Raw genomic sequence first — 55,591 nt, 5'->3', positions numbered from 1 at the left:
TAAGTATTTAATCTACAGCAAAATTAAACAACAGCCTTATAATGCTAATGATAAGATTATTAATTACATGTGTGTTGAATTAATGTCATTAAATACATACGATGGTAGTCGTCATTTAGTAGCCGAAGAAGTGCACGATTATTTAACAAACAACCACCATAAAAAGATAAATAGGAAAGATGTCATTAATCAAGTTAGTATCACAAACAAAGCTTTAAGTGACATGTTTAAAGCGACACCTTATAGTAATTTTATTCAATATTTAAATCATATTAGACTGGAGCATTGCTTAATTGATATTTTAACTTCTAAGAAGCCCATTGAAGAAATCGCAAGTAGTCATGGTTTTAATCATTATTCTCGTTTTATACACCTCTTTAAAGAAACGTATGGTGACACTCCTAAATTAATTAGAAAAAGATATAGTCCAACATCTCATTCAATTAACCATTCCCAATTAGTTGAAATTGATAAAAATATACTTGAATTATTTGATGATACTAATCAAAGTTCTTCAAGTATGCGCGAGATTGATATACCTTTTGAGCCTACAAAAAGGAGTCAAATGTATCAACCTAAAAACATCTATATTAAAGGAAGTAATTTTTATTGGATGGATTACTATACTATTAAACAAATCATTCAAAGATTAGGTGTTAATCCTGAAAACTTGCATATAATTGTTACAATCGACACAAGCAATGAGCTATCGATTGAACAAATCACTTTATTACTTCAAAAGATAGTGAATTACAATGTAAATGTAGTATTTCGTATTAAACATGAATATAAGGAATTGTTAACGAGTACTGAAAGAGGCAAGATAGAAAAGCTAGTAGCTACAATTTTTAATATGACTTTTGAGAGTAATAGATGTAAGATTGCATTTTTAATTAACGACTTAAATACTACTGCAATTCAAAAACTGAAACGTTTAATAGATAATTATATAGGAGTATTTGAATTAATATATCATCTGGAACCAAATGAGTTGAATACGCGCTATGATAAAGAAATTGATCATCTAATAGACTATTTTATCTTACCGCTAAGACAAATAGAACAGGTATCTATTGCACGTTCTAAAATTATATGTGATGTAGATTTGATTAATGAGAATAATGACTTAAAAGAAAAAATCACAATTTCTGATATTAATAAGGTTACTGAACTTTTGACAAATTATACAAAATTTCAAGGACTTATTATGCACATGTCAATTATAAATGAAGCGAGCAAAGAAATAAATTCGACTAGATTATCAATATTCATTTTTATCATAAATATACTTAATCAATTACGAGGGAGTGTTATTTATCAAAATGACACGATGATTGTAACGAAGTTCAAACATGAAGTACAATGTGTCATTTGTTTGCCAGCCGCATTGTTAAATGAGAATTCAGACGCTATACGTTTATCGTGTAAGGGTCTTCAACAATTTAGCCATGCTAAAACTAAACAAATTGTTTTAAGTATAGATAAAGATAATCATACTTCCGAAAATGGTGTACTTGTGAATGATATTATGCAACAACACAGTTATTGGAAAGCTAATTTTATAGAAAGAAATATTTATGATCATTCATTAATGGTCTCAAGCAATAGTATTGTTCATTTGAAATATCATCTTGAGATATAGGCATGGTTTAAGAGAGGTTTTAAAGATGTCTAAATTTAAAGTTAAGCGTTTAACTGCACACATACTAATGTTGAAAGTCATTAATGATATGTTGAAATATTCATTTCATCTCACTTTGACTCAAGTGAAACTATTAAATCTATTAGTTAAATATGATAATTCTGATTCCAATAGCGCTTCAATAGATAGGTTATTAAAAATGAAAGAAATCCAATCTAAGATGGCACTTCTTCAAATGTTAAGTTATTTAAACAATCATCAATGGCTATTGAAAGGAAGAGATCAAAGGGATCAACGTAAATTGACTATTTCGATTAAAAAAATGCATATAGATAAAATAGAATATATGAATAATGAGCTTAGTGACTATATTGAACGTTATTTTGGTCAATATACATTTGATTTTAGTTGTGACTATGTATCGTATTTATTGTCGTCACAAGAATTGTTGCGAAATCTAAAGCGTTATTTAAATATGTGTCAATTATTATTAGAAGAGTTATACGTTTTAGGAATATTAAATCTGCATAAAGGTCAATTGACGGTTAAAGAATTACAGGGTGAATTCCATCACCCGATATTTGCGGTTAGTCCGATTTTAAAGTGTTTAATTTCGAAAGGATTAGTAAAAAAAGAGAGATGTGAATTAGATGAAAGGCGTGTTATTGTAACAATCAAGCGAGAAAAGTTTTCTAAAGTCACTATGCTTATTCAAGCATGTTATAATTATCTTGAAAAGGGAATACAAGTTAAGCTTAATAATAAATAGTTAATCACTTGTATTTCATATACCTATGAAGAATAGTTTATAGTTTTAAGTGGGAGGGATATTATGATTTTAGATAATGTGAATCCAAATGATTTATTTCCAACTGAAAAAAAGGGTCCGTCAGTGTTAGGAATAATTGAGTATCAAGTTCAAGGTGAGAATGAATTTGAAGGGGCATTTATAGCAACAAATGAAAGATTAATTATGAATGTAGATATGAATGGCCAATTTTATTATAGAAGTATTAGTTATAATGAAATAGAGAAGATAGATTATGATGGTCAAACTATAATGTTCAAATTTAATATTGGTAATGTCCCAATGCATGATATTAAAAGTGATAACGTTGAAATGTTTGTTGAATATGTAAAACAACATATGATAGTATAATGTCAATGTATGTAGGTTGATAAGAAGAGTTTGAATGATAACTCATTGCATTTAAAGATAAATGGCATGCGTTATGATTTAAAGCTCTTCTTTTTTTATATTTTATAAATTTTGTGAGCAAGCCATCAAATTAATATAAAAAATATCAAATCAAACACGTTGATATAGATTAAAATTTTAAAAGTTTACATATCAGTTAAGATACAAAATATTCAGACTAATAATTTTCAATTTGGCAAAATATCTTAAACATCAAATTATTATAAGAAATAAATGTATTTAACCATATTCTAGTAATAAAAATATTGAATTTTTATACTTATTTGTTTAGAATGAACTTTATAACATAGTTGGATAGAGTTTCGATTTAATAAATTACATGTGAACCTTGCTACAACAAGATGTGCATCAGAGGAGTGGTTTAATAATGAGTAAAATTAATGACATTAATGATTTAGTCAACGCAACATTTCAAGTTAAGAAGTTTTTCAGAGATACAAAAAAGAAGTTCAATTTGAACTATGAAGAAATTTATATTTTAAATCATATTTTAAGAAGTGAGTCTAACGAAATCTCATCTAAAGAGATTGCTAAGTGCTCAGAGTTCAAACCTTACTATTTAACTAAAGCTTTACAAAAGCTAAAAGATTTAAAATTGTTATCAAAGAAAAGAAGTTTACAAGACGAAAGAACAGTTATTGTTTATGTTACAGATACACAAAAAGCAAATATTCAAAAACTGATTTCAGAATTAGAAGAATACATTAAAAATTAAATCAAGGTTAATTGCGTTTAATAACATTGAACGATAACAATTTATTAAAACGAAGTTATTTATTCAGCATTGGGACATAAAATTAACTTAAAATTTAAATATTGAAGATGCTTTAATTAAAGTTAAAGACTAGCCATACCTTATTTCAGCTTTTTAAGCTTGAAACAAGGTACACTAGTCTTTTTATTTTAATATTTTCTTAGAAAATCAAGTTTACGATCATAAATATTTTCTGCGATATAGCTTTGGATGGTTTCAAGTATTTTCTCTATAATTTGTGTGCGATAAGCAAAAATTCTAACTGCAAAACCATGTGTAGGCAATTGAGAAATAGCAACACGACAATCGAATGTATTGCTATAAGAACTAATGGTTTCATAAACTGAATCGATTAGTTTTTGGTTAACATCTTCGTGTATGAAATAAGCAGAGCCATAATGAGAGTAATGTTCCATATAACCTATTTCATTGATCGATTGTTTATTAGGATTCAATAATAAATTATCATATGTGACTAACTCATCTTCAATATAAATTTCATTTATTAAATGCATATATTGATACTTGAAGGCTTCGCCAGTTTTTGAATAACCAGGAGTTAAAATATCAGTATAAAATAATGAACTAGAATTATTGAGATTGAACGTATTGTGTTGATAAAATTTAGCATTTTCATATGCGATGATTGGATCAGCGACATATTCTAAATATGCGTTATCTTTCAAATTAAAAGTTTGATACTGCTCAACATGATTGGAAGGTGTCTTGTATATTTTTGTTGCACCTTGAGATGTCAATGTCACTTTAGCGTTATCTTCGACATTCACATTCATACGGTAACGATCTCCATCTAAATAACCACCACCTACATTCACTATATAAAATGTAGGAATGGTAGATTGATTTAGATAAACTGGACGTATCACTTTAAGTGCTTTTTCAAAGAAAATATCTCTTGATACTGATCGGTTGCCATCAAAAAACACTGTTAAATCAAGTTGCCCAGTCCATTGTTGTTCATCCATTATGATAATCCTTTGAGTAAAGTGTCGCGTTCAATCCAATCGATAACTTCATCCAAACCTTCGTCGGTTTTTAAGTTAGTAAAAGTAAATGGACGTTTACCACGAAATACTTTAGTATCTTCAGCCATTTGTTCTAATGATGCACCAACATAGGGAGCTAAATCAGTTTTGTTAATTACAAAGAAATCTGACTTAATCATACCTTGGCCACCTTTACGTGGAATCTTTTCACCTTGAGCAACATCGATAATATAAATTGAAAAGTCAACAAGTTCTGGACTAAATGTTGCTGCTAAGTTATCGCCACCAGATTCTATGAAAATTAGTTCTATATCGTCATGACGTTCTAATAATTCGTCTATTGCTGCAAAGTTCATAGATGCATCTTCACGAATCGCAGTATGAGGACATCCACCAGTTTCAACACCAATGATACGACTTTCAGGTAGAACTCCTGAATTTACTAATATCTTTTCGTCTTCTTTTGTATATATATCATTTGTAATAACGCCGATACTCATTTCTTTTGAAAGACGTTTTACAACTTTTTCAATTAATTGTGTTTTACCTGCACCTACAGGACCACCAATACCAATTTTAATCGGATTTGCCACAATTATAACCTCCTATGATATGAAAATTCTAACATTGACGTTCTCATGCGCCATTTGATTTAGTTCTAAACCAGGCGCTGTCATGCCAAAATCTGCTTCTTTTAATTCGAAAATCTGCTTTCTTGTTTCTTCTATATAAGGAATCATGTGAGTAACTATCTTTTGACCAGCAGTTTGTCCAAGTGGAATAGCACGAACAGCATTTTGAGTTAAACTTGAAACATTTTGATATAAATAGTAATCAATAATCGTTTCAATATCTACACCTAAATAATGGCCTAGCATAGTAAAACAAATAGCTGGATTTAACTTTGCTTTCTTATCTTGCATTTGTTGATGATACCAAGCAATCCATGGACTATTATAAAGTTCTAAAGCCAATTTAACCATTCGAGTCCCCATTTGTTTTGCACCAACACGTGTTTCTTTAGGTAAGTTTTGAACAAACATCAGCTTATCTATGTGTAATACTTTTTGTGTATCATCATTTTCCAATGCATCATAAACTAAACGCATGGCTAAACCATCAGAATAGGTAAGTTGCTCTTGTAAAAACATTTTCAACCAAGCAATAAAAGTATGATCATCATGAATTATATTTCGTTGAATATATGTTTCAAGACCAAATGAATGACTGAAAGCACCTGTTGGAAACTGTGAATCACAGAACTGAAATAATCTTAAGTGTGTATGATCAATCATGAGAATGTCCTATATGTCTGAAAGCCTTATTAACTTTACGGTCTTCTCGAACATATGGGATGCCTAAACTTTTTAATAAATCTTCAACTAAATAATCATATTGTACTAGCATTTCAGTCTCTGTAAATTGTGCTGGCAAATGACGATTTCCTAATTGATGGGCTATATCTCCCATTTCTTGCAATGTTCTTGGTTGAATCACTAAAAGATCTTCTGAATTAACATCCACAATAATCATATTATGGTCATCTGCGTATAAAATATCTCCATATTGTAAGTCAATAGGTTGTTTTAAACGAATGCCTATTTCAGTGCCATGGTCTGTAACGACTCTTTGAATACGTTTAACGAGATCTGAATTTTCAAGGTATACTTTTTCGACGTGCTTTTGTTTTTCTGAATTTGACAAATTGGCAATATTGCCTTGGATTTCTTCAACAATCATTCTATGTTCCTCCTAGAATAAGAAGTATCTTTGAGTTAATGGTAACTCAGTTGCTGCATTACTTGTAATTTTTTCTCCATCTACATATACTTCATATGTTTGTGGATCAACGTCTAATTTAGGTGTTGCGCTGTTATTTTTCATATCTGCTTTAGATAATTGTCTAATATTTTTAACTGGACGCACCATGCGTTTTAAATTTAATGCACGATTGATACCATTTTCATAAGCAGTTTTAGACACGAATGTCATTGACGTACTTGTAAGGTTTCCGCCGTATTGACCATACATTTTACGGTACTTCATCGGTTCAGATGTAGGTATAGAACCATTTGCATCGCCATTTACGGCAGAGTTAATTAATCCACCTTTTACAACTAATTCAGGTTTAACACCAAAGAAAATTGGGTCCCATAAGACAATGTCAGCTAGTTTGCCCGGCTCGATAGATCCTACATATTCAGAAATACCATGTGTAATTGCTGGGTTAATTGTATATTTAGCGATATAACGTTTGATGCGATTATTATCATTATGTTCAAAATCACCATCTAAAGGACCACGTTGTTCTTTCATGCGATGTGCTACTTGCCATGTTCGTGTAATTACTTCACCTACACGGCCCATTGCCTGTGAATCGGAACTAATCATACTGAATACACCCATATCTTGCAGAACATCTTCTGCTGCAATCGTTTCTTTACGAATACGTGAATCTGCGAATGCGATATCTTCAGGAATAGCCGCATTTAAATGGTGAGTAATCATTACCATATCTAAATGTTCATCTACAGTATTATGTGTATAAGGCAAAGTTGGATTTGTAGATGAAGGTAAAATATTTGAAAATGCAGCGGATTTAATTAAATCAGGCGCATGACCGCCACCAGCACCTTCAGTATGGTACATATGAAGTACACGGTCTTTAACAGCAGCCATTGTGTCTTCCATAAATCCTGCTTCATTTAAAGTATCTGCATGTAATGCAATTTGAACATCAAATTCATCAGCAACATCTAATGCATGACTCAAAGCAGATGGTGTTGCACCCCAGTCTTCATGTACTTTTAATCCAATTGCTCCGGCATTGATTTGTTCAATGAGTGCAGTTGGATTTGTTGCTTGTCCTTTACCTGTAAAACCGACATTAATCGGTAAACCTTCGGCAGCTTCTAACATTCTATGAATATGCCATGGACCTGGAGTTACAGTTGTTGCTTTAGAACCTTCTGAAGCACCAGTACCACCACCAATATGAGTCGTAATACCACTTTCTAATGCGACCTCTGCTTGTTCGGGATTAATAAAATGAACATGAGTATCAATACCACCAGCAGTGACGATTTTACCTTCAGCGGCAATGATATCTGTTGTTGAACCTATAATAATGTCGACATTATCCATTATATCTGGGTTGCCGGCATTACCTATGGCGAAAATATAACCATTTTTAATGCCTATATCAGCTTTAACAACTTTATCGTAATCGATAATAACGGCATTAGAAATAACAAGGTCTGCAACGTTCACGTCATCACGTGTTACACGAGGATTTTGCGCCATACCGTCTCTAATAGATTTACCACCACCAAAGGTAGCTTCTTCACCATAAACTGCATAGTCTTTTTCTATTTGAGCAAATAGATTCGTATCACCTAAACGAATAGAATCTCCAACAGTAGGACCGTATAAGCTCGTATATTGATTTTGCGTCATTTTAAAGCTCATGATCTTTTTCCTCCTTTTTTATTCACGTTTTCATCACCGTTATCTCCGAATACACCTGCATATTCATCATTTTCATCAGTTGGGCGATAGACACGTGACTCATCGATAGGACCATTGACCATACCACGAAAACCAAAAATTTTACGTTTGCCAGCATATTCAACTAATTGAACTTCTTTTTTATCCCCAGGTTCAAATCGAACAGCTGCTCCAGCTGGAATATCTAAATGTTTTCCATATGCCATTTCACGTTCGAAATCTAATGCTGCATTTGCTTCATAAAAATGAAAATGTGAGCCCACTTGAATTGGTCGATCTCCTGTATTTTCAACTTCGATAACTGTTTCAGGATGATGGTTATTAATTTCAACCTCTGTACTTTTTGTAATAATTTCTCCTGGTATCATTTGACTGCCTCCTTTAAACAATAGGGTGATGTACTGTGATTAACTTAGTACCATCGGGGAACGTAGCCTCGATTTCGATATCTGTAATCATGTGTTCGACACCATCCATGACATCTTCTTTGTTTAGAATTTGTCTACCATAACTCATTAACTCTGCAACGGTCTTACCATCGCGTGCACCTTCTAATAATTCATCGCTGATTAAAGCTAATGCCTCAGGATGATTTAGTTTCAAACCACGTGCTTTACGACGACGTGCAACTTCCGCCGCCACTACAATCATTAATTTGTCTTGCTCTCGTTGTGTAAAATGCAAATTAAAACCCCCAATTTCATATTAGATACAATTTACAAAATTTATATTAATCCTAATTGTTGTGATAAACAAGTAATATACAAAGTTTAATACGGAGTAGTAAAAAATAAATTTACTATTTCGTATTTAAAAATATATGATTATGATTAAAACAAATAGCAAAAGATATTTATGGTTTGGAAAATAGAGTTTTTAATATAACTTTTTGTAAAATGGTAGTATATTAATGAGTAAACATTCAAGAAAAAGGGTGGGCATTTTGAAAATGATAGATGTGCTTTTGAAAAATATATCTCAAGTAGTGTTAATTAGTAATAAGTGGACTGGTTTGTTTATCTTGATTGGATTATTCGTGGCCAACTGGACAGTTGGATTAGCAGCTATGCTAGGTAGTATCATAGCTTATGCATTTGCACGTTACATTAATTATAGTGAAGCAGAGATTAATGATGGGTTAGCCGGATTTAATCCAGTGTTAACTGCCATTGCGTTAACAATATTTTTAGATAAGTCAGGATTAGATATTGTTATAACAATGATAGCAACTTTATTAACGTTACCAGTTGCTGCTGCAGTGAGAGAAGTTTTAAGACCATATAAAGTTCCGATGCTGACGATGCCTTTTGTCATTGTGACTTGGTTTACAATTTTACTTTCAGGACAGGTTAAATTTGTAGATACATCGTTAAAGTTAATGCCTCAAAACATTGAAACGGTTAATTTTAGCAACAATGATCGAATACATTTCATTCAGTCATTATTTGAGGGATTCAGTCAAGTATTTATCGAAGCGAGTGTAATTGGTGGCGTATGTATTTTAATCGGCATATTGATAGCATCAAGAAAAGCAGCACTCTTAGCTGTTATAGCTAGTTTGTTAAGCTTTATCATTGTAGCTCTATTAGGTGGTAATTATGATGATATTAATCAGGGATTATTCGGATATAACTTTGTATTAATGGCAATCGCACTAGGATATACATTTAAAACAGCGATTAACCCTTATATTTCGACTTTTTTAGGTGTGTTATTAACAGTAGTGGTGCAACTTGGTACAACAACATTGCTTGAACCGTTTGGCTTACCTGCATTAACATTGCCATTTATTATTGTGACATGGATTTTATTATTTGCTGGTATTAAACATGACAAAGTAGATGCTTGATAGTTAAATCAAACCTAGTATTGTTTGAATATCACCTTAAACCATACAGCGCATTGTATAGTTTAAGATGTGTTTTTATGGAGAAAATTAAGTGTATACTTAATCGAATTATCAGCTTTCTTTTAATTGTTCACAGCACGTTCCTTTTTATTTTTAAAGTCGAGTGTTAAACTAGGAATAAATAATTTATATTGTGTGTTGTGTGGGGTGACTAATATGAATGATATGGATAATTCCTTTTTAATAACAACGGAAATTCAAAGAAAATGGATTGAAAAATTCAAAGCAATTGGAGATACATTTAAGGCTAAGTCTGAATATAATGATCAACATAGCCAATTTCCATATAAAAATATTGAATGGTTAATTAAAGAAGGTTATGGAAAATTAACGTTACCAAAAGCATATGGTGGTGAAGGTGCGACCATAGAAGACATGGTTATTTTGCAATCATTTTTAGGCGAACTTGATGGTGCCACAGCTTTATCTATTGGTTGGCATGTGAGTGTCGTAGGACAAATTTATGAACAGAAATTATGGTCTCAAGATATGTTGGAGCAATTTGCTGTTGAAATTAATAATGGTGCATTAGTTAATAGAGCAGTTAGTGAAGCTGAAATGGGTAGTCCAACAAGAGGGGGAAGACCAAGTACACATGCTGTTAAAGCTGATGATGGGTATATTTTAAATGGTGTGAAGACATATACTTCAATGAGTAAAGCACTAACACATATTATTGTTGCTGCTTATATAGAAGAATTAGAAAGTGTTGGTTTTTTCTTAGTGGACAGGAATTTGCCTGGTGTTGAAATTGCCGATAATTGGGACGTATTAGGTATGCGAGCGACAGAAAGTCATGATTTAATATTAAATGATGTAAAAGTACCATTAAAACATTTAGTGGAAACAGAGAAAAGTAAAGCGCCAAATGGTTGGATATTGCATATACCAAGCTGTTATTTAGGTATAGCACAAGCTGCTAGAAATTATGCTGTAGACTTTGCAATCCAACATAGCCCTAATAGTATTGAAGGAACGATTGCAACATTGCCAACTGTGCAACAAAATTTAGGGAAAATGGAAACGCTATTGTTATGTGCGAGACAATTTTTATGGAGTACAGCAATAGGCTATCAACAATATAAAGATGACAGTCAGATAAGAAATTCAACAAGTGCGAGTAAAGTGATGGTAATGAATCAAGGGCTTGAAGTGATTGATTTAGCGATGAGAATAGTTGGTGCTAAAAGCTTAGAAATGAATCGACCATTACAACGTTATTATCGTGACATGCGTGCAGGATTACACAATCCACCTATGGAAGATGCAGCATATACAAATATTGCTAAGAGTATTACAAATACATTTTAAATTTAAAAAGGTAAATCGATCGTTGATTGGCATAAAGAGATGACATTTGACGTTCGGATTTACCCTTTTTTTGTGGGGATTTATAGGGATGTTAAGATATTTTGCTAAATTTTTTGCGAAAATAAAAAAATAAATAACACTAGCTATTGTAAATGTATATGCAATCTTGTATAATTTTGGAATAATTGATAATCATTTTCAATAGGAGGAAATTATGAAAAAACTATTATTACCATTAATAATTATGTTATTAGTGTTAGCTGCGTGTGGGAACCAAGGTGAAAAAAATAACAAAGCTGAAACTAAATCTTATAAAATGGACGATGGCAAAACGGTAGATATTCCGAAAGACCCTAAACGCATTGCAGTAGTTGCGCCAACATATGCTGGTGGACTTAAAAAATTAGGTGCAAACATTGTAGCTGTAAATCAACAAGTCGATCAAAGCAAAGTATTAAAAGATAAATTTAAAGGTGTTACAAAAATTGGTGATGGCGATGTAGAAAAAGTTGCTAAAGAAAAGCCAGATTTAATTATTGTATACTCTACTGACAAAGACATTAAAAAATATCAAAAAGTAGCGCCAACAGTAGTTGTTGACTATAATAAGCATAAATATTTAGAACAACAAGAAATGTTAGGGAAAATTGTTGGTAAAGAAGATAAAGTAAAAGCTTGGAAGAAAGATTGGGAAGAAACAACTGCTAAAGACGGTAAAGAAATTAAAAAAGCAATTGGACAAGATGCAACAGTGTCATTGTTTGATGAATTTGATAAAAAATTATACACTTACGGCGATAACTGGGGTCGTGGTGGAGAAGTATTATATCAAGCATTTGGTTTAAAAATGCAACCAGAACAACAAAAGTTAACTGCAAAAGCAGGTTGGGCTGAAGTGAAACAAGAAGAAATTGAAAAATATGCTGGTGATTACATTGTGAGTACAAGTGAAGGTAAACCTACACCAGGATATGAATCAACAAACATGTGGAAGAATTTGAAAGCTACTAAAGAAGGACATATTGTTAAAGTTGATGCTGGTACATACTGGTACAACGATCCTTATACATTAGATTTCATGCGTAAAGATTTAAAAGAAAAATTAATTAAAGCTGCAAAATAATTCAGCTATATAAGTTAGTGAAATGAGAGTCTGAAACATATCAATTTTTTGATATTGTATTAGGCTCTCATTTTTATAGCAAGAAAGTTAGAGTTTTGTATTTTTTTAAAAATAATAAGTGCCGTTGTTATCATTCAATTTAATTAATGATAGATTAGTATTATTACAGCTAAAGTAGTATACCTGAGAAAATAGCTCAATGTATCTCTTCATTAATAAGTTATATCATAATTATTTTAATACATACTTTATGGAAGCCATATCAGGGAATGGCTATCAATTAAAGAAGAGGTTTAAAAGGATTACAACAGAATGTTATGATTTTGTAGAAAGATATATAACAACGTTTTATAAAAACATAATATTGTTAATGGAAAATGAAATGTAAGGGGGATTTCGAGTGACTAAGAAAGTTTATTTTAACCACGATGGTGGTGTAGATGATTTAGTATCTCTATTTTTATTATTACAAATGGAAAACGTTCATTTGATAGGGGTCAGTACTATTGGTGCTGATTGTTATTTAGAGCCATCTTTGAGCGCATCAGTAAAAATTATTAATCGTTTTTCAAATGAAGATATTCAAGTTGCGCCATCATATGAACGAGGAAAAAATCCATTTCCAAAAGAATGGCGTATGCATGCTTTTTTTATGGACGCATTGCCAATTTTAAATGAGCCAGTCAAACACGTTGCTTCAAATGCGAGCGACAAAGAAGCCTTTGAAGACATTATTCAAACTTTAAAGAGACAATCAGAAAAAGTAACATTATTGTTTACAGGCCCGCTTACAGATTTAGCAAAAGCACTACAAAAAGATTCATCAATCGTTCAGTATATAGAAAAATTAGTTTGGATGGGTGGTACCTTTTTACCAAAAGGAAATGTTGAAGAACCTGAGCATGATGGTTCTGCAGAATGGAATGCATATTGGGATCCAGAAGCGGTTAAAATTGTTTTTGATAGCGATATAGAGATTGATATGGTTGCTTTAGAAAGTACGAATCAAGTACCGCTAACGTTAGATGTTAGACAAAGATGGGCGAATGAACGCCAATATACGGGCATTGATTTCTTAGGAGTAAGTTATGCAGCGGTACCACCATTAACACACTTTATAACAAATTCAACTTACTTTTTATGGGATGTTTTAACGACTGCTTATATTGGTAACAAGGACTTAGTTCATTCAATTGAGAAAAAAGTGGATGTAATAAGTTATGGACCAAGTCAAGGTAAGACATTTGAGTGTAAAGATGGGCGCAAAATTAATGTCATAAATCATGTAGATAACAACGCATTTTTTAATTATATAACTGCACTTGCTAAAAAAGTAAATTAACAGCTGTGTAAAATAATTAAGGTTTTAATTTATATAGAACAACTTATTGTAAACTTTTCGTTTCTTAAAGTTTACAATGGTGCTATAATAATGGTCATGAAATACGAAAGGAAGTAAAAAATGACAACAAAACAGTTAGTATATACAGCTTTAATGACAGCGATTATCGCTATTCTAGGATTGGTACCGGTAATTCCACTACCATTTTCTTCAGTACCAATTGTACTTCAAAACATTGGTATTTTCTTAGCAGGTGTGATTTTAGGACGTAAATATGGCACATTAAGTGTTATCGTCTTTTTATTATTAGTAGTTGCTGGCTTGCCACTGTTATCAGGCGGTCGCGGTGGTATTGGTGTATTCGCAGGTCCTTCAGCAGGGTTTTTACTATTATATCCAGTTGTAGCATTCATGATTGGTGCGATTCGTGATAGATTCATCAATGAAATTAATTTCTGGATTTTATTCGTTGGTATTTTAGTTTTTGGTGTTATAGCATTAGATGTTATTGGTACATTGATTATGGGCATGATTATTAACATACCATTTACGAAAGCTATTTCAATTTCATTAGCTTATTTACCTGGTGATATATTAAAAGCAATTGTAGCAAGTTTGATTGGTACAGCTCTACTTAATCACTCGCAGTTTCGTCAAATTATGGGATTAAAATAATCATATTTAAGATAGTAAAGTAATTGAATAAGCCGCTTTGAAATTTATAAATGTGAAAGGAGTAGGTGTCAATGGCTAGTATAAGTATGTCAGATATATATTGTAACGGTACTATATTTGAAAATGACGACGAGCAGTTGATTTATTTAACGCCTTCTTTTCCACAACGATACACAAGCAACACATGGATATATAAAAAGACGCCTACCGAAGAGCGATGGCTGAAAGACTTAGAACGTCAACATCAATTACATACAAATCAAGGTTCAAATCATTATGCGTTTAGTTTCCCGGAAAATGAACAACTTGATAATCATTGGATGGCTATGTTTAAAGATATGAATTTTGAACTAGGTATTATGGAATTGTATGCCATAGAAAGTGATGCGCTTGCCAATTTGCCGCGTAACTCTGACGTTGAAATTGCCATCGTTGACGAGTCGCATATAGATGCCTATTTAAAAGTTGCATATCAATTTAGTTTGCCATTTGGAAAAGACTATGCAGATGCACATGAAAAAATGGTAAGGGAACATTATCAAAAAGATGTGATTAAACGCTTAGTAGCTTATTTAAATAATGAACCTATTGGCGTTGTAGATGTCATTGAAAGTGAAAATTACATTGAATTAGATGGATTTGGTGTATTAGAACAATTTCGGCACCAAGGAATTGGATCTACAATTCAATCGTTGATAGGTGAATACGCCATATCAAAAAATCACAAACCAATCATATTAGTTGCAGATGGTGAAGATACAGCAAAAGATATGTATGCAAAGCAAGGTTATGTTTACCAATCATTTTGTTATCAAATATTAAAAGAAGATATTGGAAATTAACGATTGATGATAGGTTTGTATTAGAATAAAAAAGCAGTAAGCTGGTTTCGAGTAGAAATCAACTTACTGCTTTTTAAATTGTTTTGAGCTACTTATACTTATAAAAATAGTGCTTTTATATTGTTGATTCATGTGGAATATCGTTCATTATGACACACTATAATGAATATGTTATTGTTCAGAATCAATGATACGTTCTGGATGACTGTATATATTAAAGCCACCATTTCGAATAAATCCAATTGCCGTAATATTTAGGTCATTAGCTAAGGTTACAGCAAGCGTTGTCGGAGCCGATTTAGATAAAATAACGCCAACACCAATTTTCGCGGCTTTAATTAAAATTTCTGATGAAATACGTCCACTGAAAATTAATACTTTATCTCGGACAGTAATATGTCGCTGAATACAAAATCCATATAATTTATCTAGAGCGTTATGTCTACCAATGTCTTGTCGATGTACAAAAAATGTCAAACCATCGCTTATAGCAGCATTATGTAAGCCACCTGTTTCTTGGTAAATATGACTTGCACTTTGTAATCGAGTCATCATGTTAATAATTTGTATTGGAGTTAAAGTGATTTTAGACATAGATGTTTTAGCGATAGCAGCATCATTTTGAAAATAAAACTCACGACTCTTTCCACAACAAGATGCAATCATTCGTTTTGTGGAATATTGAAAGCGATCGCCTAAATCTTTATTAAGTTCAACATGGGCAAAACCTTTACTATCATCAATCAGTACAGATTTTAATTCATCTTGCTTTAAAATGGCACCTTCCGAAGCCAGAAATCCAATGACTAACTCCTCAAGGTTTGTTGGACTGCATATAACAGTCGCAAATTCTTCACCATTCACCATAATTGTAAGTGGAAATTCTGTCACATATTGATCTGTTGTATTGAATAATTTTCCATCTTCATATCTAACAATTGGTTGACCTAAAGATACATCTTTGTTCATTATCTAACCCCTTTAATTAGCTTGAACTTTATTTTAAAGCAATTTGCTTAAAAATTTAACATATTTGCTTAAGTTTGAAATTTGATTGATGAAAATTAATAGTGAGCAATCAGTTTGATTTAAATTGATTTCGAGAATGTACATAATAGGGCATCAATTAATAAATATCAATCTTATGAAAATTTGACAATTGTTTGAATCAATATATAAACAGGCAACGGTTCTTTTCAAATATAATAGTAAGTGTATAATGAAAATGTAAATATTATTAAAAGTGGGGGTTCATTCAATGAAAATGAAACGTTTATTTGCTGTTGTGATTGCAATGCTTTTAGTATTAGCTGGTTGCTCTAATTCTAACGATAATAATGAAAGTAAAAAAGATGATGCAGCCAATGGTAAGAAACAAGAAATTCAAGTTGCAGCGGCAGCAAGTTTAACAGATGTAACCAAGAAATTAGCTACAGAATTTAAAAAAGAGCATAAAAATGCTGATATTAAATTTAACTATGGTGGATCAGGGGCATTAAGAAAACAAATTGAATCAGGCGCACCTGTTGACGTATTTATGTCTGCAAATACTAAAGATGTAGATGCATTAAAAGACAAGAATAAAGCACATGATACTTATAAATATGCGAAAAATAGTCTAGTATTAATTGGTGATAAAGATTCAAATTACACTTCAGTAAAAGACTTAAAAGACAATGATAAAATAGCATTAGGTGAAGTGAAAACTGTACCAGCAGGAAAATATGCGAAACAGTATTTAGATAACAATAACTTATTTAAAGAAGTCGAAAGTAAAATCGTTTATGCTAAAGATGTAAAACAAGTATTAAATTATGTTGAAAAGGGTAATGCGAAACAAGGTTTTGTGTATAAAACTGACTTATATAAACAAAATAAAAAAATTGATACTGTAAAAGTAATTAAAGAAGTAGAACTTAAGAAGCCAATCACATACGAAGCTGGTGCTACATCAGATAGTAAATTAGCAAAAGAGTGGATGGAATTCTTAAAATCAGATAAAGCTAAAGAAATATTAAAAGAATACCACTTTGCAGCATAAGGAGTTGTAATCCATGCCTGACTTAACACCTTTTTGGATATCAATACGAGTTGCTGTAATCAGTACGATTATTGTAACGGTTTTAGGTATTTTTATATCTAAATGGTTGTATCGTCGTAAGGGTTCGTGGGTTAAAGTATTGGAAAGTTTATTGATATTACCTATTGTTTTGCCGCCAACGGTATTAGGTTTTATTCTATTAATCATCTTCTCGCCAAGAGGACCAATCGGTCAATTCTTTGCGAATGTACTACATTTACCTGTAGTGTTCACTTTGACAGGTGCTGTGATAGCATCTGTCATTGTTAGTTTTCCACTAATGTATCAACATACTGTGCAAGGCTTCAGAGGTATAGACACGAAAATGATTAATACAGCTAGAACGATGGGAGCAAGTGAAACGAAAATTTTCCTCAAATTAATTTTACCATTAGCTAAACGCTCTATTTTAGCAGGTATAATGATGAGTTTTGCTCGTGCATTAGGTGAGTTTGGTGCTACATTAATGGTTGCAGGATATATTCCAAATAAAACCAATACACTACCTTTAGAAATATACTTCTTAGTGGAACAAGGTAGAGAAAATGAAGCGTGGTTATGGGTATTAGTGCTAGTCGCATTCTCTATTGTGGTTATATCTACAATTAATTTATTGAATAAAGATAAATATAAGGAGGTCGACTAGATGCTTAAAATCAATTTGAAATATCAATTAAAGAACACTTTAATTCGCATCAATATAGATGATACCGAACCAAAAATTTATGCAGTTCGTGGTCCATCTGGCATTGGTAAAACTACTGTTTTAAATATGATTGCCGGATTACGTAAAGCAGATGAAGCTATTATCGAAGTGAATGGGCAATTGCTAACTGATACGGCAAAAAACGTGAATGTTAAAATTCAACAACGACGTATTGGATATCTGTTTCAAGACTACCAATTGTTTCCTAATATGACGGTCTATAAAAATATTACTTTTATGGCTGAACCATCTGAACACATCGATCAATTAATTCAAACTTTAAACATTGATCATTTGATGAAACAATATCCTATGACATTGTCAGGTGGAGAGGCACAACGTGTAGCACTTGCACGTGCACTTAGCACGAAACCAGATTTAATTTTATTAGATGAACCTTTTTCTAGTTTGGATGATACTACAAAAGATGAGAGTATTACATTAGTTAAACGTATTTTCAACGAATGGCAAATACCAATCATATTTGTGACACATTCAAACTATGAAGCAGAACAAATGGCTCATGAAATTATTACAATTGGGTAATCATTTATTTGCCATTAAAGAGTTTAGAACGTATTTAAAATTGTAGAAGTGAATGCTTCTATCAGCATTTTAATGATGTTTTAAACTCTTTTTTAGGGGCAGTTTTTTGAGAGACATTGACGCGCGTCATATAATGAAAGTAATGATAAAAAGAAAGGATAACTTAATGTGAGTCAAGAACGTTATTCAAGGCAAATTTTATTTAAACAAATAGGTGAAATAGGTCAAAGCAAAATAAATCAAAAATGTGCGTTGATTATTGGTATGGGCGCATTAGGTACACATGTGGCTGAAGGACTTGTTAGAGCAGGTATTGCTAAACTAATCATTGTTGATAGAGATTATATTGAATTTAGTAATTTACAAAGACAAACATTGTTTACTGAAGAAGATGCTTTGAAAATGATGCCTAAAGTGGTTGCAGCTAAAAAGCATTTGCTAGCGTTACGTAGTGATGTTGATATTGATGATTATATTGCCCATGTGGATTATTATTTTTTAGAAACACATGGACAGGACGTTGACGTTATTATTGATGCAACCGATAACTTTGAAACACGACAACTGATTAATGATTTTGCATATAAACATCGTATACCTTGGATTTATGGTGGTGTTGTACAGAGTACATATACAGAAGCTGCATTTATACCTGGTAAAACACCTTGCTTTAACTGTTTGGTACCACAATTGCCAGCATTAAATTTAACATGTGATACAGTAGGGGTCATTCAACCTGCCGTGACGATGGCAACAAGTTTACAATTAAGAGATGCGATGAAAGTATTAACGGAACAACCAATTGACACAAAAATAACTTATGGCGATATTTGGGAAGGTAGTCATTATTCATTTGGTTTCAGTAAAATGCAACGTTCAGCCTGTACAACTTGTGGAGATATACCAAGTTATCCGTATTTAAACAAAAATGAACAACGTTATGCAACATTGTGTGGTAGAGACACTGTACAGTATGAAAATGCATCAATTACACACGACATTCTTGTTCAATTTTTAAAACAACATCAACTAAATTATCGCAGTAATTCGTATATGGTTATGTTTGAATTTAAAGGACACCGCATTGTTGCTTTTAAAGGTGGAAGGTTTTTAATACATGGCATGACACGCACATCAGATGCCACACATCTAATGAATTTATTGTTTGGATAAAAAAAGATAAGACAAAAGGAGTGTAATATTATGGGCGAACATCAAAACGTTAAATTGAATCGTACAGTTAAAGCAGCCGTACTAACGGTATCAGATACGAGAGACTTTGATACAGATAAAGGTGGTCAATGCGTGCGCCAATTGTTACAAGCAGATGACGTTGAAGTGAGTGACGCACATTATACAATTGTGAAAGATGAAAAAGTAGCCATCACGACGCAGGTGAAGAAGTGGTTAGAAGAAGATATTGATGTCATCATTACGACTGGTGGAACGGGTATTGCACAACGTGATGTGACGATTGAAGCAGTAAAACCACTTTTAACTAAAGAGATAGAAGGCTTTGGGGAATTGTTTAGATATTTGAGTTATGTTGAAGATGTTGGCACGCGTGCATTATTGTCTCGTGCTGTAGCAGGTACAGTTAATAATAAATTGATATTTTCGATTCCAGGATCAACAGGCGCAGTTAAATTAGCATTAGAAAAGCTCATTAAACCAGAATTAAATCATCTGATTCATGAGCTTACAAAATAATTTATTGACCTGATTGGCGTTGAAAATCTCCAGATTTACCGCCAGACTTGCTTTCAAGGTAGGTTTCGCCAATAATCATACCTTTATCAACTGCTTTCGTCATGTCGTAAATGGTTAAAGCCGTTGCTGATGCAGCGGTTAAAGCTTCCATTTCAACACCGGTTTTGCCAGTTGTAGAGACAGTTGTTTGAATGTTTAAAGTATAAAGGGGTGCATTTGTTTCATCCCAGCTGAAGTGAACATCTATGCCAGTCAATGGTAATGGATGGCACATCGGAATAATTGTTGATGTATTTTTGGCAGCCATAATACCAGCGATTTGAGCAGTGTTCAATACATTGCCTTTGGTATTGGTGTTATTAGAAATCTGCTTATAAATAGTTTCATTCACAGTAATGCTTGAATGAGCGACAGCAGTTCTTTTTGTAATTTGTTTGTCTGATACATCGACCATTTTGGCGTGGCCTTGTTGATTAATATGAGTAAACTCAGTCATTTTACCCCTCCTAGTGCATCTAGTATATCATGAAAAAATAAAAGTTTTGGAGATGATTTTTAATGGTAGTAGAAAAAAGAAACCCAATCCCAGTTAAAGAAGCAATTCAACGTATCGTTAATCAGCAGAGTTCAATGCCGGCAATTACGGTAGCACTTGAAAAAAGTCTAAATCATATCTTAGCAGAAGATATTGTAGCTACTTATGATATACCAAGGTTTGATAAATCACCTTATGATGGTTTTGCAATTCGCAGTGTTGATTCACAAGGGGCAAGTGGTCAGAATCGCATTGAGTTTAAAGTGATTGATCATATTGGTGCAGGTTCAGTTTCTGATAAATTAGTTGGGGATCACGAAGCGGTGCGTATTATGACTGGAGCACAAATACCTAATGGCGCAGATGCTGTTGTTATGTTTGAACAAACGATTGAACTAGAAGATACATTTACAATTCGTAAACCATTTTCCAAAAATGAAAATATATCTTTAAAAGGTGAAGAAACAAAGACAGGCGATGTTGTTCTAAAAAAAGGACAAGTAATTAATCCAGGGGCTATTGCGGTCCTTGCAACATATGGCTATGCAGAGGTTAAAGTTATTAAGCAACCGAGCGTCGCTGTTATTGCAACAGGAAGCGAATTATTAGATGTTAATGATGTATTAGAAGATGGAAAAATTCGTAACTCTAATGGTCCAATGATTCGTGCCTTAGCAGAAAAATTAGGTCTTGAAGTTGGTATTTACAAAACACAACAAGATGATTTAGATAGTGGTATACAAGTCGTTAAAGAAGCTATGGAAAAACATGATATCGTTATTACAACGGGCGGAGTTTCTGTTGGAGATTTTGACTATTTACCTGAGATTTATAAGACTGTAAAGGCGAAAGTGTTATTTAATAAAGTAGCAATGCGTCCTGGTAGCGTAACAACGGTTGCATTTGCAGATGGAAAATATTTGTTTGGATTATCTGGAAATCCATCAGCTTGTTTTACAGGATTTGAACTATTTGTGAAACCAGCTGTTAAACATATGTGTGGCGCACTAGAAGTCTTCCCGCAAATAATTAAAGCAACATTAATGGAAGATTTTACCAAGGCAAACCCATTCACACGATTTATACGTGCTAAAGCAACGTTAACAAGTGCTGGAGCTACTGTAGTACCTTCAGGATTCAATAAATCAGGTGCGGTTGTAGCGATTGCACATGCTAACTGTATGGTCATGTTACCAGGAGGGTCACGTGGTTTTAAAGCGGGTCATACAGTAGATATTATTTTGACTGAATCTGACGCTGCTGAAGAGGAACTTCTTTTATGATTTTACAAATTGTAGGGTACAAAAAGTCTGGTAAGACAACATTGATGAGGCATATTGTCTCTTTCTTAAAGTCACATGGTTATACAGTTGCTACTATTAAACATCATGGGCATGGTAAGGAAGATATTCAATTACAGGATTCAGACGTCGATCACATGAAGCATTTTGAAGCGGGGGCAGATCAAAGTATTGTACAAGGATTTCAATATCAGCAAACTGTAACACGTGTAGATAATCAAAATCTTACTCAAATTATTGAAAAATCTGTTACAATTGACACCAATATCGTATTAGTTGAAGGCTTTAAAAATGCTGATTTTGAAAAAGTCGTAGTCTATCGAGATGAAGAAGAGTTGCAAGTATTACAACAATTGTCGAATGTTTGTTATAGCATTAATGTTAGGGAGCATGAAGATTTTACAGCATTTGAGCAATGGTTATTAAATAAAATTAAAAATGATTGTGATACACAATTAACATAGAGGATTGAAATGAATGAAACAATTTGAAATCGTGACAGAACCGATACAAACAGAACAATATCGTGAATTCACTATAAATGAATATCAAGGTGCAGTAGTTGTTTTTACCGGTCATGTTCGCGAATGGACTAAAGGCGTCAAAACGGAATATTTAGAATATGAAGCGTATATTCCAATGGCTGAAAAGAAATTGGCACAAATTGGAGATGAAATAAATGAAAAATGGCCTGGAACGATAACAAGTATTGTTCATAGAATAGGGCCATTACAAATTTCAGATATCGCTGTATTAATTGCAGTTTCTTCACCGCATCGTAAAGATGCCTATCGAGCAAATGAATATGCAATTGAGCGTATAAAAGAAATTGTTCCGATTTGGAAAAAAGAAATTTGGGAAGATGGTTCAAAATGGCAAGGGCATCAAAAAGGGAATTATGAAGAAGCGAAGAGGGAGGAATAAGAGAGATGAAGGTACTTTACTTCGCAGAAATTAAAGATATATTACAAAAAGCACAGGAAGATATTGTGCTTGAACAAGGATTGACTGTACAACAATTTGAAGATTTATTGTTTGAACGTTATCCGCAAATCAATAATAAAAAGTTTCAAGTTGCTGTAAATGAGGAATTTGTACAAAAATCAGATTTCATTCAACCTAATGATACTGTTGCATTAATTCCACCGGTTAGTGGAGGTTAAGGGAGCATGAAAGCAATAATTCTTGCAGGTGGTCATTCAGTACGATTTGGTAAGCCCAAAGCTTTTGCGGAAGTGAACGGTGAGACCTTTTATAGTAGAGTAATTAAGACATTAGAATCAACAAATATGTTCAATGAAATTATTATTAGTACAAATGCGCAATTGGCAACGCAATTTAAATATCCAAATGTTGTTATAGATGATGAGAATCATAATGATAAAGGTCCATTAGCAGGAATTTATACAATCATGAAGCAACATCCTGAAGAAGAATTGTTTTTTGTCGTTTCTGTTGATACACCAATGATTACTGGTAAAGCTGTAAGCACGTTGTATCAGTTTTTAGTTTCTCATCTTATTGAAAATCATTTAGATGTCGCAGCTTTTAAAGAAGATGGACGTTTTATTCCAACAATTGCATTTTATAGTCCGAATGCATTAGGCGCTATAACTAAAGCACTACATTCTGATAATTACAGTTTTAAAAATGTATATCATGAATTATCAACGGATTATTTGGATGTCAGGGATGTAGATGCGCCCTCATATTGGTACAAAAATATAAATTATCAGCATGATTTGGACGCTTTAATTCAAAAATTGTAAGCCGTTAGGAGGTCCACAAATGGTAGAACAAATAAAAGATAAACTAGGACGTCCCATCCGTGACTTACGGTTATCTGTGACAGATCGGTGTAACTTTAGGTGTGATTATTGCATGCCTAAAGAGGTATTTGGAGATGATTTCGTATTTTTACCTAAAAATGAACTGTTAACGTTTGATGAAATGGCTAGAATCGCTAAGGTATATGCAGAATTAGGTGTAAAAAAAATACGCATTACAGGTGGAGAACCATTGATGCGACGGGATTTAAATGTACTTATAGCTAAATTAAATCAAATCGATGGTATTGAAGATATTGGTTTGACTACAAATGGTTTGTTATTAAAAAAGCATGGACAAAAGTTATATGATGCTGGGCTGCGCAGAATTAATGTCAGTTTGGATGCTATTGATGATACGCTATTTCAATCAATCAATAATCGTAATATTAAAGCGACTACGATTTTAGAACAAATTGATTACGCGACGTCTATTGGTTTGAATGTAAAAGTAAATGTTGTTATACAAAAAGGTATTAACGATGATCAAATTATACCAATGCTTGAATATTTTAAAGATAAACATATAGAGATTCGATTTATAGAATTTATGGATGTTGGTAATGATAATGGATGGGATTTCAGCAAAGTTGTAACTAAAGATGAAATGCTTACTATGATAGAGGAGCACTTTGAAATCGATCCTGTAGAACCAAAATATTTTGGGGAAGTAGCAAAATATTATCGCCATAAGGATAACGGTGTTCAATTTGGTTTGATTACAAGTGTTTCACAATCATTTTGTTCTACATGTACACGCGCAAGGCTGTCATCAGATGGGAAGTTTTACGGATGTTTATTTGCAACTGTCGATGGATTTAACGTTAAAGCGTTTATTCGTTCTGGCGTGACCGACGAAGAATTAAAAGAACAATTTAAAGCTTTATGGCAAATAAGAGATGATCGATATTCAGATGAGAGAACTGCTCAAACAGTTGCCAATCGTCAACGTAAAAAGATAAACATGAATTATATTGGTGGTTAATGTGTAGGAACCACTACATATTAAATCATTAGAGATTCTTTAATATTTCTGTCTTACTCCCTAAAATACAATATTATTTATTAAAGTAAAAACGGTCATATCTATGCCAGATTTAATAGAAATGATCGTTTTTAATGTTTTTACAAATCGGCGGGGCCCCAACATAGAAGCTGACAGAAAGTCAGCTTACAATAATGTGCAAGTTGGCGGGGCCCCAACACAGAAGCTGACAAAAGTCAGCATACAATAATGTGCAAGTTGGGGAACGGGGCCCCAACATAGAGAATTTCAAAAAGAAATTCTACAGACAATGCAAGTTGGGGAACAACGAAATAAAATTTTATGAAAATATCATTTCTATCCCACTCTTAAGAATCACTACATAATAAATCTTTAGTGGTTCTTTAACATTGATGTCACACTCCATGTCATTGAGTTGTAATATATCTTTTTTAGGTATAAATGTTGTCGAATAAACAACAAGTTGTCCAAAAGATATAAATCTAAACAAGATATAGCCAGCAATTTAATATTTGTAATAGATAAAATGCTAAGTTTGATATATAATAAATTTAAGTAATTGTATAATAATATGAATTACAAACATCTAAGAAGAAACATAGGAGGCATCATATTATGAGTAATAAAGTTCAACGTTTTATAGAAGCAGAAAGGGAGTTAAGTCAGTTAAAGCACTGGTTAAAAACAACACATAAGATTTCAATTGAAGAATTTGTAGTACTTTTTAAAGTGTATGAAGCTGAAAAGATTAGCGGTAAAGAATTGAGGGACACATTACATTTTGAAATGCTATGGGATACAAGTAAAATCGATGTGATTATCCGTAAAATCTATAAAAAAGAGCTTATTTCTAAATTGCGTTCTGAAACGGATGAAAGACAAGTATTCTATTTCTATAGTACTTCTCAAAAGAAATTGTTAGATAAAATTACTAAAGAAATAGAAGTGTTAAGCGTTACAAACTAAAAACTTAAAAAGCATGCCAATCAGTACATCATAATTGCGTCTTGGGGACAGACAAATGATGAATAGAGATTGGCATGCTTTTTATTTTTGAATATAAATATTTAGTTCATGGCATTTCTAGTTACATGACGTCCATGAATTAAGAAGTAAACAAGCATAGTAATGATTGCTAAAGCGGCCATAAAGCCGAAGATTTCACTATATGAAAACATATGAGTAAATAACCCAAGGAATGATGGACCGAAGCCTACACCTGCATCTAGACCAACGTAAAAAGTAGATGTCGCGATACCATATTTAATCGGGGGTGAGACTTTTATCGCAATAGATTGCATTGCAGATGATAAATTTCCATACCCTAAACCTAGGCAAGCACCAGCAAGTAATATTAACCAGCTTTGATAGCTTGAAATTAAGCACACAAATGAAAGGAAAAGCATGATAAATGCTGGGTAGACAATAATATTTTCATTTTTATCATCCATCAATCTACCAGCAATAGGTCTAGTAATTAACGATGCTATAGCATAGCAAATAAAGAAATAGCTTGCTGCAGTGACTAGGTGTCGCTCTAAAGCAAATGCTTGTAAATAAGTTAGGATGGACGCATAGGTAACGCCAATTAAAAGCATAATTACAGCAACAGGAATGGCCTCTTTTGCAATAAATTGATGAATACTAAATCTTGGTTTATCAATGACATTAGTTTCAGTTTTGTTATTTGTTACTTCGAAATCAACTTTTATAAATAATGAGATAATGAGTCCGAGTATGCCTAATATGACACAAATAATAAACAGTAAATTAATTGCGTATTTTGTAATAAGTAACATACCTAGAAATGGGCCAATCGCTGTACCTAATACTAAACTTAAGGAAAATAAACTGATGCCTTCACTTTTTCTATTAACAGGGGTAACGTATGCCGCAATAGTACCTGTTGCAGTTGTCACAACTGCAGTTGCGATACCGTTTATGAGACGTACAAAGATTAAAAAAGCTAAAGATCGATCAATAAAATAAAGTAATTGCGTGATAATTAAAGCAATTAAACCAATAAATAATAATCGTTTAGGTCCGATTTGATTTACAAATTTACCTGTAGCAAATCGACCAATTAAAGACCCGACAATAAATAGTCCTACAACTAATCCGGCTAATGAATCGGAAGCGTCGAAAGCTTGCTTACTATAGCCAGCAATAACTACAAGTAACAAATACATGCATAGGTATACGATAAAGTTGACAAAAAAGTTAATAGTAAAACTTTTGGTGAAAATAGGTGATTTATTTAATGAGCCTTGATTAGTCATTGTGTGCCTCCTTTAATAATATTTCATGAATTTGATTCATCACATTTATGGTTTCTTGCATTTGATCTTGCGAAATGTTTGTTTTGGCAACTACTGCTTGTTGGAGCTTTTGTACATCAAGACAAACAATCTCATATAATTCATGCCCTTTAGGTGTTAAAGTTAAAAACTTTTGTCGTTTATCCTCTAAACTGTTTTCTACTGTAATAAGGTCATTTTCTATTAGAGCTTTTAAAGTTTTTCTTGCAGTAGGCTTTTCAATTGCACGTCTATGTGAAATTTCAATGAGAGTAGTGGGTTGATATTTAGCTATATCGCGTAAGATTAACCATTGACCATAATATATATTGTGTTTTTCCAAAATCGGCTCTGCTAATTTTAAATAGGGGCGATATATTGTTATAAAACTATTGAAAAATTCTTGTGATAGCATAGTGACATCTCCTAAGATAAAATAGTTAGCTTAGCTAACCTTTTTTACAACAATAGTAATTATAAAACGGGGGCAATTAGAAATCAATATATAATTATTAAGAGCAAAAATATTTATACTTTGTTAAAATAAGCGTAATTACATGTAAATAGGGGGATACTAATGATATTGAAATTTGATCACATCATTCATTATATAGATCAGTTAGATCGGTTTAGTTTTCCAGGAGATGTTATAAAATTACATTCAGGTGGGTATCATCATAAATATGGAACATTCAATAAATTAGGTTATATCAATGAAAATTATATTGAGCTACTAGATGTAGAAAATAATGAAAAGTTGAAAAAGATGGCAAAAACGATAGAAGGTGGAGTCGCTTTCGCTACTCAAATTGTTCAAGAGAAGTATGAGCAAGGCTTTAAAAATATTTGTTTGCGTACAAATGATATTGAGACAGTTAAAAATAAACTACAAAGTGAGCAGGTTGAAGTAGTAGGTCCGATTCAAATGGAAAGGGATACACATAAAGATGGTAAGGCAAAGTGGCAATTGCTTTATATAATGAATCAGGATGATGATGAAATTAAGCCACCATTTTTTATTCAATGGGAAGAAAGTGATTCCATGCGTACTAAAAAATTGCAAAAATATTTTCAAAAACAATTTTCAATTGAAACTGTTATTGTGAAAAGTAAAAACCGATCGCAAACAGTATCGAATTGGTTGAAATGGTTTGATATGGACATTGTAGAAGAGAACGACCATTACACAGATTTGATTTTAAAAAATGATGATATTTATTTTAGAATTGAAGATGGTAAAGTTTCAAAATATCATTCGGTTATCATAAAAGACGCACAAGCAACTTCACCATATTCAATTTTTATCAGAGGTGCTATTTATCGCTTTGAACCATTAGTATAAATATACGTAAGTGCTATGAGCGAGAATGCCCATATGAATAATGGCAAGCACAATGGAAAGAATCGTTAATGTATTATTTAATCGTGATGACTTAATTAAAATGAAAAAGATTGATAATATAAATGTGAAAAAGATAAGTATAACCCGTAAACTAAAGTAATTCACGGTGAGAGGTTGACTCAATGTCATAATGATTGCAACGATGTTCATAATTATAAATAGACTTAAAATAATTGTTCTCATATCAAACACCTCATTGTTAGATTATTGACATTATAACAGGGGTAATTGTATATGAACATTAATGTGGCTGCTTGAGGAGAAATTTATTCATTGAAGTCAAATTGGTTCATGTTAGAAATGAATATCGTGTTAGATGATGAAAGTATTTTGAAGTATAGGTAACTAGTTGAAAAGTATTAATTGTACGATAACATTAAATTTAACAGGAAGCATAGATATAAAATGATTCACAATTAAAATGAGTAAATTTGAACTTGCTAAACTATTAATTGGAGCATGGACATTTCAAAAATAAGAGTTCAAATCATACACAAGCTCTGAATCGACACTATAAGATACAAACTGTATAATTAAAGGTATTGTTAAATAGAAGGAGATATCATAAATCATGGAAAAGATGCATATCACTAATCAGGAACATGACGCATTTGTTAAATCTCACCCAAATGGAGATTTATTACAATTAACGAAATGGGCAGAAACAAAGAAATTAACTGGATGGTACGCGCGAAGAATCGCTGTAGGTCGTGACGGTGAAATTCAGGGTGTTGCGCAGTTACTTTTTAAAAAAGTACCTAAATTACCTTATACGCTATGTTATATTTCACGTGGTTTTGTTGTTGATTATAGTAATAAAGAGGCGTTAAATGCATTGTTAGACAGTGCAAAAGAAATTGCTAAAGCTGAGAAAGCGTATGCAATTAAAATCGATCCTGATGTTGAAGTCGATAAAGGTACAGATGCTTTGCAAAATTTGAAAGCGCTTGGTTTTAAACATAAAGGATTTAAAGAAGGTTTATCAAAAGACTACATCCAACCACGTATGACTATGATTACACCAATTGATAAAAATGATGATGAGTTATTAAATAGCTTCGAACGCCGAAATCGTTCAAAAGTGCGCTTGGCTTTAAAGCGAGGTACGACAGTAGAACGATCTGATAGAGAAGGTTTAAAAACATTTGCTGAATTAATGAAAATCACTGGGGAACGCGATGGCTTCTTAACGCGTGATATTAGTTACTTTGAAAATATTTATGATGCGTTGCATGAAGATGGAGATGCTGAACTATTTTTAGTAAAGTTGGATCCAAAAGAAAATATAGCGAAAGTAAATCAAGAATTGAATGAACTTCATGCCGAAATTGCTAAATGGCAGCAGAAGATGGAAACATCTGAAAAGCAAGCTAAAAAAGCGCAAAATATGATTAATGATGCGCAAAATAAAATTGCTAAAAATGAAGATTTAAAACGAGACCTAGAAGCTTTAGAAAAGGAACATCCTGAAGGTATTTATCTTTCTGGTGCACTATTAATGTTTGCTGGCTCAAAATCATATTACTTATATGGTGCGTCTTCTAATGAATTTAGAGATTTTTTACCAAATCATCATATGCAGTATACGATGATGAAGTATGCACGTGAACATGGTGCAACAACTTACGATTTCGGTGGTACAGATAATGATCCAGATAAAGACTCAGAACATTATGGCTTATGGGCATTTAAAAAAGTGTGGGGAACATACTTAAGTGAAAAGATTGGTGAATTTGATTATGTATTGAATCAGCCATTGTACCAATTAATTGAGCAAGTTAAACCGCGTTTAACAAAAGCTAAAATTAAAATATCTCGTAAATTAAAACGAAAATAGATTAACGACTGAAATCTGAACGCTCATAAGACTGTCATTTGCGTTCAGATTTTTTTACACAATATAGAATGGTTGAGTAAAATATTTTTGAATATAGTGAAAGAGGGGGAAGTACTGTGATAAAAAAACTATTACAATTTTCTTTGGGGAATAAGTTTGCTATCTTTTTAATGGTTGTTTTAGTTGTCTTGGGCGGTGTATACGCGAGTGCTAAATTGAAATTAGAATTACTACCAAATGTACAAAATCCAGTTATTTCAGTTACAACAACAATGCCGGGTGCAACGCCACAAAGTACCCAAGATGAAATAAGTAGTAAAATTGACAATCAAGTAAGATCGTTGGCATATGTGAAAAATGTTAAAACGCAATCCGTACAAAATGCTTCAATTGTAACAGTTGAATATGAAAATAATACAGATATGGATAAAGCAGAAGAACAGCTTAAAAAAGAAATCGATAAAATTAAATTTAAAGATGAAGTTGGTCAACCAGAATTAAGACGTAATTCGATGGACGCTTTTCCGGTTTTAGCATATTCATTTTCAAATAAAGAGAATGACTTGAAAAAAGTAACGAAAGTACTGAATGAACAATTAATACCAAAATTACAAACGGTAGATGGTGTGCAAAATGCGCAATTAAATGGGCAGACGAACCGTGAAATCACCCTTAAATTTAAGCAAAATGAACTTGAAAAATATGGGTTGACTGCTGATGATGTAGAAAACTATCTAAAAACAGCAACAAGAACAACACCACTTGGATTGTTCCAATTTGGTGATAAAGATAAATCAATTGTTGTTGATGGTCAATATCAATCTGTTGATGCTTTTAAAAACATAAATATTCCATTAACGTTGGCAGGAGGACAAGGGCAATCTCAATCCCAAAGTGACAATAAACAAAATTCAGCCATGTCAGATGTTAATCAGGCATCACCGCAGCAAAATTCAAAAGCGTCAGCATCAAATAATATAAGTGGTATGCCGACAGCGAAACTAGGAGATTTAGCTGATATTACAGTTGGTGATGTGCGTACTTCTATTTCTAAAACGAATGGCAAGGATGCGGTTAATTTACAAATAACTAAAGCTCAAGATGCCAATACAGTTCAAGTAGCCAAAGATGTACAACGTAAAATTGATACATTCGTTGATGAAAATAAAGATTTTAATGTCACAAAAACAATGGATACTGCAAAGCCTGTTGAGAAATCACTTTATACGATGGTTGAAAAAGCATCATTAGGTACAATCGTGGCAATTATAGTTATTTTGCTGTTTTTAAGAAACATTCGTACGACGGCAATTTCTATTATATCCATTCCGTTATCACTTCTTATGGCGCTTATTGCTCTGAAATTGAGTGATGTTTCATTGAATATACTAACGTTAGGTGCATTAACAGTAGCGATTGGACGTGTGATAGACGATTCGATTGTAGTTGTTGAAAATATTTATCGACGCTTAACAGATTCAGAAGAACAACTAAAAGGTGGAAATTTAATTATCAGTGCGACAACTGAAGTATTTAAACCAATAATGTCATCGACACTAGTTACTATTATCGTCTTTTTACCACTTGTGTTTGTATCAGGTTCAGTAGGCGAAATGTTTAGACCTTTTGCATTGGCTATTGCATTTAGTTTATTAGCATCGTTATTAGTGTCAATTACACTCGTTCCAGCGTTGGCAGCTACACTATTTAAAAAAGGCGTTAAACGTCGTAATAAACAATATCAAGAAGGATTAGGTGTTGTTAGTACAACATATAAAAAAGCATTGCATTGGTCACTAAATCATAAGTGGATTGTAATTATATTAAGTACATTAATTTTGGTTGCAACTATTGTATTTGGAGGACCGAGACTAGGCACTAGCTTTATTTCAGCAGGTGACGATAAATTTTTAGCTATTACTTATACACCGAAGCCTGGTGAAACGGAGCAAGCAGTGTTGAATCATGCGAAAGATGTTGAAAAATATTTAAAACAGAAAAAGCATGTAAAAACAATTCAATACTCAGTTGGCGGTAGTAGTCCAGTAGATCCAACGGGTAGTACAAATAGTATGGCAATCATGGTTGAATATGATAATGACACGCCTAATTTTGATGTAGAAGCGGATAAGGTTATTAAACATGCAGATGGCTTTAAACATCCTGGAGAGTGGAAAAATCAAGATTTAGGAACAGGTGCAGGTAATAAATCTGTAGAGGTTACTGTGAAAGGTCCATCAATGGATGCCATAAAATCAACTGTAAAAGATATTGAACAGAAAATGAAACAGGTTAAAGGACTAGCCAATGTCAAATCTGATTTATCGCAAACATATGATCAGTATGAAATTAAAGTTGATCAAAATAAAGCGGCAGAAAATGGTATTTCTGCAAGTCAACTTGCAATGCACTTGAATGAAAACTTACCAGAAAAAACAGTTACGACTGTTAAAGAAAATGGTAAAACTGTTGATGTTAAAGTCAAACAAAATAAGCAAACAGACTGGTCAGAAGATAAGTTGAATAATATAACTTTGAAAAAGCCGACTGGTGGTACGATTAAATTGGGAGATATCGCTACGTTAGTTAAAACAACGACACCAAGTAAATTGACGCAAGAACAAGGTGATTATGCAACGATGGTATCTGCTAAAGTAACAAATAAAGATGTGGGTGGCACAACACGACAAGTGATGTCTAAAATAAATAATTTGGACAAACCGAATAATGTAAAGGTTAATATCGGTGGTGCATCAGATGATATTAACAATGCAATGACACAATTAGCCTTTGCAATGTTAGCTGCAATCATTATCGTATATTTAATCCTAGTTATTACATTTAAAGGTGGCCTAGCACCATTTACAATTTTATTCTCTTTACCATTTACAGTTATCGGTGTAATTATTGCACTATTAATCACAGGAGAAACAATATCAGTACCAAGTTTAATTGGTATGCTAATGTTAATTGGAATTGTAGTAACAAATGCCATTGTGTTAATAGACCGTGTCATTAATAATGAGCAACAGGGCATGGAGATGAAAGAAGCATTAATCGAAGCAGGCGGTACTAGAATTAGACCGATATTAATGACGGCGATTGCAACAATCGGTGCATTAGTTCCTTTGTTATTTGGTCAAGATAGCTCGATTCTTATTTCGAAAGGATTAGCTGCTACAGTTATTGGTGGTTTAATTTCATCAACTTTGTTAACACTTGTAGTTGTACCAGTAATATATGAAATTCTCTTTACTTTAAAAAAACGATTCACTAAACGATAGATAATATAAAAGCCATAAAAGCGGTCATGATATTGACTACTTTTATGGCTTTTTAAAATTTGAAAATTTAGACCTTATTTCACGTGCGATTTAATCGATGTGTTAATAAAACAATACTGGCATTCGATATGTAATCTGATGATAATATAAGGTTGCAATTATGTTATTGCATGCTTTGTTTATTACTTAGAATAATACGATGGTTAAGATGAAATATATGACAAAGATAAATAATGACATTAAATTCAAGATGTTTACGCCTTTTAGATCTTTTTTAAGCATTTTAAATCCTGTCACTTCGACATTACCGACTAAGAGTAATAAGACGATAAATACCCACCAATTCTCTTTTGGAAAACTCATCGTCGTTAATGCTAAGACGAATAATAACAACACACCCATAATAATTCTCAAAATGCGAGTAAATACAACTTCCATTTTAAAAATACTAATAAAACTAACAATTAGATAAAGTATTGCTAGTAAAATCAGATAAAATTGCATATGATAACTTCCTCTCCGTTTCAAAGGGTTCATGTAGTACAGCAGCGTAGAAAACATAAATAACAATGTTGGGATAGATCTGCGCGTATGTTGTTAATGAGACACTAAATCATAACGCGACAACATCTTGTGATTCTAGATGTAATTGAGCGAAAAATGAAGCAATTCATCAATATAACGTATTCAGAGCAATGCTAGTCAAATTTATGTAACGAAAAGCATTTATTGCTTGAATGATAGATTATTAATCTTGCATTTGAGCACGAACGTTTCTAATTTCATTTTCAATATCTTTAAGTTGACGAACAAGTGCGGAAGTATCTAAATTCAAAGATTCCCGTTTTTCTAAGTCACCTTGAAGACGAACATAATCATATTTAAGTTCGGCTAGTTGGTTTTCTAAAGACATACTATAACACTCCTTTGAAATATAATTAAGTGCATTTAATGTAGATTATAGCATGAAACAGTAGACTTCTAAAATATCTGTGGAGTATGTTAAAGTTATAAATTATGAAGGTTATTGAAAGAAGGGATAACAGTGACAGAACAATTTACTATGATTATTTTATTAATTGCGCTTGGTTACTTTTTGAAGCGCATTAATTTTATAAAGGCAACAGATAGTCAAGTCATTGCTACATTAGTTCTTAATGTCACACTCCCATCTTTAGTTATTGTGAATTTAAACAGTGCAGAATTAAAATTGTCATTCTCCATTTTACCAATTTTAATGATTATCTATGGTATTGTGGCGAAAATGATTGCTGTCTGGTTTTTTAGAAAATATGATAATCACATGCGTGGATCAGTAGGTATGATGACTGGTGCTATGAATATTGGATTGTTTGCATATCCACTAATTGAAGTGATATGGCCTAAAACGGGGCTTATTTATTTTGGTATGGCTGATATAGGTGGTGCCTTTGTGATGTTTGGAATTACTTACTTTGTAGGTAGCTACTTTAGTGAAGGTAGTGATCAATTCGATTTTAAATATTTAGGTAAGAAATTATTACAATCAGTGCCACTCGTTACATACATTGTAATGTTTATATTGAATATAAGTCACATCCATTTACCACATGTGGCAATCGATTTCTTTAGCATACTTTCCCATGCAAATATGCCGTTATCAATGATTTTGCTAGGTGTCATGTTGAATTTTACTCTGGAAAGAAAGTATATACGTGCTACTATTAAATATTTATGTTTGCATTATGGATTAGCATTAATTGCGGGATTGTTAGTACATGTGTTGTTACCGGTATCAGATGATATGATTAAGACGACATTGTTGGTCACTTGGATGTTCCCGGTTGGTGTCGCAATTATTTCTTATGGTATTCAGTTTAAATATCGAACACTGCCATTTATAGGTATGACGACCAATTTAACAATCATTATTAGTATCATTATTTTGTACGTGTATCAGGCAGTGTTTGTCTAGTTTACACATTTGAAGATAAAATCGATTTTAGTATTCGTAGAAAATGAGAGCCCCCTTTACCACAACATGTAAATGCATATTGTGAAAAGGGGGCTTTTATTTATGACATAGTTGTTCAACAGGCTGAGACATAAATCAATATTCTATGCTCTACGAAGTTATATTGGCAGTAGTTGACTGAACGAAAATGCGCTTGTAACAAGCTTTTTTCAATTCTAGTCAACCTTGCCGGGGTGGGACGACGAAATAAATTTTGCGAAAATATCATTTCTGTCCCACTCCCTATGCAGCTATCCACTTGATGTATATGGCACATACTTGATAAATGAATATCATCAAGATTTTAAAAGTATCGCTAATTTTAAATTCTTAAAACGCATGATTAATGTCATGATGTGTTATTGCGTTTTGTTTTTAGAGCCATGTATTTCCTGGGACATATAGAGGAACATTCAACGTAAAATTCTCGAAAATTAATTTTAATCATTCTATAAGTGAATGGTTATTTTCAGAAGCGATAACATTTTTACGTTACATGAGTATTTAACTTTCTATTTCAAATTACCTAGAATTATAGCGGCTATCACGATAATAATAATACCTGCCCAAATACCAGTCATCTGACGACGATCTTTTCTTTCTCCTAAAATGAAAATACCGCCTAAGGTTGAAACGATAACAAGTAACTGTGATAATGAGAAACTTGTAGCTACACCAACTTTTGGTTGAGAATAGAACATGAACAAGTTACCAATTCCCCAAATCACACCTGGCAATAGATTAAGTGCTGTTGATTTAAGTGATGTTTTATGATTCATGGATAGGATAAAGCCACCAATTGCCATACCGACAGATTGGAAGAACAATGCATCAGTTCCACCAACACCGAAGATGTCACCAAGTACAACGAAACCTACATATCCAACTGTAGATACAATTAAAATACCCATTGCTTTTTTAAATTCAGGATTATCTGATTGACGTTCATTTTTAGCTTTAAGTGAAGTAAGTGCTACACCAGTAACTAATAATATCATGGCGATTAAACCAAAGATAATTTGAGTCATTGAAGACCATTCACCTAAAAAGATAACGCTGAATAATGTTGTACCAACTAATTGCATACCTGTAGAAACTGGCATAGTATTTGATACACCGATTAAACTAATAGATTTAAGCTGATTCGCTTGTCCAAACGCCCATAATGCACCAGAAATAAGACCGACAATAATTACAGTAGGATTATTGAATTTTGCGAAACCAGTAATAAGTAAACCTAATCCAACAATGAGTGCGCCTAGCGTCGTACCACGAATTTGGTTGTAAGGTCCACCGCCGACGAAAACATTAATAAGAACGACACTTCCCCAGAATAAAGCAGGTAAAAGTGCGATTAAGAAATCAAGAAATTGCAAGACTACTCACTCTCCTATACTATTTATGCAAGTGCTCCCCTTAATTGACACTTGCATGTTATTGTAAAGCATTCTGCCCTAATAGTAAAAAACAACTACTTATAATTTTCAATATTTACAAAAAGTATAAAAACCCACAATACATGCTAATTATGTACTGTGGGGTATTTGCTTGGTATTTTATTCAGGGATTGTTTGATCTTTTACGTTACGTGATTCGAATTTGAATTTAATGTACTCATTGTTGATATGGAAACCTAGACCATTAAATCGTTCGATGAGTTTATTATTTTTATTACGAATTTTAAAATAAACTTTTCTAATATCAAAGTTATCAAAAGCATATTGCAATGCATACGCAAGTAACTCGAAAGCGATACCTTTCAAACGGTAATCTACATGAGAACTGAAGTATTTAATCTCGGCGATTGACTGTTGTGAATCAATTTCAAGGTATAAATAACCTTTAAGTAAACCTTCGCTAACAAATAAAAACAAATGATGATGGTCGTCTAAACTATCAATGATATCTTGCGGTGAATGTGCCTGATATTTAAATGTAGTTGTGTGTAATTTGCTGAAAGCACGATAAAACCCTTTGTGATAAGGAATGATATTTGGTTGGTGCATATCTTCTTCTAATCTTGTACGGGCTTCTATGTAATAGTCAGTGAAGTTATAACTTGCTTGAATAACTTTCATTAATGGTTTGTATTGTTGAATGCCTTCTTCAAAAGAAAAGTTAAAGACAGCATCGTCAGGTTGATTCGAAGTCATTGTTTTAAACAGCGTTTCAAACGTTTCGACAGATAATACATAATTGTCAGCCACGAAAGGGCCTATGACTTTGAATTTATTTTTATCGTATGCAAAAGACAATATGATTGCTTTGATTGAATCGTTTTCTTTAATCGAAAATACACCAGGTGATTCAATCGCATCGGTTATTAATACATCTATTTCATTGTACTGTTGAGGAAGTTTATATAAATATGATGCTGATTCATAATTCGAATGTTCAATGAACGATTTTATTTGTGTAATATCATATAACTGAACTATGCTCATGTCATTACCTCCGTACTTTTTGTTACTTTTATTATATAGTATTTCAACTGAAATGAAAGTTAATAGTGATATTAACATGTTACAATACATTTAACACATCATTTGCAATCATTGAATTTAAATCAAAGATTAGTGGAATAGATGAAGCACGTTCGATATAAAAGAACGTAAGAGAAAGGATAATTTATGAAATCTTTAATATTAGCTGAAAAACCATCAGTCGCAAGAGATATTGCTGATGCTTTACAAATAAATCAAAAGCGTAATGGTTACTTTGAAAACAACCAATATATTGTCACGTGGGCGTTAGGTCATCTAGTGACAAATGCGACACCTGAACAATACGATAAAAATTTAAAGGAATGGCGATTAGAAGACCTTCCAATTATACCTAAATATATGAAAACTGTTGTTATTGGTAAAACAAGCAAACAATTTAAAACAGTAAAAGCGTTAATTTTAGATAATAAAGTGAAAGATATTATTATTGCGACAGATGCTGGACGAGAAGGTGAACTAGTTGCAAGATTGATTTTGGATAAAGTTGGTAACAAAAAGCCACTCCGTCGATTATGGATTAGCTCAGTTACTAAAAAAGCTATTCAACAAGGGTTTAAAAATTTAAAAGACGGTCGTCAATATAACGATTTGTATTATGCAGCGTTAGCGAGAAGTGAGGCAGATTGGATTGTTGGGATTAATGCAACGCGTGCACTAACAACAAAGTATGATGCACAGCTATCCCTGGGACGTGTTCAGACACCAACGATTCAATTAGTAAATACACGACAACAAGAGATTAATCAGTTCAAACCACAACAATACTATACATTATCATTAACGGTAAAAGGGTTTGATTTTCAGCTAGAATCAAATCAGCGATATACCAATAAAGAAACTTTAGAACAGATAGTTAATAATTTGAAAAATGTCGATGGTAAGATTAAATCTGTTGCTACTAAACATAAGAAGTCGTATCCGCAATCACTGTACAATTTAACAGATTTACAACAAGATATGTATAGACGTTATAAAATTGGACCTAAAGAAACATTGAATACACTTCAAAGTTTATATGAGAGACATAAAGTCGTAACCTATCCAAGAGCAGATTCAAACTATTTAACAACCGATATGGTAGATACTATGAAAGAACGTATTCAGGCGACGATGGCAACAACATATAAAGACCAAGCACGCCCATTAATCTCTAAAACATTTTCATCAAAAATGTCGATATTTAATAATCAAAAAGTATCTGATCACCATGCAATTATTCCTACAGAAGTGAGACCTGTCATGTCAGACTTAAGTAATAGAGAATTAAAGTTATACGATATGATTGTCGAGCGTTTTTTAGAAGCTTTAATGCCTCCGCACGAGTATGACGCGATAACTGTAACTTTAGAGGTTGCAGGGCACACATTTGTTTTGAAAGAGAATGTAGCAACTGTATTAGGCTTTAAATCTATTAGACAAGGTGAATCTATTACAGAGATGCAACAGCCTTTTTCAGAAGGCGATGAAGTGAAGATTTTAAAAACAAACATTAGAGAACACGAAACAACACCTCCAGAATATTTTAATGAAGGTTCGTTATTAAAAGCGATGGAGAACCCTCAGAACTTTATTCAATTGAAGGATAAAAAATATGCGCAAACTTTAAAACAAACAGGTGGTATCGGCACAGTTGCAACAAGGGCCGACATTATCGATAAATTATTTAATATGAATGCTATTGAATCAAGAGACGGTAAAATTAAAGTAACGTCAAAAGGTAAACAAATATTAGAATTAGCACCAGAAGAATTAACGTCGCCACTTTTAACTGCACAATGGGAAGAAAAACTACTTTTAATTGAACGTGGTAAATATCAGGCGAAAACATTCATTAATGAAATGAAAGATTTTACGAAAGATGTTGTAAATGGGATTAAAAATAGTGATCGTAAATATAAACACGATAATTTAACAACCACTGAATGCCCAACGTGTGGTAAATTCATGATTAAAGTTAAAACTAAAAATGGTCAGATGCTTGTGTGCCAAGATCCATCTTGTAAGACGAAAAAGAATGTACAGCGCAAAACAAATGCAAGATGTCCAAACTGTAAAAAGAAATTAACGTTGTTTGGTAAAGGGAAAGAAGCGGTATATCGTTGTGTTTGTGGACATTCTGAAACGCAAGCACATATGGATCAGCGTATGAAGTCTAAATCCTCTGGTAAAGTATCTCGTAAAGAAATGAAAAAGTATATGAATAAAAATGAAGGTTTAGACAATAATCCGTTTAAAGATGCATTAAAGAACTTGAATTTATAGATAAAATCGAACAAAGTTGAATCAGAAAATCGAAAAGTTCGCTTTTGGTATTGTTTTTTATTAAGAATGATATTAAACTATTAAGGTATTTTAAAAAAAGGAGCATCCATTCGTGAAAAACTATTTCCAGTTCGATAAATATGGAACAAACTTTAAAAGAGAAATCTTAGGCGGTATCACAACTTTCTTATCTATGGCCTATATTTTAGCAGTTAACCCGCAAGTTTTAAGTTTAGCAGGTGTTAAAGGCGTATCAGAAGATATGAAAATGGACCAAGGTGCCATTTTTGTAGCGACTGCATTAGCAGCATTTGTAGGCTCGCTATTCATGGGGCTAATAGCTAAATATCCAATTGCGTTAGCACCAGGTATGGGATTAAATGCATTCTTTGCATTTACTGTTGTGTTAACCATGGGTATTCCTTGGCAAGTTGGTTTAACAGGTGTTTTATTCTCAGGTATATTCTTTGCGATATTAACCGTCACAGGGTTTAGGGAAGTTATTATTAATGCAATTCCTTATCAAATGAAGATGGCTGTTTCAGCAGGTATAGGATTATTTATTACATTTGTAGGTTTACAAAGTTCGGGTATTATAGTTAAAAATGAATCTACATTAGTAACATTGGGACATTTAACTGATCCACCAGTACTTTTAGCGATATTCGGTATCGTTATTACAGTTATTTTATATGCAATTAAATTGCCGGGTTCTATCTTTATCGGTATGATCATCACAGCAATCGTTGGTATGTTCACTGGATTGATTCAAATGCCAACTGGTATTGTAGGTAAGATTCCAAGTATTGAACCAACGTTCGGTGCTGCATTTGAAGCGTTTAAAGACCCAAGTCAATTATTAACGATACAGTTCTTAATTGTTATTTTAACGTTCTTATTTATTGATTTCTTTGATACAGCTGGTACATTAGTAGCCGTTGCTACTCAAGCAGGTATTATGAAAGATAATAAATTACCAAGAGCTGGTAGAGCATTGTTCTCAGATTCTTTAGCTACAATTGTAGGGTCAGTTTTTGGAACAACTACAACAACTTCTTATATCGAATCAACTTCAGGTGTTGCTGTAGGTGCTAGAACAGGATTTGCTAGTATCGTAACAGGTTGTTGTTTCCTATTAGCGCTATTCTTTAGTCCGTTAATCGCTGTTGTAACAAGTGCAGTTACAACACCAGCTTTAGTGGTGGTAGGTGTATTAATGGCTGCAAACTTTGCTGAGATAAACTGGAAAAGTTTTGAAGTTGCAGTACCAGCATTCATTACAATCATTATGATGCCTTTATCATATTCAATTGCAACTGGTATTGCGTGTGGATTTATTTTCTATCCAATTACAATGCTTATTTCTAAAAAACATAAAGAAGTACATCCGATAATGTATGTATTAATGGTACTATTCATTCTGTACTTCATATTTGTTCATGGTTAAATCCAGACACAAAAAACGACTGCCAATGATTGGTAGTCGTTTTTTTCTTTGAAGTAAGGATAAAATAAGAAGCGAAATAACATAAAGCGATATTATGAATGTCTTTAAATATCCGATATAAATATACTTCTTTTAAAATTGTTGAACGTGTTTCTTCTATATTATATATACCTAATTAAAAAGGTTTTAAGAATTATTCTCTATGTCCATCTTTGTATTGTGTGTAAATGACACGAGCATTTTTATTAGGTATATAGGTTGGCGCTGATAATACAACTAGGACAAATAGAATCATTAGGAAAAATAAAATCCAATGAATCAAAATTCCTAAGAAGGGGATAATAGCTAAAAAACTACCTACTATACCAAATATTGGAATAATCGCTATAGGTCTAATCGCATTTTGTCTATTCACTAATAAAATAATAGTAAGAATTAGATAAAGTAATGCATTAAAGAGTAAAGGCTGCCATCCAAAACTTAAAATAAACGTTGCACCTAAAAAAGGAATGCCATAGAAAAACTCACAAAGTATTAAAAAGATACCTATAAGTGCTAAAGATAATTTTGGTCCATTTTTCATATTCATTCACCACCGTTCTTATGACTAATTATATAGAATAATTTTCAATGATAATAATAAAATGATTCAAGGTACGAATTTACAATAAAGAAGGAAATAAAAAATATCTCGAAAATAGTTGAACTGACTAAGTATATAAAGTAAAATATAAAAGTATGTGTTAGACAGATAGAAAAATTATGTGAAAAGCCTTGATTTATCGATGTTTTTCGTGTAATATAACTAACGTTGGACTTTAAGAAAAGCGATGAAGCGAAAGGTTACTGACACACCCGGCCGCTTTGCCATGGCGCTGTGTAAGATAGTTTTCGTGGAGAAGTCTATCACTAAATGTAGACGAATAAGGAGGGAAAATTATGGCAAAACAAAAAATCAGAATCAGATTAAAAGCTTATGATCACCGCGTGATTGATCAATCAGCAGAGAAGATTGTAGAAACAGCGAAACGTTCTGGTGCAGATGTTTCTGGACCAATTCCGTTACCAACTGAGAAATCAGTATACACAATCATCCGTGCCGTGCATAAGTATAAAGATTCACGTGAACAATTCGAACAACGTACACATAAACGTTTAATCGATATTGTAAACCCAACACCAAAAACAGTTGACGCTTTAATGGGCTTAAACTTACCATCTGGTGTAGACATCGAAATCAAATTATAATAGACAATTTTAGGAGGTGGACTTTCGATGACCAAAGGAATCTTAGGAAGAAAAATTGGGATGACACAAGTATTCGGAGAAAACGGTGAATTAATCCCTGTAACAGTAGTAGAAGCTAAAGAAAATGTTGTATTACAAAAGAAAACTGTAGAAGTTGATGGATACAACGCAATCCAAGTTGGATTTGAAGACAAAAAAGCATACAAAAAAGATGCAAAATCTAATAAATATGCTAATAAACCAGCTGAAGGTCACGCTAAAAAAGCTGACGCAGCACCTAAGCGCTTCATTCGTGAATTCCGCAATGTAGACGTGGATGCTTACGAAGTAGGTCAAGAAGTCTCAGTAGATACTTTTGTAGCTGGCGACGTTATTGACGTAACAGGCGTATCAAAAGGTAAAGGTTTCCAAGGTGCAATTAAACGCCACGGACAATCTCGTGGACCTATGTCACACGGTTCTCATTTCCACAGAGCACCAGGTTCTGTAGGTATGGCTTCAGATGCTTCTAGAGTATTCAAAGGCCAAAAAATGCCAGGACGCATGGGTGGAAACACTGTAACTGTACAAAACTTAGAAGTAGTTCAAGTTGACACAGAAAACAAAGTTATCTTAGTAAAAGGTAACGTACCTGGACCTAAAAAAGGTTTAGTAGAAATCAGAACTTCAATTAAAAAAGGTAATAAATAATAAGAAGTGAAAGGAGGAAATGCATAATGGCTAATTATGATGTTTTAAAATTAGACGGAACTAAATCAGGTTCAATCGAATTAAGCGATGCAGTATTCGGTATTGAGCCAAATAATAGCGTTTTATTCGAAGCTATTAATTTACAACGTGCTTCATTACGTCAAGGTACGCATGCTGTTAAGAATCGTTCAGCAGTAAGCGGTGGCGGACGTAAACCATGGAAGCAAAAAGGAACAGGTCGTGCTCGTCAAGGTACAATCCGTGCTCCACAATGGCGTGGCGGTGGTATCGTATTCGGACCAACTCCAAGAAGTTATGCATACAAAATGCCTAAGAAAATGCGTCGTTTAGCTTTACGCTCAGCATTATCTTTCAAAGCTCAAGAGAATGGCTTAACTGTAGTTGACGCATTCAACTTCGAAGCTCCAAAAACTAAAGAATTCAAAAATGTATTATCTACATTAGAACAACCTAAAAAAGTATTAGTAGTTACTGAAAACGAAGATGTAAATGTTGAATTATCAGCACGCAACATCCCTGGCGTTCAAGTGACAACTGCTCAAGGTTTAAATGTTTTAGATATCACTAATGCTGACAGCTTAGTAATTACTGAAGCTGCTGCTAAAAAAGTTGAGGAGGTGCTCGGATAATGGAAGCAAGAGATATTCTTAAGCGCCCCGTAATCACTGAGAAATCTTCTGAAGCAATGGCTGAAGACAAATACACTTTCGACGTTGATACTCGTGTTAACAAAACACAAGTAAAAATGGCAGTTGAAGAAATCTTCAACGTAAAAGTTGCAAGTGTTAATATCATGAATTACAAACCTAAGAAAAAACGTATGGGCCGTTACCAAGGCTATACAAACAAAAGAAGAAAAGCGATTGTAACTCTTAAAGAAGGATCAATCGACTTATTTAACTAATAAAACAATTACCATTAAGGAGGTAAGCGACAATGGCTATTAAAAAGTATAAGCCAATAACAAATGGTCGTCGTAATATGACTTCGTTAGATTTCGCAGAAATCACGAAAACTACACCTGAAAAGTCATTATTAAAACCGCTACCGAAAAAAGCGGGACGTAACAACCAAGGTAAATTGACTGTAAGACACCATGGTGGTGGACACAAACGTCAATACCGTGTTATCGATTTCAAACGTAACAAAGATGGTATCAATGCAAAAGTTGATTCTATTCAATATGATCCAAACCGCTCAGCAAACATTGCTTTAGTTGTATATGCAGACGGTGAAAAACGATATATCATTGCTCCTAAAGGATTAGAAGTAGGTCAAATCGTTGAAAGTGGTGCTGAAGCTGACATCAAAGTTGGTAACGCATTACCATTACAAAACATTCCAGTTGGTACAGTAGTACACAACATCGAGCTTAAACCTGGTAAAGGTGGACAAATCGCTCGTTCAGCTGGTGCAAGTGCTCAAGTACTTGGTAAAGAAGGTAAATACGTATTAATCAGATTAAGATCTGGTGAAGTTCGTATGATCTTATCTACTTGCCGTGCTACAATCGGTCAAGTTGGTAACCTACAACACGAATTAGTTAACGTTGGTAAAGCCGGACGTTCAAGATGGAAAGGTATCCGTCCAACAGTTCGTGGTTCTGTAATGAACCCTAACGATCACCCACACGGTGGTGGTGAAGGTCGTGCTCCTATCGGTAGACCATCTCCAATGTCACCATGGGGTAAACCTACGCTTGGTAAGAAAACTCGTCGTGGTAAAAAATCATCAGACAAACTTATCGTTCGTGGACGTAAGAAAAAATAATATAATCAACTTATTTGGGTGTGCGGCTTAAAGCTGCACGCACATAATAAGAAGGGAGGCGCCCAAATGGCTCGTAGTATTAAAAAAGGACCTTTCGTCGATGAGCATTTAATGAAAAAAGTTGAAGCTCAAGAAGGAAGCGAAAAGAAACAAGTAATCAAAACATGGTCACGTCGTTCTACAATTTTCCCTAATTTCATCGGACATACTTTTGCAGTATACGACGGACGTAAACACGTACCTGTATATGTAACTGAAGATATGGTAGGTCATAAATTAGGTGAGTTTGCTCCTACTCGTACATTCAAAGGACACGTTGCAGACGACAAGAAAACAAGAAGATAATATCTATTAAGTAGAGGAGGACATCCTAATGGAAGCAAAAGCGGTTGCTAGAACAATAAGAATCGCACCTCGTAAAGTAAGACTAGTTCTTGACTTAATCAGAGGTAAAAATGCTGCTGAAGCTATTGCAATTTTAAAATTAACAAACAAAGCTTCATCACCAGTAATTGAAAAAGTATTAATGTCCGCTTTAGCTAATGCTGAACATAACTATGACATGAACACAGATGAATTAGTAGTTAAAGAAGCATATGCTAACGAAGGACCAACATTAAAACGTTTCCGTCCACGTGCGCAAGGTCGTGCAAGTGCGATTAACAAACGTACAAGCCACATTACAATCGTCGTAAGTGACGGTAAAGAAGAAGCTAAAGAAGCTTAATTAACTTTTAAGGAGGGAATACTGTGGGTCAAAAAATTAATCCAATCGGACTTCGTGTTGGTATTATCCGTGATTGGGAAGCTAAATGGTATGCTGAAAAAGACTTCGCTTCACTTTTACACGAAGATTTAAAAATCCGTAAATTTATTGATAATGAATTAAAAGAAGCATCAGTTTCTCACGTAGAGATTGAACGTGCTGCAAACCGTATCAACATTGCAATTCATACTGGTAAACCTGGTATGGTAATTGGTAAAGGCGGTTCAGAAATCGAAAAATTACGCAACAAATTAAATGCGTTAACTGATAAAAAAGTACACATCAACGTAATTGAAATCAAAAAAGTTGATCTTGACGCTCGTTTAGTAGCTGAAAACATCGCACGTCAATTAGAAAACCGTGCTTCATTCCGTCGTGTACAAAAACAAGCAATCACTAGAGCTATGAAACTTGGTGCTAAAGGTATCAAAACTCAAGTATCTGGTCGTTTAGGCGGAGCTGACATCGCTCGTGCTGAACAATATTCAGAAGGAACTGTTCCACTTCATACGTTACGTGCTGACATCGATTATGCACACGCTGAAGCTGACACTACTTACGGTAAATTAGGCGTTAAAGTATGGATCTATCGTGGAGAAGTTCTTCCTACTAAGAACACTAGTGGAGGAGGAAAATAATAATGTTACTACCAAAACGTGTAAAATATCGTCGTCAACATCGTCCTAAAACAACTGGTCGTTCTAAAGGCGGTAACTACGTAACATTTGGTGAGTTTGGTTTACAAGCTACAACAACGTCTTGGATCACATCTCGTCAAATCGAATCTGCTCGTATAGCAATGACACGTTACATGAAACGTGGCGGGAAAGTTTGGATTAAAATCTTCCCACATACACCATATACTAAAAAACCTTTAGAAGTACGTATGGGTGCTGGTAAAGGTGCGGTTGAAGGCTGGATCGCAGTTGTAAAACCAGGTAGAATTTTATTCGAAGTTGCTGGCGTTTCTGAAGAAGTTGCGCGTGAAGCACTACGTTTAGCAAGTCACAAACTTCCAGTAAAAACTAAGTTTGTAAAACGTGAGGAATTGGGTGGTGAAACAAATGAAAGCTAAGGAAATTAGAGACTTAACCACTTCAGAAATCGAAGAACAAATCAAATCTTCAAAAGAAGAGCTTTTTAACCTACGCTTTCAGTTAGCTACAGGTCAATTAGAAGAAACTGCACGTATTCGTACAGTAAGAAAAACGATTGCACGTCTAAAAACTGTTGCTCGTGAAAGAGAAATTGAACAAAGTAAGGCTAATCAATAATTAAGTAAGAGGAGGTTACAAAAGTGAGCGAAAGAAACGATCGTAAAGTTTATGTAGGTAAAGTTGTTTCAGACAAAATGGACAAGACTATTACAGTACTTGTTGAAACTTACAAAACACACAAATTATACGGTAAACGAGTAAAATACTCTAAAAAATACAAAACTCATGATGAAAACAATTCAGCTAAATTAGGAGACATTGTTAAAATTCAAGAAACTCGTCCTTTATCAGCAACAAAACGTTTTCGTTTAGTAGAGATTGTTGAAGAGTCAGTAATTATTTAATACAAGTATAGAGATAAGGGAGGTTTAACTAATGATCCAACAAGAAACACGCTTGAAAGTAGCAGACAACTCTGGTGCTCGTGAAGTTCTTACAATCAAAGTATTAGGTGGATCTGGTCGTAAAACAGCAAACATCGGCGATGTTATCGTATGTACTGTTAAAAATGCAACACCAGGTGGCGTTGTTAAAAAAGGTGACGTTGTCAAAGCTGTAATCGTACGTACTAAGTCAGGTGTTCGTCGTAATGACGGTTCATACATCAAATTTGATGAAAATGCATGTGTTATCATCCGTGATGACAAAGGCCCACGTGGTACTCGTATCTTCGGACCTGTTGCTCGTGAATTACGTGAAGGTAACTTCATGAAAATCGTATCATTAGCACCAGAAGTACTTTAATTAATAACAACCAATACAAATAAGGAGGTGCCCACATGCATATCAAAAAAGGTGACAACGTTAAAGTTATCGCAGGTAAAGACAAAGGTAAAGAAGGTAAAGTAATCGCTACTCTACCTAAAAAAGACCGTGTCGTTGTGGAAGGTGTTAACATTATGAAAAAACACCAAAAACCAACTCAATTAAATCCTGAAGGTGGAATCTTAGAAACAGAGGCAGCAATCCATGTTTCTAATGTACAATTATTGGACCCTAAAACAAACGAACCAACTCGTGTAGGTTACAAATTTGTTGATGGTAAAAAAGTTCGTATCGCTAAAAAATCTGGCGAAGAAATTAAATCTAATAATTAATAACAAGTTGAAAGGAGGATCCCACTTTGAACCGTTTAAAAGAAAAGTTTAACACTGAAGTTACTGAAAACTTAATGAAAAAATTCAATTATAGTTCAGTAATGGAAGTACCAAAAATAGATAAAATCGTTGTGAACATGGGTGTAGGTGACGCAGTACAAAATTCTAAAGTATTAGACAATGCTGTTGAAGAATTAGAATTGATCACTGGTCAAAAACCATTAGTAACTAAAGCTAAAAAATCAATCGCGACTTTCCGTTTACGTGAAGGTATGCCAATCGGTGCGAAAGTAACACTTCGCGGTGAAAGAATGTATGAATTCTTAGACAAATTAATTTCAGTATCATTACCACGTGTACGTGACTTCCAAGGTGTTTCTAAAAAAGCATTTGACGGACGCGGTAACTACACTTTAGGTGTTAAAGAACAATTAATTTTCCCAGAAATCGACTATGATAAAGTAAGTAAAGTTAGAGGAATGGATATTGTTATCGTAACGACTGCTAACACTGATGAAGAAGCTCGTGAATTGTTAGCTAACTTCGGTATGCCATTCCGTAAATAATTATTTAAAGGAGGCTAATTAAGTGGCTAAAACTTCAATGGTTGCTAAGCAACAAAAAAAACAAAAATATGCAGTTCGTGAATACACTCGTTGTGAACGTTGTGGCCGTCCACATTCTGTATATCGTAAATTTAAATTATGCCGTATTTGTTTCCGTGAATTAGCTTACAAAGGCCAAATCCCTGGCGTTCGTAAAGCTAGCTGGTAATAAAAAAGAGTCTGAAAGGAGGCAACAATCAATGACAATGACAGATCCAATCGCAGATATGCTTACTCGTGTAAGAAACGCAAACATGGTGCGTCACGAGAAGTTAGAATTACCTGCATCAAATATTAAAAAAGAAATTGCTGAAATCTTAAAGAGTGAAGGTTTCATTAAAAATGTTGAATACGTAGAAGATGATAAACAAGGTGTACTTCGTTTATTCTTAAAATATGGTCAAAACGATGAGCGTGTTATCACAGGATTAAAACGTATTTCAAAACCAGGTTTACGTGTTTATGCAAAAGCTAGCGAAATGCCTAAAGTATTAAATGGTTTAGGTATTGCATTAGTATCAACTTCTGAAGGTGTAATTACTGACAAAGAAGCAAGAAAACGTAATGTTGGCGGAGAAATTATCGCATACGTTTGGTAATAAAAAATAAGGAGGTGCCATAACATGAGTCGTGTTGGTAAGAAAATTATTGACATCCCTAGTGACGTAACAGTAACTTTTGATGGAAATCATGTAACTGTTAAAGGTCCTAAAGGTGAATTATCAAGAACTTTAAATGAAAGAATGACATTCAAACAAGAAGAAAACACAATTGAAGTTGTAAGACCATCTGATTCTAAAGAAGATAGAACAAACCATGGTACAACTCGTGCTTTATTAAACAATATGGTACAAGGTGTTTCTCAAGGATACGTAAAAGTACTTGAACTTGTTGGTGTAGGTTACCGTGCTCAAATGCAAGGTAAAGACTTAATCCTTAACGTTGGTTATTCTCACCCAGTAGAAATTAAAGCTGAAGAAAACATTACTTTCTCAGTTGAGAAAAACACAGTCGTTAAAGTTGAAGGTATTTCAAAAGAACAAGTTGGAGCATTAGCATCTAACATCCGTTCAGTAAGACCTCCAGAGCCTTACAAAGGTAAAGGTATTCGTTACCAAGGTGAATACGTTCGCCGTAAAGAAGGTAAAACTGGTAAATAATAGATAAACTCTAAAGAAAGGAGTATTGAAATGATCAGTAAAATTGATAAAAATAAAGTGCGTTTAAAAAGACATGCTCGTGTTCGTACTAACTTATCAGGTACAGCTGAAAAGCCACGTTTAAACGTATATCGTTCAAACAAACATATCTACGCTCAAATTATTGATGATAATAAAGGCGTAACATTAGCTCAAGCTTCTTCAAAAGACAGCGACATTGCTACTACAGCAACTAAAGTTGAATTAGCAACTAAAGTCGGTGAAGCAATTGCTAAAAAAGCTGCTGACAAAGGCATTAAAGAAATCGTATTTGACCGTGGAGGATATTTATATCACGGACGTGTTAAAGCATTAGCTGAAGCAGCAAGAGAAAGCGGATTAGAATTTTAATTTAAAGGAGGGACAAATACATGGCTCGTAGAGAAGAAGAGACGAAAGAATTTGAAGAACGCGTTGTTACAATCAACCGTGTAGCAAAAGTTGTAAAAGGTGGTCGTCGTTTCCGTTTCACTGCATTAGTTGTAGTTGGAGACAAAAATGGTCGTGTAGGTTTCGGTACTGGTAAAGCTCAAGAGGTACCAGAAGCAATCAAAAAAGCTGTTGAAGCAGCTAAAAAAGATTTAGTAGTTGTTCCACGTGTTGAAGGTACAACTCCACACACAATTACTGGCCGTTACGGTTCAGGAAGCGTATTTATGAAACCGGCTGCACCTGGTACAGGAGTTATCGCTGGTGGTCCTGTTCGTGCCGTACTTGAATTAGCAGGTATCACTGATATCTTAAGTAAATCATTAGGATCAAACACACCAATCAACATGGTTCGTGCTACAATCGATGGTTTACAAAACCTTAAAAATGCTGAAGATGTTGCGAAATTACGTGGCAAAACAGTAGAAGAATTATACAATTAAGGAGGGAAAACTAGTTATGGCTAAATTACAAATTACCCTCACTCGTAGTGTTATTGGTCGTCCTGAAACACAACGTAAAACTGTTGAAGCTTTAGGTCTTAAAAAGACTAACAGTTCAGTAGTTGTTGAAGATAACCCTGCTATTCGTGGGCAAATCAACAAAGTTAAGCACTTAGTAACAGTAGAAGAAAAATAATCAAGGAGGTGCCGAAATGAAATTACATGAGTTAAAACCGGCAGAAGGTTCACGTAAAGAACGCAATCGTGTTGGACGTGGTGTTGCGACAGGTAACGGTAAAACAAGTGGTCGCGGACACAAAGGTCAAAAAGCTCGTTCAGGCGGTGGTGTAAGACCAGGATTCGAAGGTGGTCAATTACCATTATTCCGTCGTTTACCAAAACGTGGTTTTACTAACATAAATCGTAAAGAATATGCTATTGTTAACTTAGACCAACTTAATAAATTTGAAGATGGTACTGAAGTAACTCCAGCTTTATTAGTAGAATCTGGTGTTGTTAAGAATGAAAAATCTGGTATCAAAATACTAGGTAATGGTTCACTTGATAAGAAATTGACAGTGAAAGCTCATAAATTCTCAGCTTCAGCAGCAGAAGCTATTGATGCTAAAGGTGGAGCACACGAGGTGATCTAATGATTCAAACCCTTGTGAACTTCTTTAGAACAAAAGAGGTTCGTAACAAGATTTTCTTCACACTAGCAATGTTAGTAATTTTTAAAATAGGGACTTATATACCAGCTCCAGGAGTTAATCCTGCAGCTTTTGATAATCCCCAAGGTTCTCAAGGTGCCACTGAGTTATTAAATACTTTTGGTGGCGGAGCCTTGAAACGATTTTCTATTTTTGCAATGGGTATTGTACCCTACATCACTGCATCAATCGTAATGCAATTATTACAAATGGATATTGTCCCTAAATTCTCAGAATGGGCAAAACAAGGTGAAGTAGGTAGAAGAAAGTTAAATAACGTTACTCGTTATTTAGCAATTTCTTTAGCATTTATCCAATCTATAGGTATGGCATTCCAATTTAATAATTATCTCAAAGGTGCGCTGATTATCAATCAGTCAATTATGAGTTATTTATTAATAGCACTAGTTTTGACAGCAGGAACTGCTTTCTTAATATGGCTTGGTGATCAAATCACTCAGTTCGGTGTTGGTAATGGTATTTCTATTATCATATTTGCGGGTATTTTATCAACGTTGCCAGCCAGTCTAATTCAATTTGGACAAACTGCGTTCGTTGGGCAAGAAGATACATCATTAGCATGGTTGAAAGTATTAGGACTTTTAGTGTCACTGATATTATTAACTGTAGGTGCTATTTATGTACTTGAAGCCGTTCGTAAAATTCCGATTCAATATGCTAAGAAACAAACTGCTCAAAGATTAGGTTCACAGGCAACTTATCTACCTTTAAAAGTGAACTCAGCCGGTGTTATTCCTGTAATCTTTGCAATGGCGTTCTTCTTACTGCCTAGAACATTAACGTTGTTCTATCCAGATAAAGAATGGGCACAAAACATTGCGAATGCTGCAAATCCTTCAAGTAATGTTGGTATGGTTGTATATATTGTACTAATTATACTATTCACATACTTCTATGCATTTGTACAAGTTAATCCGGAAAAAATGGCTGATAACCTTAAGAAACAAGGTAGCTATGTTCCAGGTATTAGACCTGGTGAACAAACCAAAAAGTATATTACTAAAGTTTTATATCGTTTAACTTTTGTAGGTTCTATCTTCTTAGCCGTTATTTCAATTCTACCGATATTAGCAACTAAGTTTATGGGATTACCACAATCAATTCAGATTGGTGGTACAAGTTTACTTATCGTTATTGGTGTAGCGATTGAAACAATGAAATCTTTAGAAGCTCAAGTATCTCAAAAAGAATATAAAGGCTTTGGTGGTAGATAATTTTAGGAGGGCACTTATGAATATCATTTTGATGGGTTTACCTGGCGCAGGTAAAGGAACTCAAGCAAGTGAAATTGTCAAGAAATTCCCAATACCCCACATTTCAACTGGTGACATGTTCAGAAAAGCTATAAAAGAAGAAACTGAATTAGGTAAAGAAGCTAAGTCTTATATGGACCGTGGCGAATTAGTTCCTGATGAAGTGACTGTAGGTATCGTTAAGGAAAGAATTTCTGAAGACGATGCAAAAAAAGGCTTTTTATTAGATGGCTTCCCAAGAACAATCGAGCAAGCTGAGGCATTAAATAATATTATGTCTGAGCTTGATAGAAACATTGATGCTGTCATCAATATCGAAGTTCCGGAAGAAGAATTAATGAACCGTCTTACAGGTCGTCGAATCTGTGAGTCATGTGGTACAACGTATCATCTTGTATTTAATCCTCCGAAGGTCGAAGGTATTTGTGATATCGATGGTGGTAAATTGTATCAACGAGAAGATGATAATCCTGAAACGGTAGCTAATCGTTTGAGTGTTAATATTAAACAATCTAAGCCTATTTTAGATTTCTATGATCAAAAAGGTGTATTGAAAAATATTGATGGTTCAAAAGATATTAGCGACGTTACCAAAGATGTCATTGATATTTTAGATCATTTGTAATAGATCAACTTTTAGCGGTCTATTTTAAGTGAGGCATGATTTAATCATATTAGATAGATGAGAGTGGCAATTAACGATAATTAATTCCCGTAATTTTTGTTTAACTTATAAAATTAATCACTGATAGATTCGTAACAATAAAGTTGTCTATTGACGATTACCTTACTATTGCAAAAAGGGGGAAGTTAATCAATGGCTAAACAAGATGTAATTGAATTAGAAGGTACTGTATTAGATACTTTACCGAACGCAATGTTTAAAGTAGAATTAGAAAATGGTCATGAGATTTTAGCTCACGTAAGTGGTAAAATCAGAATGAATTACATTCGTATTCTACCTGGCGACAAAGTAACTGTTGAGATGTCTCCGTACGATTTAACACGCGGAAGAATTACTTATCGTTATAAATAATCGTCACTCCATAATATAGGGAGGTATAAAAATGAAAGTAAGACCATCAGTAAAACCTATTTGCGAAAAATGTAAAGTCATTAAACGTAAAGGTAAAGTAATGGTAATTTGTGAAAATCCAAAACACAAACAAAGACAAGGTTAATAAAAGAGAGGTGTAAATTAATATGGCACGTATTGCAGGAGTAGATATTCCACGTGAAAAACGCGTAGTTATCTCATTAACTTATATATACGGTATCGGTACGTCAACTGCTCAAAAAATTCTTGAAGAAGCTAACGTATCAGCTGATACTCGTGTGAAAGATTTAACTGATGACGAATTAGGTCGCATCCGTGAAGTTGTAGACGGTTATAAAGTCGAAGGTGACTTACGTCGTGAAACTAACTTAAATATCAAACGTTTAATGGAAATTTCATCATACCGTGGTATCCGTCACCGTCGTGGTTTACCAGTTCGTGGTCAAAAAACGAAAAACAACGCGCGTACTCGTAAAGGACCAGTTAAAACGGTAGCTAACAAGAAAAAATAATAGGTAAAGGAGGCAAATTTTAAATGGCACGTAAACAAGTATCTCGTAAACGTAGAGTGAAAAAGAATATTGAAAATGGTGTAGCACACATCCGTTCAACATTCAACAACACTATTGTAACTATCACTGATGAGTTCGGTAATGCTTTATCATGGTCATCAGCTGGTGCATTAGGATTCAAAGGATCTAAAAAATCAACACCATTTGCAGCACAAATGGCTTCTGAAACTGCATCTAAATCAGCTATGGAGCATGGTTTAAAAACAGTTGAAGTAACAGTTAAAGGACCTGGTCCAGGTCGTGAATCAGCTATTCGTGCATTACAATCTGCAGGTTTAGAAGTAACTGCGATCAGAGACGTTACTCCAGTACCTCATAACGGTTGTCGTCCACCAAAACGTCGTCGTGTATAATTTATGATGGTATTGTTACAGGTCACTGAGCAAACATTTTAAATTAAGTCGACGTATATAAGGAGGATATTTA

Annotated in this window: 75 protein-coding genes (1 of these 75 running past the window's edge); 57 read left to right on the top strand and 18 right to left on the bottom strand. The window is 33.5% G+C overall.

Going from position 1 to position 55,591, the window contains the following annotated elements; translation table 11 throughout:
* From ACXQH5_RS07315 to sarR, 4 genes are all read left to right on the top strand, one after another.
* A protein-coding gene (locus ACXQH5_RS07315) for a helix-turn-helix domain-containing protein (RefSeq protein ID WP_234720426.1) crosses the window boundary here: on the top strand, positions 1 to 1,642 show its 3' portion. 314 nt of this gene lie to the left of the window's left edge; the window shows 1,642 of its 1,956 coding nt (coding positions 315–1,956); its start codon lies beyond the left edge, outside the window; the stop codon is at positions 1,640 to 1,642.
* Positions 1,643 to 1,667: 25 nt separating this feature from the next.
* Positions 1,668 to 2,411, top strand: a complete 744-nt coding sequence (locus tag ACXQH5_RS07310; protein WP_000032845.1) for a SarA family transcriptional regulator — start codon at positions 1,668 to 1,670, stop codon at positions 2,409 to 2,411.
* A 63-nt stretch (positions 2,412 to 2,474) separates the two neighbouring features.
* A complete protein-coding gene (locus ACXQH5_RS07305; RefSeq protein WP_000599589.1) occupies positions 2,475 to 2,801 on the top strand; it encodes a PH domain-containing protein in 327 nt (108 codons plus the stop codon).
* A gap of 427 nt (positions 2,802 to 3,228) precedes the next feature.
* Positions 3,229 to 3,576 (top strand): HTH-type transcriptional regulator SarR, encoded by a 348-nt coding sequence (gene sarR, locus ACXQH5_RS07300; protein WP_000036076.1) that lies wholly within the window; start codon positions 3,229 to 3,231, stop codon positions 3,574 to 3,576.
* 188 nt (positions 3,577 to 3,764) lie between these two features.
* On the opposite strand, the gene ACXQH5_RS07295 is transcribed toward sarR, so the two are convergent.
* Genes ACXQH5_RS07295 through ACXQH5_RS07265 form a run of 7 tightly spaced genes read right to left on the bottom strand, consistent with a single transcriptional unit; the run spans position 3,765 to position 8,813 of the window.
* Positions 3,765 to 4,601: an urease accessory protein UreD gene (locus ACXQH5_RS07295; protein WP_000344350.1), complete on the bottom strand. Its 837-nt coding sequence runs from the start codon at positions 4,599 to 4,601 to the stop codon at positions 3,765 to 3,767.
* Positions 4,601 to 5,215, bottom strand: a complete 615-nt coding sequence (ureG, locus tag ACXQH5_RS07290; protein WP_000002973.1) for an urease accessory protein UreG — start codon at positions 5,213 to 5,215, stop codon at positions 4,601 to 4,603. Before ureG ends, ACXQH5_RS07295 begins: the two co-directional genes overlap by 1 nt.
* Before the next feature lie 12 nt (positions 5,216 to 5,227).
* Entirely contained in the window at positions 5,228 to 5,917 is a 690-nt protein-coding gene (locus ACXQH5_RS07285; RefSeq protein ID WP_000565259.1) for an urease accessory protein UreF, read from the bottom strand.
* Positions 5,910 to 6,362: an urease accessory protein UreE gene (gene ureE, locus ACXQH5_RS07280; RefSeq protein WP_000634589.1), complete on the bottom strand. Its 453-nt coding sequence runs from the start codon at positions 6,360 to 6,362 to the stop codon at positions 5,910 to 5,912. Before ureE ends, ACXQH5_RS07285 begins: the two co-directional genes overlap by 8 nt.
* Positions 6,363 to 6,374: 12 nt before the next feature.
* On the bottom strand, positions 6,375 to 8,090 hold the full coding sequence (gene ureC, locus ACXQH5_RS07275; protein ID WP_000008673.1) for an urease subunit alpha: 1,716 nt from the start codon (positions 8,088 to 8,090) through the stop codon (positions 6,375 to 6,377).
* Complete coding sequence (locus tag ACXQH5_RS07270) at positions 8,087 to 8,497, bottom strand: urease subunit beta (protein WP_000612130.1); 411 nt, start codon at positions 8,495 to 8,497, stop codon at positions 8,087 to 8,089. Before ACXQH5_RS07270 ends, ureC begins: the two co-directional genes overlap by 4 nt.
* A gap of 13 nt (positions 8,498 to 8,510) precedes the next feature.
* Positions 8,511 to 8,813, bottom strand: a complete 303-nt coding sequence (locus ACXQH5_RS07265; RefSeq protein ID WP_000545928.1) for an urease subunit gamma — start codon at positions 8,811 to 8,813, stop codon at positions 8,511 to 8,513.
* A gap of 259 nt (positions 8,814 to 9,072) precedes the next feature.
* On the opposite strand from ACXQH5_RS07265, the gene yut reads away from it, so the two are divergent.
* The 6 genes from yut to ACXQH5_RS07235 all read left to right on the top strand — a co-directional run bounded on the left by yut (position 9,073) and on the right by ACXQH5_RS07235 (position 15,331).
* Positions 9,073 to 9,978, top strand: coding sequence for an urea transporter (yut, locus tag ACXQH5_RS07260; protein ID WP_001838658.1), 906 nt, complete (start codon positions 9,073 to 9,075; stop codon positions 9,976 to 9,978).
* Positions 9,979 to 10,194: 216 nt separating this feature from the next.
* Positions 10,195 to 11,349, top strand: coding sequence for an acyl-CoA dehydrogenase family protein (locus ACXQH5_RS07255; RefSeq protein ID WP_000999181.1), 1,155 nt, complete (start codon positions 10,195 to 10,197; stop codon positions 11,347 to 11,349).
* Positions 11,350 to 11,563: 214 nt separating this feature from the next.
* On the top strand, positions 11,564 to 12,472 hold the full coding sequence (locus tag ACXQH5_RS07250) for an ABC transporter substrate-binding protein (protein ID WP_000735038.1): 909 nt from the start codon (positions 11,564 to 11,566) through the stop codon (positions 12,470 to 12,472).
* 400 nt (positions 12,473 to 12,872) lie between these two features.
* Positions 12,873 to 13,814: a nucleoside hydrolase gene (locus ACXQH5_RS07245; RefSeq protein WP_000163402.1), complete on the top strand. Its 942-nt coding sequence runs from the start codon at positions 12,873 to 12,875 to the stop codon at positions 13,812 to 13,814.
* A 120-nt stretch (positions 13,815 to 13,934) separates the two neighbouring features.
* Complete coding sequence (locus ACXQH5_RS07240) at positions 13,935 to 14,489, top strand: biotin transporter BioY (protein ID WP_000208737.1); 555 nt, start codon at positions 13,935 to 13,937, stop codon at positions 14,487 to 14,489.
* A gap of 71 nt (positions 14,490 to 14,560) precedes the next feature.
* Entirely contained in the window at positions 14,561 to 15,331 is a 771-nt protein-coding gene (locus ACXQH5_RS07235) for a GNAT family N-acetyltransferase (RefSeq protein WP_000146742.1), read from the top strand.
* A gap of 171 nt (positions 15,332 to 15,502) precedes the next feature.
* Here ACXQH5_RS07235 and fdhD read toward each other — a convergent pair whose 3' ends face one another.
* Complete coding sequence (gene fdhD / locus ACXQH5_RS07230; protein WP_138269793.1) at positions 15,503 to 16,300, bottom strand: formate dehydrogenase accessory sulfurtransferase FdhD; 798 nt, start codon at positions 16,298 to 16,300, stop codon at positions 15,503 to 15,505.
* Positions 16,301 to 16,589: 289 nt separating this feature from the next.
* On the opposite strand from fdhD, the gene modA reads away from it, so the two are divergent.
* The 5 genes from modA (at position 16,590) to ACXQH5_RS07205 (ending at position 20,373) form a co-directional block, all read left to right on the top strand.
* Complete coding sequence (gene modA / locus ACXQH5_RS07225; protein WP_000782810.1) at positions 16,590 to 17,372, top strand: molybdate ABC transporter substrate-binding protein; 783 nt, start codon at positions 16,590 to 16,592, stop codon at positions 17,370 to 17,372.
* Positions 17,373 to 17,385: 13 nt separating this feature from the next.
* A complete protein-coding gene (gene modB, locus ACXQH5_RS07220) occupies positions 17,386 to 18,057 on the top strand; it encodes a molybdate ABC transporter permease subunit (RefSeq protein WP_001113093.1) in 672 nt (223 codons plus the stop codon).
* The gene (locus ACXQH5_RS07215) at positions 18,058 to 18,663 is read left to right on the top strand and encodes an ATP-binding cassette domain-containing protein (RefSeq protein ID WP_000913006.1); all 606 of its coding nucleotides are present in this window, start codon (positions 18,058 to 18,060) and stop codon (positions 18,661 to 18,663) included. It abuts the gene before it with no gap.
* 168 nt (positions 18,664 to 18,831) lie between these two features.
* Positions 18,832 to 19,836: a ThiF family adenylyltransferase gene (locus ACXQH5_RS07210; protein WP_000076924.1), complete on the top strand. Its 1,005-nt coding sequence runs from the start codon at positions 18,832 to 18,834 to the stop codon at positions 19,834 to 19,836.
* Positions 19,837 to 19,866: 30 nt separating this feature from the next.
* On the top strand, positions 19,867 to 20,373 hold the full coding sequence (locus ACXQH5_RS07205; RefSeq protein ID WP_000503820.1) for a MogA/MoaB family molybdenum cofactor biosynthesis protein: 507 nt from the start codon (positions 19,867 to 19,869) through the stop codon (positions 20,371 to 20,373).
* A gap of 1 nt (position 20,374) precedes the next feature.
* Here the strand turns inward: ACXQH5_RS07205 and moaC are convergent, their stop codons facing one another.
* Positions 20,375 to 20,869: a cyclic pyranopterin monophosphate synthase MoaC gene (gene moaC, locus ACXQH5_RS07200; protein WP_000134534.1), complete on the bottom strand. Its 495-nt coding sequence runs from the start codon at positions 20,867 to 20,869 to the stop codon at positions 20,375 to 20,377.
* Between the two features lie 62 nt (positions 20,870 to 20,931).
* Between moaC and ACXQH5_RS07195 the strand changes: the two genes are divergently transcribed.
* From ACXQH5_RS07195 to moaA, 6 genes are read left to right on the top strand one after another with little or no spacing between them, the layout of a single operon-like run.
* Positions 20,932 to 22,191 carry a molybdopterin molybdotransferase MoeA gene (locus tag ACXQH5_RS07195; RefSeq protein WP_000259720.1) on the top strand — a complete coding sequence of 420 codons (1,260 nt, stop codon included), beginning with the start codon at positions 20,932 to 20,934 and terminating at the stop codon, positions 22,189 to 22,191.
* Positions 22,188 to 22,673, top strand: coding sequence for a molybdopterin-guanine dinucleotide biosynthesis protein B (gene mobB / locus ACXQH5_RS07190; RefSeq protein WP_000602934.1), 486 nt, complete (start codon positions 22,188 to 22,190; stop codon positions 22,671 to 22,673). Before ACXQH5_RS07195 ends, mobB begins: the two co-directional genes overlap by 4 nt.
* Positions 22,674 to 22,686: 13 nt before the next feature.
* The gene (locus tag ACXQH5_RS07185; protein ID WP_000808500.1) at positions 22,687 to 23,133 is read left to right on the top strand and encodes a molybdenum cofactor biosynthesis protein MoaE; all 447 of its coding nucleotides are present in this window, start codon (positions 22,687 to 22,689) and stop codon (positions 23,131 to 23,133) included.
* A gap of 5 nt (positions 23,134 to 23,138) precedes the next feature.
* Complete coding sequence (gene moaD, locus ACXQH5_RS07180) at positions 23,139 to 23,372, top strand: molybdopterin converting factor subunit 1 (protein ID WP_000866974.1); 234 nt, start codon at positions 23,139 to 23,141, stop codon at positions 23,370 to 23,372.
* A gap of 6 nt (positions 23,373 to 23,378) precedes the next feature.
* Complete coding sequence (gene mobA, locus ACXQH5_RS07175; RefSeq protein ID WP_000643988.1) at positions 23,379 to 23,978, top strand: molybdenum cofactor guanylyltransferase MobA; 600 nt, start codon at positions 23,379 to 23,381, stop codon at positions 23,976 to 23,978.
* 19 nt (positions 23,979 to 23,997) lie between these two features.
* Positions 23,998 to 25,020 (top strand): GTP 3',8-cyclase MoaA, encoded by a 1,023-nt coding sequence (gene moaA, locus ACXQH5_RS07170; protein ID WP_001824308.1) that lies wholly within the window; start codon positions 23,998 to 24,000, stop codon positions 25,018 to 25,020.
* A gap of 340 nt (positions 25,021 to 25,360) precedes the next feature.
* Here the strand turns inward: moaA and ACXQH5_RS07165 are convergent, their stop codons facing one another.
* On the bottom strand, positions 25,361 to 25,531 hold the full coding sequence (locus ACXQH5_RS07165; RefSeq protein ID WP_031844964.1) for a hypothetical protein: 171 nt from the start codon (positions 25,529 to 25,531) through the stop codon (positions 25,361 to 25,363).
* A 125-nt stretch (positions 25,532 to 25,656) separates the two neighbouring features.
* Between ACXQH5_RS07165 and sarV the strand changes: the two genes are divergently transcribed.
* Complete coding sequence (gene sarV, locus ACXQH5_RS07160; RefSeq protein ID WP_000066900.1) at positions 25,657 to 26,007, top strand: HTH-type transcriptional regulator SarV; 351 nt, start codon at positions 25,657 to 25,659, stop codon at positions 26,005 to 26,007.
* Positions 26,008 to 26,108: 101 nt separating this feature from the next.
* Here the strand turns inward: sarV and ACXQH5_RS07155 are convergent, their stop codons facing one another.
* Together ACXQH5_RS07155 and ACXQH5_RS07150 are read right to left on the bottom strand one after the other, a co-directional pair.
* Positions 26,109 to 27,320, bottom strand: a complete 1,212-nt coding sequence (locus ACXQH5_RS07155) for an MFS transporter (protein WP_000184418.1) — start codon at positions 27,318 to 27,320, stop codon at positions 26,109 to 26,111.
* On the bottom strand, positions 27,313 to 27,753 hold the full coding sequence (locus ACXQH5_RS07150; protein ID WP_000951066.1) for a MarR family winged helix-turn-helix transcriptional regulator: 441 nt from the start codon (positions 27,751 to 27,753) through the stop codon (positions 27,313 to 27,315). The genes ACXQH5_RS07155 and ACXQH5_RS07150 overlap by 8 nt, the downstream gene beginning before the upstream one ends.
* A gap of 162 nt (positions 27,754 to 27,915) precedes the next feature.
* Here ACXQH5_RS07150 and ACXQH5_RS07145 point away from each other — a divergent pair, with 162 nt between their 5' ends.
* Complete coding sequence (locus tag ACXQH5_RS07145; protein WP_000600972.1) at positions 27,916 to 28,680, top strand: VOC family protein; 765 nt, start codon at positions 27,916 to 27,918, stop codon at positions 28,678 to 28,680.
* Here ACXQH5_RS07145 and ACXQH5_RS07140 read toward each other — a convergent pair.
* Positions 28,672 to 28,923, bottom strand: a complete 252-nt coding sequence (locus ACXQH5_RS07140; RefSeq protein ID WP_031844963.1) for a hypothetical protein — start codon at positions 28,921 to 28,923, stop codon at positions 28,672 to 28,674. The genes ACXQH5_RS07145 and ACXQH5_RS07140 overlap by 9 nt on opposite strands.
* A gap of 388 nt (positions 28,924 to 29,311) precedes the next feature.
* On the opposite strand from ACXQH5_RS07140, the gene femX reads away from it, so the two are divergent.
* Positions 29,312 to 30,577, top strand: a complete 1,266-nt coding sequence (gene femX, locus ACXQH5_RS07135) for a lipid II:glycine glycyltransferase (RefSeq protein WP_000413855.1) — start codon at positions 29,312 to 29,314, stop codon at positions 30,575 to 30,577.
* 116 nt (positions 30,578 to 30,693) lie between these two features.
* Entirely contained in the window at positions 30,694 to 33,861 is a 3,168-nt protein-coding gene (locus ACXQH5_RS07130; protein ID WP_000592326.1) for an efflux RND transporter permease subunit, read from the top strand.
* Positions 33,862 to 34,047: 186 nt separating this feature from the next.
* Here ACXQH5_RS07130 and mspA read toward each other — a convergent pair whose 3' ends face one another.
* Both mspA and ACXQH5_RS07120 read right to left on the bottom strand, forming a co-directional pair.
* Positions 34,048 to 34,365, bottom strand: a complete 318-nt coding sequence (gene mspA, locus ACXQH5_RS07125; protein ID WP_001161085.1) for a membrane stabilizing protein MspA — start codon at positions 34,363 to 34,365, stop codon at positions 34,048 to 34,050.
* Positions 34,366 to 34,609: 244 nt separating this feature from the next.
* Positions 34,610 to 34,774 (bottom strand): SE1832 family protein, encoded by a 165-nt coding sequence (locus tag ACXQH5_RS07120; RefSeq protein ID WP_000051210.1) that lies wholly within the window; start codon positions 34,772 to 34,774, stop codon positions 34,610 to 34,612.
* A gap of 132 nt (positions 34,775 to 34,906) precedes the next feature.
* Between ACXQH5_RS07120 and ACXQH5_RS07115 the strand changes: the two genes are divergently transcribed.
* Together ACXQH5_RS07115 and ACXQH5_RS07110 are read left to right on the top strand one after the other, a co-directional pair.
* Positions 34,907 to 35,815, top strand: a complete 909-nt coding sequence (locus ACXQH5_RS07115; RefSeq protein ID WP_000139186.1) for an AEC family transporter — start codon at positions 34,907 to 34,909, stop codon at positions 35,813 to 35,815.
* Between the two features lie 270 nt (positions 35,816 to 36,085).
* A complete protein-coding gene (locus ACXQH5_RS07110) occupies positions 36,086 to 36,259 on the top strand; it encodes a hypothetical protein (protein ID WP_103102065.1) in 174 nt (57 codons plus the stop codon).
* Positions 36,260 to 36,366: 107 nt separating this feature from the next.
* On the opposite strand, the gene ACXQH5_RS07105 is transcribed toward ACXQH5_RS07110, so the two are convergent.
* Both ACXQH5_RS07105 and ACXQH5_RS07100 read right to left on the bottom strand, forming a co-directional pair.
* Positions 36,367 to 37,230 (bottom strand): GRP family sugar transporter, encoded by an 864-nt coding sequence (locus ACXQH5_RS07105; RefSeq protein WP_001159898.1) that lies wholly within the window; start codon positions 37,228 to 37,230, stop codon positions 36,367 to 36,369.
* A gap of 180 nt (positions 37,231 to 37,410) precedes the next feature.
* Entirely contained in the window at positions 37,411 to 38,298 is an 888-nt protein-coding gene (locus tag ACXQH5_RS07100; RefSeq protein WP_057504570.1) for a GNAT family N-acetyltransferase, read from the bottom strand.
* 65 nt (positions 38,299 to 38,363) lie between these two features.
* Here ACXQH5_RS07100 and ACXQH5_RS07095 point away from each other — a divergent pair, with 65 nt between their 5' ends.
* The 3 genes from ACXQH5_RS07095 to stgP all read left to right on the top strand — a co-directional run bounded on the left by ACXQH5_RS07095 (position 38,364) and on the right by stgP (position 42,067).
* Positions 38,364 to 38,459 (top strand): hypothetical protein, encoded by a 96-nt coding sequence (locus ACXQH5_RS07095; protein WP_031844962.1) that lies wholly within the window; start codon positions 38,364 to 38,366, stop codon positions 38,457 to 38,459.
* 25 nt (positions 38,460 to 38,484) lie between these two features.
* Positions 38,485 to 40,620: a DNA topoisomerase III gene (locus ACXQH5_RS07090; RefSeq protein ID WP_000838493.1), complete on the top strand. Its 2,136-nt coding sequence runs from the start codon at positions 38,485 to 38,487 to the stop codon at positions 40,618 to 40,620.
* Positions 40,621 to 40,732: 112 nt separating this feature from the next.
* Positions 40,733 to 42,067: a 6-thioguanine permease StgP gene (gene stgP / locus ACXQH5_RS07085; protein WP_000800703.1), complete on the top strand. Its 1,335-nt coding sequence runs from the start codon at positions 40,733 to 40,735 to the stop codon at positions 42,065 to 42,067.
* A 193-nt stretch (positions 42,068 to 42,260) separates the two neighbouring features.
* Here the strand turns inward: stgP and ACXQH5_RS07080 are convergent, their stop codons facing one another.
* The gene (locus ACXQH5_RS07080; protein WP_000788443.1) at positions 42,261 to 42,650 is read right to left on the bottom strand and encodes a hypothetical protein; all 390 of its coding nucleotides are present in this window, start codon (positions 42,648 to 42,650) and stop codon (positions 42,261 to 42,263) included.
* Between the two features lie 356 nt (positions 42,651 to 43,006).
* Here ACXQH5_RS07080 and rpsJ point away from each other — a divergent pair, with 356 nt between their 5' ends.
* The 27 genes from rpsJ to rpsK all read left to right on the top strand — a co-directional run bounded on the left by rpsJ (position 43,007) and on the right by rpsK (position 55,518).
* On the top strand, positions 43,007 to 43,315 hold the full coding sequence (rpsJ, locus tag ACXQH5_RS07075) for a 30S ribosomal protein S10 (protein WP_001118667.1): 309 nt from the start codon (positions 43,007 to 43,009) through the stop codon (positions 43,313 to 43,315).
* A gap of 27 nt (positions 43,316 to 43,342) precedes the next feature.
* Entirely contained in the window at positions 43,343 to 44,005 is a 663-nt protein-coding gene (gene rplC, locus ACXQH5_RS07070) for a 50S ribosomal protein L3 (protein ID WP_000160212.1), read from the top strand.
* A gap of 26 nt (positions 44,006 to 44,031) precedes the next feature.
* Positions 44,032 to 44,655, top strand: a complete 624-nt coding sequence (gene rplD, locus ACXQH5_RS07065; RefSeq protein ID WP_000024827.1) for a 50S ribosomal protein L4 — start codon at positions 44,032 to 44,034, stop codon at positions 44,653 to 44,655.
* Positions 44,655 to 44,930 (top strand): 50S ribosomal protein L23, encoded by a 276-nt coding sequence (rplW, locus tag ACXQH5_RS07060; protein WP_000388082.1) that lies wholly within the window; start codon positions 44,655 to 44,657, stop codon positions 44,928 to 44,930. Before rplD ends, rplW begins: the two co-directional genes overlap by 1 nt.
* Before the next feature lie 32 nt (positions 44,931 to 44,962).
* Positions 44,963 to 45,796: a 50S ribosomal protein L2 gene (rplB, locus tag ACXQH5_RS07055; protein WP_000985472.1), complete on the top strand. Its 834-nt coding sequence runs from the start codon at positions 44,963 to 44,965 to the stop codon at positions 45,794 to 45,796.
* Positions 45,797 to 45,862: 66 nt separating this feature from the next.
* Positions 45,863 to 46,141 (top strand): 30S ribosomal protein S19, encoded by a 279-nt coding sequence (gene rpsS, locus ACXQH5_RS07050; RefSeq protein ID WP_000124353.1) that lies wholly within the window; start codon positions 45,863 to 45,865, stop codon positions 46,139 to 46,141.
* A gap of 28 nt (positions 46,142 to 46,169) precedes the next feature.
* Positions 46,170 to 46,523, top strand: coding sequence for a 50S ribosomal protein L22 (gene rplV / locus ACXQH5_RS07045; RefSeq protein WP_000387527.1), 354 nt, complete (start codon positions 46,170 to 46,172; stop codon positions 46,521 to 46,523).
* 23 nt (positions 46,524 to 46,546) lie between these two features.
* A complete protein-coding gene (gene rpsC, locus ACXQH5_RS07040; protein WP_000529877.1) occupies positions 46,547 to 47,200 on the top strand; it encodes a 30S ribosomal protein S3 in 654 nt (217 codons plus the stop codon).
* Between the two features lie 2 nt (positions 47,201 to 47,202).
* On the top strand, positions 47,203 to 47,637 hold the full coding sequence (gene rplP, locus ACXQH5_RS07035; protein ID WP_000926310.1) for a 50S ribosomal protein L16: 435 nt from the start codon (positions 47,203 to 47,205) through the stop codon (positions 47,635 to 47,637).
* On the top strand, positions 47,627 to 47,836 hold the full coding sequence (gene rpmC, locus ACXQH5_RS07030; protein ID WP_000644737.1) for a 50S ribosomal protein L29: 210 nt from the start codon (positions 47,627 to 47,629) through the stop codon (positions 47,834 to 47,836). Before rplP ends, rpmC begins: the two co-directional genes overlap by 11 nt.
* Positions 47,837 to 47,859: 23 nt before the next feature.
* The gene (rpsQ, locus tag ACXQH5_RS07025) at positions 47,860 to 48,123 is read left to right on the top strand and encodes a 30S ribosomal protein S17 (protein ID WP_000004086.1); all 264 of its coding nucleotides are present in this window, start codon (positions 47,860 to 47,862) and stop codon (positions 48,121 to 48,123) included.
* 31 nt (positions 48,124 to 48,154) lie between these two features.
* A complete protein-coding gene (rplN, locus tag ACXQH5_RS07020) occupies positions 48,155 to 48,523 on the top strand; it encodes a 50S ribosomal protein L14 (RefSeq protein WP_000615921.1) in 369 nt (122 codons plus the stop codon).
* 35 nt (positions 48,524 to 48,558) lie between these two features.
* On the top strand, positions 48,559 to 48,876 hold the full coding sequence (gene rplX / locus ACXQH5_RS07015; protein ID WP_000547687.1) for a 50S ribosomal protein L24: 318 nt from the start codon (positions 48,559 to 48,561) through the stop codon (positions 48,874 to 48,876).
* A 26-nt stretch (positions 48,877 to 48,902) separates the two neighbouring features.
* Positions 48,903 to 49,442, top strand: a complete 540-nt coding sequence (rplE, locus tag ACXQH5_RS07010; RefSeq protein ID WP_001080824.1) for a 50S ribosomal protein L5 — start codon at positions 48,903 to 48,905, stop codon at positions 49,440 to 49,442.
* A 22-nt stretch (positions 49,443 to 49,464) separates the two neighbouring features.
* Positions 49,465 to 49,650, top strand: a complete 186-nt coding sequence (locus ACXQH5_RS07005; RefSeq protein ID WP_001140799.1) for a type Z 30S ribosomal protein S14 — start codon at positions 49,465 to 49,467, stop codon at positions 49,648 to 49,650.
* Positions 49,651 to 49,681: 31 nt separating this feature from the next.
* On the top strand, positions 49,682 to 50,080 hold the full coding sequence (rpsH, locus tag ACXQH5_RS07000; RefSeq protein ID WP_000178881.1) for a 30S ribosomal protein S8: 399 nt from the start codon (positions 49,682 to 49,684) through the stop codon (positions 50,078 to 50,080).
* Positions 50,081 to 50,104: 24 nt separating this feature from the next.
* The gene (gene rplF, locus ACXQH5_RS06995) at positions 50,105 to 50,641 is read left to right on the top strand and encodes a 50S ribosomal protein L6 (protein ID WP_000091975.1); all 537 of its coding nucleotides are present in this window, start codon (positions 50,105 to 50,107) and stop codon (positions 50,639 to 50,641) included.
* Positions 50,642 to 50,671: 30 nt separating this feature from the next.
* Positions 50,672 to 51,031: a 50S ribosomal protein L18 gene (gene rplR, locus ACXQH5_RS06990; RefSeq protein WP_000623881.1), complete on the top strand. Its 360-nt coding sequence runs from the start codon at positions 50,672 to 50,674 to the stop codon at positions 51,029 to 51,031.
* Between the two features lie 20 nt (positions 51,032 to 51,051).
* Positions 51,052 to 51,552 carry a 30S ribosomal protein S5 gene (rpsE, locus tag ACXQH5_RS06985; protein WP_000113851.1) on the top strand — a complete coding sequence of 167 codons (501 nt, stop codon included), beginning with the start codon at positions 51,052 to 51,054 and terminating at the stop codon, positions 51,550 to 51,552.
* Positions 51,553 to 51,568: 16 nt separating this feature from the next.
* Positions 51,569 to 51,748: a 50S ribosomal protein L30 gene (rpmD, locus tag ACXQH5_RS06980; RefSeq protein WP_001096577.1), complete on the top strand. Its 180-nt coding sequence runs from the start codon at positions 51,569 to 51,571 to the stop codon at positions 51,746 to 51,748.
* A gap of 16 nt (positions 51,749 to 51,764) precedes the next feature.
* Positions 51,765 to 52,205: a 50S ribosomal protein L15 gene (gene rplO, locus ACXQH5_RS06975; protein ID WP_000766074.1), complete on the top strand. Its 441-nt coding sequence runs from the start codon at positions 51,765 to 51,767 to the stop codon at positions 52,203 to 52,205.
* Positions 52,205 to 53,497: a preprotein translocase subunit SecY gene (secY, locus tag ACXQH5_RS06970; protein ID WP_000616784.1), complete on the top strand. Its 1,293-nt coding sequence runs from the start codon at positions 52,205 to 52,207 to the stop codon at positions 53,495 to 53,497. Before rplO ends, secY begins: the two co-directional genes overlap by 1 nt.
* A 16-nt stretch (positions 53,498 to 53,513) precedes the next feature.
* On the top strand, positions 53,514 to 54,161 hold the full coding sequence (locus ACXQH5_RS06965) for an adenylate kinase (protein WP_001021468.1): 648 nt from the start codon (positions 53,514 to 53,516) through the stop codon (positions 54,159 to 54,161).
* Between the two features lie 192 nt (positions 54,162 to 54,353).
* The gene (infA, locus tag ACXQH5_RS06960; protein ID WP_001118443.1) at positions 54,354 to 54,572 is read left to right on the top strand and encodes a translation initiation factor IF-1; all 219 of its coding nucleotides are present in this window, start codon (positions 54,354 to 54,356) and stop codon (positions 54,570 to 54,572) included.
* Between the two features lie 31 nt (positions 54,573 to 54,603).
* Positions 54,604 to 54,717, top strand: a complete 114-nt coding sequence (gene rpmJ / locus ACXQH5_RS06955) for a 50S ribosomal protein L36 (RefSeq protein ID WP_000868342.1) — start codon at positions 54,604 to 54,606, stop codon at positions 54,715 to 54,717.
* 22 nt (positions 54,718 to 54,739) lie between these two features.
* Positions 54,740 to 55,105: a 30S ribosomal protein S13 gene (gene rpsM, locus ACXQH5_RS06950; protein WP_000090796.1), complete on the top strand. Its 366-nt coding sequence runs from the start codon at positions 54,740 to 54,742 to the stop codon at positions 55,103 to 55,105.
* Positions 55,106 to 55,128: 23 nt separating this feature from the next.
* Positions 55,129 to 55,518, top strand: a complete 390-nt coding sequence (gene rpsK, locus ACXQH5_RS06945) for a 30S ribosomal protein S11 (RefSeq protein ID WP_000101625.1) — start codon at positions 55,129 to 55,131, stop codon at positions 55,516 to 55,518.
* Positions 55,519 to 55,591 lie beyond the last annotated feature (73 nt).

This window comes from Staphylococcus sp. SA22, assembly GCF_054165785.1.
Note: the sequence above shows the minus strand (reverse complement) of the source record. Positions and strands in the feature narration are given on the sequence as shown.

Bases quoted from the DNA above. Each gene is read 5' to 3' on its own strand.
- ACXQH5_RS07310 (WP_000032845.1), top strand. From the start codon at position 1,668: ATGTCTAAATTTAAAGTTAAGCGTTTAACTGCACACATACTAATGTTG.
- ACXQH5_RS07305 (WP_000599589.1), top strand. From the start codon at position 2,475: ATGATTTTAGATAATGTGAATCCAAATGATTTATTTCCAACTGAAAAA.
- sarR (WP_000036076.1), top strand. From the start codon at position 3,229: ATGAGTAAAATTAATGACATTAATGATTTAGTCAACGCAACATTTCAA.
- ACXQH5_RS07295 (WP_000344350.1), bottom strand. From the start codon at position 4,601: ATGGATGAACAACAATGGACTGGGCAACTTGATTTAACAGTGTTTTTT.
- ACXQH5_RS07285 (WP_000565259.1), bottom strand. From the start codon at position 5,917: ATGATTGATCATACACACTTAAGATTATTTCAGTTCTGTGATTCACAG.
- ureE (WP_000634589.1), bottom strand. From the start codon at position 6,362: ATGATTGTTGAAGAAATCCAAGGCAATATTGCCAATTTGTCAAATTCA.
- ureC (WP_000008673.1), bottom strand. From the start codon at position 8,090: ATGAGCTTTAAAATGACGCAAAATCAATATACGAGCTTATACGGTCCT.
- ACXQH5_RS07270 (WP_000612130.1), bottom strand. From the start codon at position 8,497: ATGATACCAGGAGAAATTATTACAAAAAGTACAGAGGTTGAAATTAAT.
- ACXQH5_RS07255 (WP_000999181.1), top strand. From the start codon at position 10,195: ATGAATGATATGGATAATTCCTTTTTAATAACAACGGAAATTCAAAGA.
- ACXQH5_RS07250 (WP_000735038.1), top strand. From the start codon at position 11,564: ATGAAAAAACTATTATTACCATTAATAATTATGTTATTAGTGTTAGCT.
- ACXQH5_RS07240 (WP_000208737.1), top strand. From the start codon at position 13,935: ATGACAACAAAACAGTTAGTATATACAGCTTTAATGACAGCGATTATC.
- ACXQH5_RS07235 (WP_000146742.1), top strand. From the start codon at position 14,561: ATGGCTAGTATAAGTATGTCAGATATATATTGTAACGGTACTATATTT.
- fdhD (WP_138269793.1), bottom strand. From the start codon at position 16,300: ATGAACAAAGATGTATCTTTAGGTCAACCAATTGTTAGATATGAAGAT.
- modA (WP_000782810.1), top strand. From the start codon at position 16,590: ATGAAAATGAAACGTTTATTTGCTGTTGTGATTGCAATGCTTTTAGTA.
- modB (WP_001113093.1), top strand. From the start codon at position 17,386: ATGCCTGACTTAACACCTTTTTGGATATCAATACGAGTTGCTGTAATC.
- ACXQH5_RS07215 (WP_000913006.1), top strand. From the start codon at position 18,058: ATGCTTAAAATCAATTTGAAATATCAATTAAAGAACACTTTAATTCGC.
- ACXQH5_RS07205 (WP_000503820.1), top strand. From the start codon at position 19,867: ATGGGCGAACATCAAAACGTTAAATTGAATCGTACAGTTAAAGCAGCC.
- moaC (WP_000134534.1), bottom strand. From the start codon at position 20,869: ATGACTGAGTTTACTCATATTAATCAACAAGGCCACGCCAAAATGGTC.
- ACXQH5_RS07195 (WP_000259720.1), top strand. From the start codon at position 20,932: ATGGTAGTAGAAAAAAGAAACCCAATCCCAGTTAAAGAAGCAATTCAA.
- mobB (WP_000602934.1), top strand. From the start codon at position 22,188: ATGATTTTACAAATTGTAGGGTACAAAAAGTCTGGTAAGACAACATTG.
- ACXQH5_RS07185 (WP_000808500.1), top strand. From the start codon at position 22,687: ATGAAACAATTTGAAATCGTGACAGAACCGATACAAACAGAACAATAT.
- moaD (WP_000866974.1), top strand. From the start codon at position 23,139: ATGAAGGTACTTTACTTCGCAGAAATTAAAGATATATTACAAAAAGCA.
- mobA (WP_000643988.1), top strand. From the start codon at position 23,379: ATGAAAGCAATAATTCTTGCAGGTGGTCATTCAGTACGATTTGGTAAG.
- moaA (WP_001824308.1), top strand. From the start codon at position 23,998: ATGGTAGAACAAATAAAAGATAAACTAGGACGTCCCATCCGTGACTTA.
- sarV (WP_000066900.1), top strand. From the start codon at position 25,657: ATGAGTAATAAAGTTCAACGTTTTATAGAAGCAGAAAGGGAGTTAAGT.
- ACXQH5_RS07155 (WP_000184418.1), bottom strand. From the start codon at position 27,320: ATGACTAATCAAGGCTCATTAAATAAATCACCTATTTTCACCAAAAGT.
- ACXQH5_RS07150 (WP_000951066.1), bottom strand. From the start codon at position 27,753: ATGCTATCACAAGAATTTTTCAATAGTTTTATAACAATATATCGCCCC.
- ACXQH5_RS07145 (WP_000600972.1), top strand. From the start codon at position 27,916: ATGATATTGAAATTTGATCACATCATTCATTATATAGATCAGTTAGAT.
- ACXQH5_RS07140 (WP_031844963.1), bottom strand. From the start codon at position 28,923: ATGAGAACAATTATTTTAAGTCTATTTATAATTATGAACATCGTTGCA.
- femX (WP_000413855.1), top strand. From the start codon at position 29,312: ATGGAAAAGATGCATATCACTAATCAGGAACATGACGCATTTGTTAAA.
- mspA (WP_001161085.1), bottom strand. From the start codon at position 34,365: ATGCAATTTTATCTGATTTTACTAGCAATACTTTATCTAATTGTTAGT.
- ACXQH5_RS07120 (WP_000051210.1), bottom strand. From the start codon at position 34,774: ATGTCTTTAGAAAACCAACTAGCCGAACTTAAATATGATTATGTTCGT.
- ACXQH5_RS07100 (WP_057504570.1), bottom strand. From the start codon at position 38,298: ATGAGCATAGTTCAGTTATATGATATTACACAAATAAAATCGTTCATT.
- ACXQH5_RS07090 (WP_000838493.1), top strand. From the start codon at position 38,485: ATGAAATCTTTAATATTAGCTGAAAAACCATCAGTCGCAAGAGATATT.
- ACXQH5_RS07080 (WP_000788443.1), bottom strand. From the start codon at position 42,650: ATGAAAAATGGACCAAAATTATCTTTAGCACTTATAGGTATCTTTTTA.
- rpsJ (WP_001118667.1), top strand. From the start codon at position 43,007: ATGGCAAAACAAAAAATCAGAATCAGATTAAAAGCTTATGATCACCGC.
- rplC (WP_000160212.1), top strand. From the start codon at position 43,343: ATGACCAAAGGAATCTTAGGAAGAAAAATTGGGATGACACAAGTATTC.
- rplD (WP_000024827.1), top strand. From the start codon at position 44,032: ATGGCTAATTATGATGTTTTAAAATTAGACGGAACTAAATCAGGTTCA.
- rplW (WP_000388082.1), top strand. From the start codon at position 44,655: ATGGAAGCAAGAGATATTCTTAAGCGCCCCGTAATCACTGAGAAATCT.
- rplB (WP_000985472.1), top strand. From the start codon at position 44,963: ATGGCTATTAAAAAGTATAAGCCAATAACAAATGGTCGTCGTAATATG.
- rpsS (WP_000124353.1), top strand. From the start codon at position 45,863: ATGGCTCGTAGTATTAAAAAAGGACCTTTCGTCGATGAGCATTTAATG.
- rplV (WP_000387527.1), top strand. From the start codon at position 46,170: ATGGAAGCAAAAGCGGTTGCTAGAACAATAAGAATCGCACCTCGTAAA.
- rplP (WP_000926310.1), top strand. From the start codon at position 47,203: ATGTTACTACCAAAACGTGTAAAATATCGTCGTCAACATCGTCCTAAA.
- rpmC (WP_000644737.1), top strand. From the start codon at position 47,627: ATGAAAGCTAAGGAAATTAGAGACTTAACCACTTCAGAAATCGAAGAA.
- rplN (WP_000615921.1), top strand. From the start codon at position 48,155: ATGATCCAACAAGAAACACGCTTGAAAGTAGCAGACAACTCTGGTGCT.
- rplX (WP_000547687.1), top strand. From the start codon at position 48,559: ATGCATATCAAAAAAGGTGACAACGTTAAAGTTATCGCAGGTAAAGAC.
- rpsH (WP_000178881.1), top strand. From the start codon at position 49,682: ATGACAATGACAGATCCAATCGCAGATATGCTTACTCGTGTAAGAAAC.
- rplF (WP_000091975.1), top strand. From the start codon at position 50,105: ATGAGTCGTGTTGGTAAGAAAATTATTGACATCCCTAGTGACGTAACA.
- rplR (WP_000623881.1), top strand. From the start codon at position 50,672: ATGATCAGTAAAATTGATAAAAATAAAGTGCGTTTAAAAAGACATGCT.
- rpsE (WP_000113851.1), top strand. From the start codon at position 51,052: ATGGCTCGTAGAGAAGAAGAGACGAAAGAATTTGAAGAACGCGTTGTT.
- rpmD (WP_001096577.1), top strand. From the start codon at position 51,569: ATGGCTAAATTACAAATTACCCTCACTCGTAGTGTTATTGGTCGTCCT.
- rplO (WP_000766074.1), top strand. From the start codon at position 51,765: ATGAAATTACATGAGTTAAAACCGGCAGAAGGTTCACGTAAAGAACGC.
- secY (WP_000616784.1), top strand. From the start codon at position 52,205: ATGATTCAAACCCTTGTGAACTTCTTTAGAACAAAAGAGGTTCGTAAC.
- ACXQH5_RS06965 (WP_001021468.1), top strand. From the start codon at position 53,514: ATGAATATCATTTTGATGGGTTTACCTGGCGCAGGTAAAGGAACTCAA.
- infA (WP_001118443.1), top strand. From the start codon at position 54,354: ATGGCTAAACAAGATGTAATTGAATTAGAAGGTACTGTATTAGATACT.
- rpmJ (WP_000868342.1), top strand. From the start codon at position 54,604: ATGAAAGTAAGACCATCAGTAAAACCTATTTGCGAAAAATGTAAAGTC.
- rpsM (WP_000090796.1), top strand. From the start codon at position 54,740: ATGGCACGTATTGCAGGAGTAGATATTCCACGTGAAAAACGCGTAGTT.
- rpsK (WP_000101625.1), top strand. From the start codon at position 55,129: ATGGCACGTAAACAAGTATCTCGTAAACGTAGAGTGAAAAAGAATATT.